General features: G+C 67.4%; 37 protein-coding genes and 4 pseudogenes. 25 read left to right on the top strand and 16 right to left on the bottom strand.

Features of this window, described 5'->3' with window-relative positions; all coding sequences use genetic code 11:
- A partial coding sequence (locus tag H4N64_RS44595) for a hypothetical protein (protein ID WP_222109815.1) occupies nt 1-1,386 on the top strand: 1,386 nt, incomplete at its 5' end.
- 34 nt (nt 1,387-1,420) lie between these two features.
- Here H4N64_RS44595 and H4N64_RS36395 read toward each other — a convergent pair.
- Complete coding sequence (locus H4N64_RS36395; RefSeq protein ID WP_186286868.1) at nt 1,421-3,790, bottom strand: hypothetical protein; 2,370 nt, start codon at nt 3,788-3,790, stop codon at nt 1,421-1,423.
- Nucleotides 3,791-4,120: 330 nt separating this feature from the next.
- Between H4N64_RS36395 and H4N64_RS36390 the strand changes: the two genes are divergently transcribed.
- Genes H4N64_RS36390 through H4N64_RS36380 form a run of 3 tightly spaced genes read left to right on the top strand, consistent with a single transcriptional unit; the run spans nt 4,121 to nt 11,447 of the window.
- Nucleotides 4,121-5,317, top strand: coding sequence for a restriction endonuclease-related protein (locus H4N64_RS36390; RefSeq protein ID WP_186286867.1), 1,197 nt, complete (start codon nt 4,121-4,123; stop codon nt 5,315-5,317).
- A complete protein-coding gene (locus H4N64_RS36385; protein WP_186286866.1) occupies nt 5,314-8,676 on the top strand; it encodes a pPIWI_RE_Z domain-containing protein in 3,363 nt (1,120 codons plus the stop codon). The genes H4N64_RS36390 and H4N64_RS36385 overlap by 4 nt, the downstream gene beginning before the upstream one ends.
- Before the next feature lie 5 nt (nt 8,677-8,681).
- The gene (locus tag H4N64_RS36380) at nt 8,682-11,447 is read left to right on the top strand and encodes an RNaseH domain-containing protein (RefSeq protein WP_186286865.1); all 2,766 of its coding nucleotides are present in this window, start codon (nt 8,682-8,684) and stop codon (nt 11,445-11,447) included.
- A gap of 392 nt (nt 11,448-11,839) precedes the next feature.
- Here H4N64_RS36380 and H4N64_RS36375 read toward each other — a convergent pair whose 3' ends face one another.
- The gene (locus H4N64_RS36375) at nt 11,840-12,730 is read right to left on the bottom strand and encodes a DUF5655 domain-containing protein (RefSeq protein WP_186286864.1); all 891 of its coding nucleotides are present in this window, start codon (nt 12,728-12,730) and stop codon (nt 11,840-11,842) included.
- 509 nt (nt 12,731-13,239) lie between these two features.
- Here H4N64_RS36375 and H4N64_RS46995 point away from each other — a divergent pair.
- A complete protein-coding gene (locus tag H4N64_RS46995) occupies nt 13,240-13,839 on the top strand; it encodes a YaaC family protein (RefSeq protein ID WP_418896323.1) in 600 nt (199 codons plus the stop codon).
- A 162-nt stretch (nt 13,840-14,001) separates the two neighbouring features.
- Nucleotides 14,002-14,670: an IS5 family transposase gene (locus tag H4N64_RS36370; RefSeq protein ID WP_222109814.1), complete on the top strand. Its 669-nt coding sequence runs from the start codon at nt 14,002-14,004 to the stop codon at nt 14,668-14,670.
- A gap of 2 nt (nt 14,671-14,672) precedes the next feature.
- Here H4N64_RS36370 and H4N64_RS36365 read toward each other — a convergent pair whose 3' ends face one another.
- A complete protein-coding gene (locus tag H4N64_RS36365; RefSeq protein ID WP_186286863.1) occupies nt 14,673-15,512 on the bottom strand; it encodes a hypothetical protein in 840 nt (279 codons plus the stop codon).
- A gap of 113 nt (nt 15,513-15,625) precedes the next feature.
- Between H4N64_RS36365 and H4N64_RS36360 the strand changes: the two genes are divergently transcribed.
- Nucleotides 15,626-17,206, top strand: coding sequence for an ISL3 family transposase (locus H4N64_RS36360; protein WP_186286862.1), 1,581 nt, complete (start codon nt 15,626-15,628; stop codon nt 17,204-17,206).
- Here H4N64_RS36360 and H4N64_RS36355 read toward each other — a convergent pair.
- Nucleotides 17,197-18,072, bottom strand: a complete 876-nt coding sequence (locus tag H4N64_RS36355) for a transposase (protein WP_186286861.1) — start codon at nt 18,070-18,072, stop codon at nt 17,197-17,199. The genes H4N64_RS36360 and H4N64_RS36355 overlap by 10 nt on opposite strands.
- A gap of 243 nt (nt 18,073-18,315) precedes the next feature.
- Here H4N64_RS36355 and rfbA point away from each other — a divergent pair, with 243 nt between their 5' ends.
- From rfbA to rfbD, 5 genes and pseudogenes are all read left to right on the top strand, one after another.
- Complete coding sequence (gene rfbA, locus H4N64_RS36350; protein ID WP_186286860.1) at nt 18,316-19,278, top strand: glucose-1-phosphate thymidylyltransferase RfbA; 963 nt, start codon at nt 18,316-18,318, stop codon at nt 19,276-19,278.
- 35 nt (nt 19,279-19,313) lie between these two features.
- On the top strand, nt 19,314-19,913 hold the full coding sequence (gene rfbC / locus H4N64_RS36345) for a dTDP-4-dehydrorhamnose 3,5-epimerase (RefSeq protein ID WP_186286876.1): 600 nt from the start codon (nt 19,314-19,316) through the stop codon (nt 19,911-19,913).
- Nucleotides 19,914-20,159: 246 nt separating this feature from the next.
- The gene (locus H4N64_RS46240; protein WP_222109813.1) at nt 20,160-20,765 is read left to right on the top strand and encodes a collagen-like protein; all 606 of its coding nucleotides are present in this window, start codon (nt 20,160-20,162) and stop codon (nt 20,763-20,765) included.
- Nucleotides 20,766-20,927: 162 nt separating this feature from the next.
- A pseudogene (rfbB, locus tag H4N64_RS36335) lies at nt 20,928-21,904 on the top strand (dTDP-glucose 4,6-dehydratase).
- A pseudogene (gene rfbD / locus H4N64_RS36330) lies at nt 21,901-22,800 on the top strand (dTDP-4-dehydrorhamnose reductase). Before rfbB ends, rfbD begins: the two co-directional pseudogenes overlap by 4 nt.
- A gap of 117 nt (nt 22,801-22,917) precedes the next feature.
- Here rfbD and H4N64_RS36325 read toward each other — a convergent pair.
- Together H4N64_RS36325 and H4N64_RS36320 are read right to left on the bottom strand one after the other, a co-directional pair.
- Nucleotides 22,918-24,192: a glycosyltransferase gene (locus tag H4N64_RS36325; RefSeq protein ID WP_186286859.1), complete on the bottom strand. Its 1,275-nt coding sequence runs from the start codon at nt 24,190-24,192 to the stop codon at nt 22,918-22,920.
- Complete coding sequence (locus H4N64_RS36320) at nt 24,189-24,692, bottom strand: tetratricopeptide repeat protein (RefSeq protein ID WP_186286858.1); 504 nt, start codon at nt 24,690-24,692, stop codon at nt 24,189-24,191. Before H4N64_RS36320 ends, H4N64_RS36325 begins: the two co-directional genes overlap by 4 nt.
- A 464-nt stretch (nt 24,693-25,156) precedes the next feature.
- Here H4N64_RS36320 and H4N64_RS36315 point away from each other — a divergent pair, with 464 nt between their 5' ends.
- On the top strand, nt 25,157-26,395 hold the full coding sequence (locus H4N64_RS36315) for an IS256 family transposase (RefSeq protein ID WP_186286857.1): 1,239 nt from the start codon (nt 25,157-25,159) through the stop codon (nt 26,393-26,395).
- Nucleotides 26,396-26,526: 131 nt separating this feature from the next.
- Here H4N64_RS36315 and H4N64_RS45875 read toward each other — a convergent pair whose 3' ends face one another.
- From H4N64_RS45875 to H4N64_RS36295, 4 genes are all read right to left on the bottom strand, one after another.
- Nucleotides 26,527-26,655, bottom strand: coding sequence for a hypothetical protein (locus H4N64_RS45875; protein WP_260860187.1), 129 nt, complete (start codon nt 26,653-26,655; stop codon nt 26,527-26,529).
- 549 nt (nt 26,656-27,204) lie between these two features.
- A complete protein-coding gene (locus H4N64_RS36305; protein WP_222109812.1) occupies nt 27,205-28,125 on the bottom strand; it encodes an IS3 family transposase in 921 nt (306 codons plus the stop codon).
- Entirely contained in the window at nt 28,113-28,463 is a 351-nt protein-coding gene (locus tag H4N64_RS36300) for a transposase (RefSeq protein ID WP_186286872.1), read from the bottom strand. Before H4N64_RS36300 ends, H4N64_RS36305 begins: the two co-directional genes overlap by 13 nt.
- A gap of 3 nt (nt 28,464-28,466) precedes the next feature.
- Nucleotides 28,467-29,312 carry an IS5 family transposase gene (locus H4N64_RS36295; RefSeq protein WP_186286856.1) on the bottom strand — a complete coding sequence of 282 codons (846 nt, stop codon included), beginning with the start codon at nt 29,310-29,312 and terminating at the stop codon, nt 28,467-28,469.
- A gap of 380 nt (nt 29,313-29,692) precedes the next feature.
- On the opposite strand from H4N64_RS36295, the gene H4N64_RS36290 reads away from it, so the two are divergent.
- Nucleotides 29,693-30,430 (top strand): 2'-5' RNA ligase family protein, encoded by a 738-nt coding sequence (locus H4N64_RS36290; RefSeq protein ID WP_336246900.1) that lies wholly within the window; start codon nt 29,693-29,695, stop codon nt 30,428-30,430.
- Here H4N64_RS36290 and H4N64_RS36285 read toward each other — a convergent pair.
- Complete coding sequence (locus tag H4N64_RS36285; protein WP_186286854.1) at nt 30,393-30,884, bottom strand: ATP-binding protein; 492 nt, start codon at nt 30,882-30,884, stop codon at nt 30,393-30,395. The genes H4N64_RS36290 and H4N64_RS36285 overlap by 38 nt on opposite strands.
- 389 nt (nt 30,885-31,273) lie before the next feature.
- On the opposite strand from H4N64_RS36285, the gene H4N64_RS36280 reads away from it, so the two are divergent.
- Both H4N64_RS36280 and H4N64_RS36275 read left to right on the top strand, forming a co-directional pair.
- Nucleotides 31,274-31,660: an HAD family hydrolase gene (locus H4N64_RS36280; protein ID WP_186286853.1), complete on the top strand. Its 387-nt coding sequence runs from the start codon at nt 31,274-31,276 to the stop codon at nt 31,658-31,660.
- A 182-nt stretch (nt 31,661-31,842) separates the two neighbouring features.
- Complete coding sequence (locus H4N64_RS36275) at nt 31,843-32,760, top strand: hypothetical protein (RefSeq protein WP_186286852.1); 918 nt, start codon at nt 31,843-31,845, stop codon at nt 32,758-32,760.
- Nucleotides 32,761-32,868: 108 nt separating this feature from the next.
- On the opposite strand, the gene H4N64_RS36270 is transcribed toward H4N64_RS36275, so the two are convergent.
- Nucleotides 32,869-33,036 (bottom strand): hypothetical protein, encoded by a 168-nt coding sequence (locus H4N64_RS36270; RefSeq protein WP_186286851.1) that lies wholly within the window; start codon nt 33,034-33,036, stop codon nt 32,869-32,871.
- A 130-nt stretch (nt 33,037-33,166) separates the two neighbouring features.
- On the opposite strand from H4N64_RS36270, the gene H4N64_RS36265 reads away from it, so the two are divergent.
- The 3 genes from H4N64_RS36265 (at nt 33,167) to H4N64_RS36255 (ending at nt 35,995) form a co-directional block, all read left to right on the top strand.
- On the top strand, nt 33,167-33,847 hold the full coding sequence (locus H4N64_RS36265; protein ID WP_186286850.1) for a hypothetical protein: 681 nt from the start codon (nt 33,167-33,169) through the stop codon (nt 33,845-33,847).
- Nucleotides 33,848-33,927: 80 nt separating this feature from the next.
- Nucleotides 33,928-34,515: a hypothetical protein gene (locus H4N64_RS36260; protein ID WP_260860186.1), complete on the top strand. Its 588-nt coding sequence runs from the start codon at nt 33,928-33,930 to the stop codon at nt 34,513-34,515.
- Between the two features lie 868 nt (nt 34,516-35,383).
- Nucleotides 35,384-35,995: an arsenate reductase/protein-tyrosine-phosphatase family protein gene (locus H4N64_RS36255; RefSeq protein ID WP_186286849.1), complete on the top strand. Its 612-nt coding sequence runs from the start codon at nt 35,384-35,386 to the stop codon at nt 35,993-35,995.
- A gap of 74 nt (nt 35,996-36,069) precedes the next feature.
- Here H4N64_RS36255 and H4N64_RS36250 read toward each other — a convergent pair whose 3' ends face one another.
- From H4N64_RS36250 to H4N64_RS36240, 3 genes are all read right to left on the bottom strand, one after another.
- Entirely contained in the window at nt 36,070-36,930 is an 861-nt protein-coding gene (locus H4N64_RS36250; protein WP_186286848.1) for a DUF2637 domain-containing protein, read from the bottom strand.
- A gap of 1,009 nt (nt 36,931-37,939) precedes the next feature.
- The gene (locus tag H4N64_RS36245; RefSeq protein ID WP_186286847.1) at nt 37,940-38,569 is read right to left on the bottom strand and encodes an LPXTG cell wall anchor domain-containing protein; all 630 of its coding nucleotides are present in this window, start codon (nt 38,567-38,569) and stop codon (nt 37,940-37,942) included.
- Between the two features lie 300 nt (nt 38,570-38,869).
- On the bottom strand, nt 38,870-39,367 hold the full coding sequence (locus H4N64_RS36240; protein WP_186286846.1) for a hypothetical protein: 498 nt from the start codon (nt 39,365-39,367) through the stop codon (nt 38,870-38,872).
- Nucleotides 39,368-39,787: 420 nt separating this feature from the next.
- Between H4N64_RS36240 and H4N64_RS36235 the strand changes: the two genes are divergently transcribed.
- A complete protein-coding gene (locus H4N64_RS36235) occupies nt 39,788-41,083 on the top strand; it encodes a S8 family peptidase (protein ID WP_186286845.1) in 1,296 nt (431 codons plus the stop codon).
- A gap of 113 nt (nt 41,084-41,196) precedes the next feature.
- Here the strand turns inward: H4N64_RS36235 and H4N64_RS36230 are convergent, their stop codons facing one another.
- Complete coding sequence (locus tag H4N64_RS36230) at nt 41,197-42,639, bottom strand: tyrosine-protein kinase domain-containing protein (RefSeq protein ID WP_186286844.1); 1,443 nt, start codon at nt 42,637-42,639, stop codon at nt 41,197-41,199.
- A 329-nt stretch (nt 42,640-42,968) separates the two neighbouring features.
- Between H4N64_RS36230 and H4N64_RS36225 the strand changes: the two genes are divergently transcribed.
- From H4N64_RS36225 to H4N64_RS36205, 5 genes and pseudogenes are all read left to right on the top strand, one after another.
- A complete protein-coding gene (locus H4N64_RS36225; RefSeq protein ID WP_260860185.1) occupies nt 42,969-43,847 on the top strand; it encodes a glutaminyl-peptide cyclotransferase in 879 nt (292 codons plus the stop codon).
- A gap of 272 nt (nt 43,848-44,119) precedes the next feature.
- A complete protein-coding gene (locus H4N64_RS36220; protein WP_186286843.1) occupies nt 44,120-45,964 on the top strand; it encodes a DUF4012 domain-containing protein in 1,845 nt (614 codons plus the stop codon).
- Between the two features lie 527 nt (nt 45,965-46,491).
- A pseudogene (locus H4N64_RS36215) lies at nt 46,492-46,782 on the top strand (transposase); the annotation flags it as partial.
- A 29-nt stretch (nt 46,783-46,811) separates the two neighbouring features.
- Nucleotides 46,812-46,991: pseudogene (locus tag H4N64_RS36210) on the top strand (IS630 family transposase); the annotation flags it as partial.
- A 132-nt stretch (nt 46,992-47,123) separates the two neighbouring features.
- On the top strand, nt 47,124-48,110 hold the full coding sequence (locus H4N64_RS36205) for a methyltransferase domain-containing protein (protein WP_186286842.1): 987 nt from the start codon (nt 47,124-47,126) through the stop codon (nt 48,108-48,110).
- Nucleotides 48,111-48,239 lie beyond the last annotated feature (129 nt).

Raw genomic sequence — 48,239 nt, 5'->3', positions numbered from 1 at the left:
CCGGGAGCCGGGAGCCGGGAGCCGGGAGCCTTCGGGCTCACGGAGGAGTGGCTCCTGCACGATGGGGACGTTGTCCCGTCAGCGATCATCCTGTCCCACAAGGAGCAGCTCGATCGGCTTGCGGTCGGCTGTCCGCAGGCGTTGCCCATGGCTGTTGTGGCCGGCGACCCGTGTATCGACCAACTGCGTGCCAGCCTCCCCTTCCGTGAGAGCTACCGGCAGGCGTTCGGGCTCTTGCCGGGTCAGCGGCTCGTGGTCGTGTCCTCGACCTGGGGAAGCGGTTCGGTGCTCGGCTCACCGCGCGCCGACGTTCTCCGTCGAGTGTTGGCCGAGCTTTCCGTTGAAGAATTCCGCGTACTCGCGGCTATCCATCCGAATTCCTGGCATGGTCATGGCTCGTGGCAGCTGCACAGCTGGTTGGCTCCGTTTCTAGGTTCCGGGCTTCTCCTGCCGGTTCCGGAAAGCGACACATGGAAGGCGGCCCTCTGTTCGGCTGATTTTCTTCTGGGAGACCACGGCTCCTTGACCATGTATGGAATTGCATTGGGAATTCCCTGCGTTCTCGGCGCCTTCGATGAATCGAAGGCGGCACCCGGATCCCCCATGTCCAGGCTCGGCCGGATACTGCCTCGCCTGTCCGCCGATCGGCCAGTGCTGCGCCAGCTTGCCGCCCTGCACGGGCAGCGGGACGATCCGGAGCTCCAGGCGGTCGGAGAGACCGTCACATCAGAACCGGGCCGCAGTGCCGAGTTGCTGCGCCGACTGTTCTACGCCTGGCTGCGGCTGGACGAACCCGCCCATCCCGCGTCCGTGCCCGCGATACCCATACCGTCGCAGCCCTCCAGCCCGGGCACCCGCCGCGTTCCTCATGAGGCGCCCATGTTCGTCACCGTCTCCGTGACGGACGACGGCACTGTGGCAGTCGACGGTGAAGTGATCGTCCGTCGCTACCCCGCGGCGCAGCAGCACGGCCATGGCCCGCACATCGCCTCGTCTCATCTGACCGCCGACCGTGACGACCCGGACCGCCGATGGCCGCGTACGGCCGACGTGCTGCTGGTGCCGCGCGGGCGCACGGCGGGCCGTCCGGAGGACGACCCGTGGTGCGCCTATGCCGCGGAATCCTCCGGCTGCGGGCTGCTCGCTGCGGAAACGGAGGAGGACGGGTGTCTGGCGCTGCTCCCGGATGGCGGTCGTGTGCGGGTGAGCTGGCTGGAGCGTCCCGCCTGGGCGGCCTTCCCCGTGGCGGCGTCGGCGGTCTACGCCTGGACGGTGCGAGAGCGCGCTGCGGGGACGGCCCGTGCCCGCCCGACACGGTCGGAGCGGATCGCCGTGCGCGCCGGCGACCTGCCCGACGCGGGACTGCTCGACCTGGCCTACGTCTGAGCCCACCACGGCGGCGGCCTGTGCATGCTGGCTCCTACTCCTCCTCTCCGCCCTCCCGCTCCAGGCGGTGCTGTGCCTCACCCTCGTGAATGCTGCCTTCTTCCGCGAAGAGCGCGCGGGCGGACGTCCAGTCCTCGACGGCGGCCTCCCGCTCCCCCAACTGCACGCGGACATCTCCGCGCAGCAGGAGGGCCTGCGCGGCGTAGTAGGCCGACCCCACGCCGGTCATGCCGTCCACCGCCAGGTCCAGCGCCTCGACGGCTTCGCGCAGTCGTCCGCAAGCGCGGCGGTTCTCCGCGAGACGCAGCCGGGCCTTGGCCATGTTGAAACGGTCCGGTCCGTCCGGAAGACCCTCGAACTCCTCGACCGCCCGGAGAAGTTCACCTTCCGCGGCGTCGTGGCGCTCGAGCGCCGTGTACGTACTACCCAGGTGCAGAGCGAGGAGGGCCTCGCCACGGGGATGGTCGATCCCCTCCAGTGCCGCTTGGGCACGGCTGAACAGATCGATCGCGTGCCCGGGGCGCTTGAGCTTGCGTTCGAGCAGTCCCAGCCCTTCCAGGACGCTGGACTCCGTGCGACGTTCACCCTCGCTCCGTCCGGGTACACCGGGGTTCACCAGGCTCAGCGCCTGTTCGAAGTGCTCCCGGGCCAGCCGCGAATCGCCCTCCTCCACGTTCCAGCGCTCAAGATGCGCGAAGCCCACCTCGTAGGACGCACGGGCCACCGCCATCGTGTCACCGGTCTCCAGCGCCGAGGCGAGACCGATCTCGGCCGCCTCGATCCACTGGGTGTCGCGCCCGGTACGGAGGCAGAAAGTCCGGATGGCCTGACTCAGCCGCCACGCCTCCAGATGAAGCCCCGCCTCGGCGGCCAAACGCACCGCGGCGAAGATGCCCGCCTCGCGTCGAGCCAGCTCACGCAGAGCCTCGGTCTGTCGGCGCTCGTCGGCTGCCGTGTCCGCCGGGAAGGCGTTCATCGGGCTGTAGAGCCAGCGCGTCGACAGCGTCTGCTCACCCCGCTCGGTGATCCGCAGGAAGTGATGGACGATCCGCCGCCGCACCGCCTCGCGTTCACTTTCCGTCTCGTCGCGCTCCGCGACGATCGACGCGTGATCGTGGACGAGGATGTGCATCCGGTACGTGTCGAGACCCCGGCGCTCGACCAGACCGCCCGAAATCAAGGCGCTCAGCGCGGTGCGCGCCTCCGACGGCTCCCAGTCCGATACGAGCGCGAACACAGTGTCCAGCTGGAAATCCTCACACATCAGCAAACCCAGGCGGCGATAGAGCTGCGCCGTCCGCACGGCCATGCGCCCGTAGGCCAGTTCGAGGGCTTCCGGCAGGGGATTCGGATCGTCCACGTCGAGCAGCTCCTGTCGTGCGGCGCGGTCGGCGAGCCGGGCACCGACGTCCTCTATAACGCCGGGGACGGGCGCCTTCAGATGTCCGGCGATCAGCCGCAGAGCTAGCGGCAGGCCGCCCAGGTGCCGGACAATCGGTTCAAGCTTGGCCGGATCCTCGGTGGTACGGCTCACCTTGACCAGCAGTTCCAGAGCGTGCTCGTCCCGCAGCGCCGGAACCGGGAGCGGAAGGAACTCCAGGAATGTCGTCAGGTCGTGCGGTGCCTCCTGCCCCGTCATGAGGACGACGCCGTACGGCTGGTCGGTCAGCAGGTCACGCACCTGACGGGTCGTCGTGACATTCTCCAGCAGGAAGACCACCGAACGGTCACGCAGTTCGTGACGCACCCGCCGCGCCTTGGCCGGGACGTCACCCGGACGCTCGTCCCTCGGCACGTCGAGCTCTTCCAGCCAGCGCTCCAGCACCACCGCTGGGTCCACCATCCTCCCACCCTGCATCCCAAGGTCGGCCTGGAGGAACACCCCGAAGAGGACGTCCCGGTGCGAGTGGATCCACTGTTGCGCCGTGCTTCGCTTCCCCACCCCTCGTACACCGCTGAGGAACACGGACGTCAAGGTCCCGGCCGCCCGGCACGCGCGCCAGTGACCGTCCATCTCCCGGAACAGAGCTGTGTGGTTGACGTAGTGGAGAAGAGCCAAGGACGCCTCGGCGGGCGTCGCCCTCGTCAGAGCCTCTCCGACGAGCTCGCGCACCTCCCGCACGGCGTCGGGACGTTCAGCGAACAGTTCCAGTACACGACTCGACCACTCGTCCGTGATCTCGGTCACCGTGCCCTCGTCGCCGGCCTCCCCTGCCTCCAACGCCTGGCGACGAGCTTGCTCCAGTTCGTCTCCAACCGCCGCCTCCTCGGCTCCGTCACGGACGAACAACGCCACCAATCGGCCCTTGCCCCAGGTCCAGGCGTCCTGCACGGCGTTGCCCACCAGGCTGCTGATCACGATGCTCCCGAGAGCGACGATCTCCGGGTCCACTGCACTCCCCACGAACGAACTGGAACTGTGGTCACTTCACCGTAGGGATCACACGTGCGCGTCCGCAGGCATTCGAACCAACGAGCCACGTGCAGATTCACGCACGACTCCCCGGCCGCAGCTGTCTGACCGACTGCGCGCGGACCTGCGGTCACCCGCCACCGGCGCGGGCCGCTCTCTGGCATGTCGCAGGGCCCGTTTGCGGCGTCCAACGGGCCCGCCAGGCTAGCTCGCCATGCCGCAAGCGCCCCGAGCCCCGCGTCGTACAGGCGTCCTCGGCATCAACCATTGACTACTCTCTGCTAAGTTTCAGTAGCATTTGGTGATCACTGAGAGGTTCTGTTGGCCGCCCACGCAACATTGCCGGGAGATCCGGCACGGCTGTCCCATCTGAAGCAAGTGTCTCCTGACCTGGCTGACGACTACATGACGCTCGAACTGCTGGCAGCGGGTCTGGCGGGGATCCAGGCCAACCAGCAGAAGGCGCTGTGGAGTTCCGCTCAGCCTTCTGTCGACCCCACAGGCTTTCCCCCGGCATGGAAGGCCGGTGTAACCCGCCTGCTCTGGAGGGCGTTGGAGGACGGCTGCCGCGAGGTGACTTCACATGCGGATGTTTTCCGCTGGTGTCGCGTTCCTCTCGGGCAATGGCCCTTGGCTCTGTGTGTCGCTCAGAGCGATTTTGAGCTCCTTCTGATTGAGAACGGTCGGCCGTCGGCCTTTGCCGAGCAAGCCGCGCGGCTCCTGCTGTCCAAGGATCCCGAAGCGGAACTGGTCGAGAATCGGTGCTACGAGCTGATGATCGCCGTGGCCGACCGGAACGGGGAAACCGAACAGGAGGTCCAGAACAACTACGTTCAGCTCCGGGGCTTTCTGACGAAGCACGCGGTCGCTTCCGACATCGACCTTCTCGGTCTGCTACGGGCCTTCCCCGCCAAGGACGCCAACGGGCAGCCGTGGGTGAAGCACTGGTTCAGTCAGTGCTACCGGGCTCAGCCGGCCAGCGGCGCCGTCGTACTCAGCTTCTGCGACGGCTGCGAGAACCCGGTCTCCGGTCAGCGTGGCTGTGGCACGCCGGGCTGCATGGGCGGTCCGGTTGCCCGAACTGTGGACATCATGTCCGAATACTTTGTGCAGAACAGGGCTGTTCGGCGCTTCTTTCACGATCCCGGGCTGGCAGAGCAGCGGATGTTTGCCGCCCTGGAGCCGGAATTTGGACAGCGCCTGCGTCCTTGGTGGGGCATGGACGCGGTGGACGTGGCCATCGACTTCGAAGGCACCGGGAAGATGGGAGTCGGTGAGTGGTGGGCCGCCGATGTGAAGGATCACGCCAGCGCCACACTTCTCGGGCGCTCGTTTCGTTGGAACCCACGTGCTGCGTCGCAGCGGCGGATCCTCGTCATCGCGCAGCACCGCTTTGAACAGCCCGATTACGTGGATGACCTCACCACTTCGCTGCAAGGGCGCGTACAGGGCATCGAGATCATGAGTGAGAATGCGTTCGTCGCAGCCGCACTGGCGCATGACGGGCGGCGGCGATGAGCCGGGATATTGAAGGCTGGTTCGAAGCGCTGGAAAGCAAGGCGGCGTCGTCAGGCGTGGCCGAGGCCATCAAGCCCTTCTTGTCGGCCCGCGAGTTCTTCCGGGTCGAGCTCGGGCTGTTCTTCCTGTCCGAGTACGCGCCCGGCCAGCCCGCCACCCTGATGCGTAAGTTGCTTGACGGGTACGCCCTGCCGGGTGCCGGCACTGAGACCGTCGTGCGAAACGTGCGTCGCCGCATGGGGCCTACGGCGCGGGGCGGACAGTGGAGGCTGCGTCTCAACGACTACTGCAAAGTGCCTGCTCACCTGCGCTTGTTCGAACTTGACGAGGGTGCCGGGACGCGCGTGGTCCACGGCAGCGTTCTTCGTCGCCGCGGAAGTTCCACGCTGCCGGAGCGGGAGCAGGTATACCGGGACGCGATGTCGGTGCCCGTGGCCTACAAGGTGGAAGCGGGTCATGATCCCGCGTCGCCGGGGATGCGGGTGCGGCTCAAGCGAGCGGACGGCAGCATCGTCCGGTTCCGGATTCCTGACTGGCTGGAGGAGGCCGCACCCGAGCGTCGCCTGGAACCGAAGACGCACAGAATCAGGCGTCCCTTCCCGCAGCTTACGGAGGACGACTTCCACCAGGCGGCCAAGGAGATGGATCAGCGTCTCCGTACAAGCGAGCGATATCGTACGGAGAACTTCACCGGCCGTGTAGAGAGGATGGTCTTTTCTCGCACGGACAGCGAAGCCGGATGCCTGACAAACGGCCTCGGTATCTTCACGATCGACGGACTGGCTCAGGTCGTGGGCCTGATGAACTCGGGGAAGACGACCTTCAACGACGTTCTGGTCAAGATCTGTACCGACCGCGGGCTCAGGGTCGGGTACCTGGTCTCCTCCGTCGGGAACGCACTGGAGAAGGTCCGGTTCTTCCGGAGTCTGGGCATCGACGCAGTTCCGTTGATCGGCCACAGGAACCGTCCCGCGCACGTGGCACGTTACTGGGACGACCTTCTCTACGTACCGGACAACGGTCAAGCACCGCCGCTCCCGGACGGCAACGACGAGGTAGCTGCCTTCGCTACCGACATCTGCCTGCTGGACAGTCTCCTGGAACCTTCCGGTCCCGTTGCCGCGCCGCTCTCGATGGATGAGCGCCCCTGCCGGGACAAGCTCCGCGTCGACACCTCGGGCAAGCGAGCACCGATTGTCGACTGTCCGCTTCTCGCGGTGTGCCCGGCACAGGCAGCTGTACGCCGAATCCCGACGGCACAGGTCTGGGTGGCGACGCCGGCCGCTCTCCTCGCCAGCAGGGCGGAGCCCGCCTCGTACAAGACGCAGTGGGTGATTCCTGCCCAGCACGAACTCGACCTCCTCGTGGCCGACGAGGCCGACCAGGTGATGACGCAGTTCGACAAGGCGTTTATGCACCACGAACCGCTGACAAGTCCCGACGGCTGGAGCAGCCGCATTGCGCTGGCCTGGCATGAGGGGTTGGCGCGCACGTGGTACCGGCCGATGGCGGACCGGCAGGGACGGCGTTACCAGCAGTACGCGACATATCACGCGGAAGCTCTGGCCGGGTTGCTGCCGCTACTCATGAGGCCGTCGGCCGAGGGGCAGGAGGAGGCCAGGGGCTCGGGCAGTGAGCTCTTGGAAGAGGTGACGGCTGACGGGCCATTCAGCGGGCACACCCTGCTCATGCAGCTGGCACGGGCCTTGCACGGCATCACCAGCCGCGTCGAAGAGCAGCAGCAGTCGCACCTGTGGGAGCGAGCCGAGGAGTATTTCCACACTCACTTCGCCCGGCTTGTCGAAGACCCATTCGGTTCCCCTCCCGCCGGCCTGAAGCCGCTGCTCGACACGATGACCTCTGGCTACGACACCGAGATGAGCGCCGAGGAAGTAGCCCAGGACTGGCTCACGCACCACATCCCAGAGGACATGCCCGACCCCGGCGATCGCTTGGCCGAGCTCGCGCGAGTCCTCGTCGCGGGCTGCTGGAGTGCCCGCGTCACGACCACTGTGTTCGAGCTTTCCCACATGCAGGAATCGCTCCGCGCGCTTATGGCAGTGGAGGACACGAACAACCTGCTCGCTCACCAGCCAAGGCCAGAACTGCTCGCGGTTGTGCCCGAACAGCCCATGGGCAACATGATGGCCCTCCAGTGGACCCCCAGCCCAAAGGAGGGCAGAGGGTCACTGGACTTGCTGTGGCTTCGCGGGGTCGGACGGTGGCTGCTCTATCACCTGCACGACCTGCTTGCCTGTGAGGGGGTCGAGGGCCCGCACGTGCTGCTGTCCTCGGCGACCAGCTACAACCCGCTCTCCGCCCGCTACCACATCGACGTGCTCCCCACACTGATCCTGCACGAGCCTCCCGACTGTGCCGCTGCCATCCGGGAAAGCAGGTTCTACACCCGCCCACGGCGGCGCCCAGGGCACGAACGCGGCATCTACGTGTCAGGAGCCGGAGGCCGCGGCGCCCGCCAAGCCGCCGTGCGGGCGATGACGGACGCCGTCTGCACCCCCGACCCCGGAGCGGCCCTGTCTCTCCTGGAACAGGTGCTCCAAGGATGCGATCCTGAGCGCCGAAGGGCTCTGTTCGTGGTACTCAGCACCGAGGACGCAGCCACCAGCGCCCATTACATGAACACCCGGACAGCCGTGCGTGCCGTGCACGTCGTACCCGACCGCCGGGCTCCCGGGCTCTACGGTCTCAACCATCGCCGCATCTCTGCCTTCCCCAGGACCGATGCCCAGGTCATGGCGGCTGCCGAAGGCTCTGCCGGCCGCGGCCACAACATGCTCAACGACAGCGGGGTCGCCGCCATCCAGGCCATCTTCTATCTGGCACGCCTCCACCCCCCGCCCACCGACCTCTCCTTCCCTCTCGCAATTCTCAACGCCCAGGCCATGCAGCGTCTTCTGAAGCCGATGCTGTGCGACACCCCCGGCACCGACGCGGCGGGCGAGATGAGGAAACTGGCGTACGGCGCCCGTGCCACCTGGGGCACGATGATGGGCCGCCCCCTCAACTTCCGGGCGATGAAGGACGACTACCTACGCCACGCCTTCATTGCAGACCAGTCAGCTTCCCTCTACCAGACAACCGGTAGGGGGCTGCGCGGCAATGTGCCCGTCCAGGTCTACCTCCTCGACGCGGCATTCGCCCCGCGCGCGGCAGACCCTCGCGACACCGCCCCGGACACCGAGCGAACCAGCGTGCTCATCGCCTGCCGAGAACTCACACGCCGAATGCTCACCGATCCAGGGCCGACAGCCGACTCCCACGTGCGCCTCAACCATCAGATCTACACCGCCACGTGGGGTCTGCTGGGACACCTCCTCGACACCATCGACTGGGGATAACAGACATGACCGAAGCCGACAGCACGGCAACGGATTCCGGCACGAAGAAGCCGCCGCCGCGCTACGACCACATCATCACGCCCGGCTTCGTGGCGCGCCGCGGAGCCACACTGCCCATCACCGTACACACGGCGAAATTCCCACCGTCGCTCCTGGCACGGCTTGAACGCGCCTGGAACAGCAACCCGAAAGCGCGCTCCCCGTACCTGCCGACCTACGCCTTGCGCGAGCTGATCGAGCAGGTGGAACCCGCCGTCCTCGCGGTCGAAGGCCGGCTGGGAGACGGTCCTTGGCTCCACGCCATGCGAATGCCCCATAACGAGCTTCCCCTGCAACTAGCTCTCGAATTCTGGATCACTACACACGTCGCGCCCCATCAGAACGACGTCGACTGGCCCACCATGGTGAAACGCGCCCTGCCACTGGAATGGGCGCAGGCAGAGGTCGACCTTCTGGCCCACGGCAACGCCGCAAACGGAACAGCAACCCCGCACAGCAGCACCTTCTCCCTGCTTGCCACCTACATTGCCGGATGCTGGGTGGACGAAAAGCTATCCCTGCCAGGGCACACCGCGAAAGGCTTCTCGGTTCTTGGTCAACTGACCGACCGCGGTGAGCGCAGCATCTACAGCTGGCCACCCCGAGAACTTGACGATGACGGGGCCTACGGCCTCTGGACCCACCGGACAGCACTGCGTGTGGTCTCCATGCCCCACGACGGTCGACTCATCCTCCGAGCCGTTCCCCACATCGCCCGCTTCGGCGGTACGCAGCCTGCGTACATCCCACGCCGCGGCGACACCCCAGCCACGGCCACCATCCTGCTCTACCTGGCCAAGGGCGCACTGCGTGACGTCGAGCGCCCCATGCTCCTCCGCGCACCGGTCACAGTCAGCGGCAAGAAGGAGGACATGCGGTGGCAGTGGCAGCCTGGCATCGCGCGCATCCTGCCCTCCCTCCCAGCCAGCAACCGCTACCCCAACCCCGAGGACGTCCGAACCGACCCCCGCCGCGCCGCAGGCGTCAACCGCAGCGCCGAAGAGGACAAGGAACCCACCGCGCTGCTGCTGCACGCCACCGGCTACACCTACCTCACTCGGACCGATCTCGCTGACGTCCAACCGGAATTCAGCACACACGGCCACCCTGCGGAAAGCGGCCTGCAGCCCATCGACCACCTCACCCTCTTCGAGCACCTGAAGGAACCGCTCGCAAAGCTCAACTTCGACCCGCTCCCCGCCTTGGACAGGACACCCCAACGCCGAGCCCCTCGGCTCGCCCCTGCACGCGAGGACGCCCACTACCACTTCGAACTCTGGCACTGCGCACCGAAGACCTATCAAGCAGTCCATCTGGCCCTCACCAAGCTGCTTAACTACCAACACCTCGGTGAACGCAGCACAGAACCTGGCGTTCACGACTATGCCGGGCCCACCAAGATCACACTGGTCCTACGCAATCCCGGGACCCTCGTTTCCGGCCTGCCCAAGCCACCGCCACACGCGGACCCAGAATCCCGCAAGGCGCACCGAAAGCAGGAGCGGGAGCAGCGAGCTGAAGCACTGCGCAAGGAATTCCCCGAAGCCGACCACATGATCGGCTGCCTCGTGGAGATCGACAAACCAGTCAACTTCGCCATGGCCGGAGAGGACGACCCCAAGCGGTTCCTGAAGGACACCCTGCCGGAGCTGAACCGGCACGTGCAATGCCTGCACCCGGTCACAGCGGCTCCCAAGCCCGACGCCAAGAAGGCGGGGCTGAAGCCCTTCGAGGACAGCGACATCCGCTGCGAGGACGTGCAGCGTGCCGCTTCCTCGGTGAAGGACCTCCTGCGCTCGCTCGGCCATCTGCCCCGCCTGCCGGCACCCCGCAGCGTCAAGGGCCGCTTCGAACTGGCCACCCTGCACGTCGCTCAGGCCGGCTCATGGATCGTCCCATTCGTCCTGCGCATGGATACCGACGGCAACACCACAGCCCAACTCGTGGCGCGTCCTGGCTATCCGCACGAAGCGCCCATTCCCATCGAACACCTGCCCCGAGCTCTAACCTCCGGACGAGGGCGAATGCGGCGGCGTGACAGGGCCCAGCTGAACGACTTCATCACCCAGGCACTCGCAATCGACTCCCGCACAGAGCGACTCTTCCTCGCCCGAGCGCAGACCCTGCGCAACAAGGATGTGTGGTCCTGGCTGCAGAATCCCCACATCACGCCGGACTCGCTCCGGCTCCCTGGCGAAGACTGCGCCCACCCCAACCGCGCCGAAGGCCGGCGCCCGGAGGACCTGCCCGGCCTGCGCATCGTTCGCGTCAACGAGGAGTCCTACGAGATCCCGCTGGCATTCGGCGCCAACCTCAACGACGAGACCGATGCCCCCGCCACCGACGGCTCACCCGACGAGACCAGCGACGAAGAAGCGCACGCAGAGCCGACATCCGGTGCAACCGAGCTGCCATACGAGGAGTGGGGCAGGTACTCCGGCGTCGTCCCGTGGAACGACCACGTCTTCCTGGCGATCAACCCAAGGCCGGATACGCATCAGCTGCCCAAGACCGTCTCCAAATATGCGGCAGACGAGCAGAACGCCACCCGCCACGGAGCCAACCCCACGTCCCTCGAGATCCACGTCTCCTTCAAGCAACCCCGCGACCACGCCTCCGACCTGGCCGCGTACGTAAACAACCTGCGCAGGTGCCACCTCCACACGGAAACCGCGACGCGCATGCCCCTGCTCCTGCACCTCGCCAAGCTCATGGAGGAGTACATCAACTGAAGCCAGAAGAACGCACACCCGAAACCCCTAAGTACCGACTGGCACGCGGGCCCAGGCCCGGAGATCCATTCAGCAGCGGTGAGTATGGCGGCGGGTCCCCGGCGCACCTGCCCACGCGCGCCAAAGCACTGCGCGCCACGAAGGGGCACCGGCGCGCAACAGCGACTATGTGCTGGTGACCAGCTGCCCAGTCACGGAACCCTGGTGTAGGGGCCGGGGATTACACCTGCGCGCCTCCGAGGGAAGCGGCAACATAGCGGATGATCGCCGGTTAGCCAAACCGGCGATCCCGCGCATCATTGTTAGTCCACCGCCACCACCTGCCCCTACGTCGAAAGGCGCCACCCGACGACCAAGCGCGACACGCTCATGGCCACGGTGCCGTCAAGCGATCACGCCGCCGCGTAGCTCGCCCGGAACAGATCCTGCGCACGCTCCACGTCCCTCGGCGTACGGAGCTGCACCTCCAGATCACCCGTCCCGTGGTGGCCGAGCCCGGACACGTCCCGGGTGTAGCCGGGAACGAGGTCGACGTGCTTCGGGTCGACCTTCAGGTAGACCAGAAGCTTGCTCCTCTGAGGCGGACAGACGCAGGCGAAGTTCCGCAGACGCTGATACGCCCGGTACTGCTTGCGCTCGACGCGGTTGACGCTGTCCCCGAGGCCAAGCAGCACCTCATCAACCGCCTCCGCCAGCTCCGCCAGCGCCCCGCCCTGCTCTCGCGCGGGCGGCAGCCCGGCCGCGCTCCGGCGAACCCGCCGCGCGGCCGGCGTCCGCCCGGTGACGGAAGCCACGGTCTCAAGTCCAATCAGGTCCTTACCGAAGAACCGGTAGCGGACCAGGTCGATGCTGCGCCTGTGCTCGCGTACGGCGTGCCCGTCGTAGCGGGTGAAATCGCCGGCGACACAGATCAGCCGGGGTGCGCTCCACAGCACCTGGGACGCGGCCGATACCCCGAGCCGGTCGCGGACCAGGTTCCGGAAGGCGTCCTTGTGCGCCATCAGCCACGCCATGTAATACAGGCCCTGATTGATCACGCCGGCCGCGGTGCCGCGCTTGAACTCCACGACCACCGGCGCCCCGTTCTCATCGAGCCCCAGCGAATCGATCCGGCCGCCGTCAGCACAGTCGATGACGTACTCGCTCGCCAGGAACTGCACCCCCAGCATCGTCTCCATGTGCGCCTCGACGAGGCCCTGCACATCCGCCTCGACCTCGGCAAGACGCGGCGCGACCTCCGTAACGCCGCCATTCGTCGTGTGGAACAGCTTCAGGCCCGACACCTTCCCCTCCTCGGCTCGAAGATCGAGAACGCAGGAGAGGGGTAGATCTATTTCCGCGCGGGCGCACCGAACAGGTGAGGAGATGTGAGACGGTGACCACCTGGCACAGTCGGGAACCCCTGCATCCCATCCGTCCCAGAGGTGCCCTCGTCCCACATACGTCCCACAAAACCCCTGGCAGCGTGTCAGTGAGGAAGAAAGTGGCAGGTCAAAGCACCTGCCGACGAGATGCGCCAGGCGCCTTCTAAGCGCTTGGCCGCAGGTTCGAGTCCTGCCGGGGGCGCCCAGTCTCCGCCCTCCTTCGGGAGGGCTTTCTTGCTGGTCAGAGGACGTGCAGCCCCACGCAGAAGAGCGCCGGACCCACCCCCGGTGATCGCGGGGAGAGTCCGGCGCTGTCCGGCTGTCACCGGGTTTCTGCGGGTGGCTGCGGTGAATACGCGGTGACGTCACAGCCCACCTAGTGAGGGAAACGCCCCGGGCATGGCACCCCGCGCTGGCAGGATGGGGCGATGGTTCGCAGGCCGTACCCGACATACCGTGACCAGTCCTATCCCCCGACGGCGGCAGTGTGGAGGGCGCTACGGGAGCTCCGCGCGGCACCGGGCTACGCGAGCAGCGGCACACGCCAGAAGTTGTTCAGTGCAGCGCTGGAGCAGTCGGAGCAACTGTTCACCTCGGCAGCCTCGGCTGGGCCGGCTTCCCGACCTCTCGTGCTCTTCTACGGCCTGAGCCAGGCAGGCAGAGCCATCGCGGCGTGCGCCCAAGTCCCCCTGGACAAGTGCCGCTTGAACGGCCACGGAACATCCGCCACCCAAATGGATCAGCTCGACCTGGGCTCCGTGATCATCAAGGACAAGGGCAAGGCGGGAGCCGAGTCGTTCACGCAGGTTGCAACGATGCTTGGGTCGCGATCTCTCCCTGAAGAAACCCGTCTCGCTGACGTGTGGTCTGCAATCTCGGAGGTCAGTCTCTGGCCCTTGCAGTCCTCATCCCGTCCGCAGCTCTCAGTGCGTTGTGGCAAACCGGATCTTGTTCGAGCGGCAGCGGGTGATCATCTGGACGGAGGTTCGGGTGCGGTCGCGGGCATGAGAGAACGGGCCCCCTGGTAGTGACGCGGTTACGACACCAGCACGACCAAGGAAGCCCGTTGCCTGATCAGTTGAGCAGTCTCTGTACATGCGTCCACCGCGGTCACCCCTGGGTGTGACTGCTACGTGCACCGGTTCGGTTCGATCGCTCCGGGACAGCGGGCAGGCTGCTATCCGAGTGACATGACGGATGCGGAGTGGGCCGAGGTCCGCGTCGCGATGCCGGTGCCGGCCTGGCTCCTGAAGCGGGGCGGGCGTCCGGAGGCGTACTGCCACCGGACAATGCTCGACGCGGTGCGCTACCTGGTCGACAACGGCGTGAGGTGGATGGCCATGCCGGTCGATTTCCCGTACTGGCGGGCGGTCTACGACTTCTTCCGCCGCTGGCGGGCCTGCGACTACGTGCGGGAACTGCACGAACGCCTGCGCCGCATGGCGAGGGAACGCTCAGGCCGCAACACCGAGCCCAGCGCGGGAGTCATCGACAGCCAGTCGGTGGACGCCTCCGAGACCGTCGGCGAGGACAGTCGCGGATACGACGGCGGCAAGTCACGTGACGGGCGCAAGCGCCACATCCTGACCGATACCGACGGCCTGCTCCTGGAAGTGACCGTGACCACGGCCGATGTGCACGACTCCAAGGCCGCCCCCGCACTGCTGGAGACATTCATGGACCAGCCGGGCCGGCTGCTGAAGCTGGTGTGGGTCGACAGCGCCTACCAGGGGCCGGCGCTGGCGGAGGCGTTCGCCCGTCACGGAGTCCGGATCGAGGTCGTGCGCCGCTGCGACGGGCAACGCGGATTCGTCGTACTGGCCCGCAGGTGGGTGGTGGAGATCTGTCAAGCACAGTGAACTCATGGAGTCGGTTGCTGTGCTGTTTCGGCGGTCTCGGTCCAGATGCGGCGGCTGTACCAGCCAGGCGGACGTGTCCGGCGTTCGCGGAGTTCGGTGAGTTCTCGCTGGTCGGCATGGGCGATGAGGCGGTGGGGCCAGCAGCTCTCCCGGCGGGTGGTGATCCAGCCGCGGTTGATCCAGGCGTAGAGGGTGGAGGTGGTCATGTCCAGCTCGGCGGCCAGGTGCTTGAGCCACCACTCGTCCGGGCCGGGCTCCTCGCCCGGTGGTGCGGGGCGGTGTCGGTGGGTGCGGCCTGCTGGGCAGGCGAGGCGGCGCATGAGGTCGCGGACGGTGGCTGCGGAGATCCGTTTGCCGCCCTTCGCGGGCCGGAAGCCCTCCGCTTCCAGGCGGTCGGCGATCCCGCTGGCGCCGATGCCCTGGCCTGCGAGTTCGCGGATCCGATCGGTCAGTTGCGGGTAGTAGCTGAGCTGTTCCAGCCGCTGGACCGGGCGGACGAGCTGTTCCGAGGTGGTGGTCCCGCCGGCCCAGACGATCGTGACGTTCACCCGCTCGCTGGTGCCGAGCACGGTGACGACGACCTTGTCGACGACCGCGCGGACGATCTCCTTGCGGTCCGCTGTCGTGGTGCTGTCCGCACGCCATAAACCCTCGATGTCGCCGGCCAGAGCCGTGATGGTCTGCCGCTCGGCGGGCGTGAGGAAGTGCGGGCTGCTGCGGGCGAAGCGGTCGTAGTCCTCGCCAAGCCGCTGCTGAGCGGCGAGTGCGTCCTCCCATTCCTTCTCCAACTGGCGCACGACCAGGCGGTTCTCCGGCTCGGCGAGGTGGTTGTCGGCGTACACGTGAACGTGGCCCTGGCAAGATTTCCGTGAAGCTGGGGTGTGCCACCGTGCGCCGGTGACGCTCCGTCACGGGTAGCGGCACTGTCAGCGAGTGTGACGATCTCGCACGGATCATGTCTCCGCACCTCGATGCGGTGCGGGTGGAACAGGTATGGGCGGAGGCCGACACAGTGCATGTGGCGGCCCGTACTCGAGAGTTGATGGTGGCGTGTCCCGGCTGCGGTCGCGGTTCTGCGCGGGCGCACAGTCGCTATATCCGCACGTTGGCCGATGTCGCTGTCGGTGGGCGCCCGGTGCTGATCGGGCTGTCGGTGCGGCGGTTGTTCTGTGACAGCCCGAGCTGCGGTCGGCGGACGTTCGCCGAGCAGGTCGAGGGGCTCACAGTGCGCTACCAGCGCCGCAGCCCGCTGCTGCAGCACCTGGTGGAGATGGCCGGGGTGCTGCTCGCCGGCCGGGGCGGCGCCCGGCTCCTGCAGATCCTGAAGGTGCCGCTGTCGCGGACAAGCGTGCTGTTCCACTTGATGCGCTTGCCGCTTCCGTCGGCAGCGGCTCCGCGGGTGCCGGGCGTGGACGACTTCGCGCTGTATGCGGACGTCTACGGAACCCCGCTGGTGGATGCCGATACCCGGTTGCCGATCGAGCTGTGGGCCGGGCGCGACGCCGAGCAATTGGCCGGCTGGCTGCGGACGCATCCAGGTGTTGAGGTGGTCTGCCGGGACGGCTCGCTGGTCTACCGTCAAGGCATCACCGACGGCGCCCCGGACGCGGTACAGGTCAGCGACCGCTTCCACCTGTGGCAGGGGCTGTCGAAGCGAGTCGGGGATATCGCCGCCGCCCACCGCGGCCGCCTACCCGCCGCAGTACCCGACCCCGAACCGGCACCGCCACCAGCAAACCCAGCGGGACCGTCCGACCAGGCCGACACCCCAGCCCGCCGCCACGCGAAGCAGCTGTTCGAGGCGGTGCACGCGGTGACCGATACCGGTCGCTCGCTCAGCGCCGCAGCCCGCGAGCTGGGCCTGAACCGGCGCACCGTGGCCAAGTACGCCCGAGCAGCCACCTGGCAGGAATGCGTACGCCGCACCCGACCCCGCCAGCCCACCAGCCTCGATCCATACCTGGAGTACCTGCGACAGAGGTGGGAGGAGGGCGAACACACCGCGACAGTTCTGCACCAGGAGATCGTCGCCAAGGGCTACCGCGGTCACTACCAACGGGTCAAGATGGCCATCGCGCCGCTGCGCCGCGGCCTGCCGATCGACACGCCGCGAGAGCGACCGCCCTCGCCACGGCAGGTCGCCCGCTGGATCACCACCGCGCCATCCCGACGTGGCCTGCATGCCTCCGAGGCAGTCAGGCGGCTGCTCGAGCACTGCCCGGAACTGGACCGCACCCACGATCTGGTGCGGCAGTTCGCCGCCATGCTCGACGCCCGCGACGCCGCCCCGCTTGCGGACTGGCTCGAGCAACTCACCGCCGCTCGCCTCCCAGCCCTGGCCAGCCTGGCCAAAGCCATCCGCGAGGACCAGCCCGCAGTCGTGCAGGGCATCACCACCCCGTTCAACTCCGGCGTCAATGAAGGCCGCATCACCGATCTGAAGCTCCAGAAACGGATCATGGCAGGACGCGCGGGGGTCCCGCTCCTCCGCCACCGCGTCATCCTCACGGCCCTGCTCCGACGACGCTACCCGTGACGGAGCGTCACCGGCGCACGGTGGCACACCCCAGCTTCACGGAAATCTTGCCAGGGCCCGCCTGCTGTGGACAGCATCTTGTTGGCGAGCTGGACGACCTGGAAGTGGTCGACCACGACGGTGGCGTGCGGGAGACCGGTGCGGACGGCGGCGCGGTAGGTGGCCGACATATCGATGGCCACGTACTCGATGCTCTTTCTCCAGGCCAGCGGGGTAGTGGCGAGCCAGGCGAGCACATCGGCGACGGTGCGGCCCTCGACCTGGCCGAGCAGGCCGCCGGCGCCGAGCGCGTCGACGAACCCCGTGTGCCACCGATCGCGCGTCAGCATCCACTTGCCCGTGGCGGGGTCCTGTTCCCAGCGCGGCCGTCCGCGCCGGGTCTCGTCGATGCCCAGCACCTTCACCTCGGCCAGCGGCGCCTGGGTGACCTCGTGTGCGGCGGTGCGGAAGGCGTCCATCACGGTGGGCCAGGACAGGTGCAGGTCACGGGCGGCCTGGATGACGGTGGAGGCGGCGTCGCGTATCCGCTGCCCGGCGGCACCGCGCAGCCGCATGGTGATCCGTGCGCCGGCCGGTAGCTGCGGGATCTGCTCGGTGAAGGAGCGGCGCGGGCAGCCGGGCTCCCGGCACCACCAGCGGCGTTTGTGCCAGCGGAACTCCAGCCCGCTCTCGCCGTACGGCAGATCGCGGGGCCGGGTCGTCGCGGAACCCTTCACCCGGGTGGCGAACACCCCGCATTCGGGGCAGGCCCGTGCCTGCTCATCGGCGGTGATCAGGTGCACCCGGCGGGTGCCGTCCTCCAGCCGCTCCACCCGCGCGACGGCCAGGCCGTCCAGGTCGAGCAGCAACGTCGTATCGTTGTCCAAGCCCGTGGTTTCTGGGTGATCGTTCTGCGTCGAGAACAGAAATGATCACTCATGGCCACGGGCATCCTGCTGTCGGGGCAACCTCCACCACCCGTGGTCCTCACGCAACGTGACAGTCAGTCAGTCCACTCGGGACGACACACCGCTCAAGTTCGAAGACCCTGCATACCGGGCATAAATTTAGATACATCGCGAGTCGTGTGAAATAGCCGTGTCGATGGGTAATTCACCTATGGTGCTGCCATGCGTGGAATCCTGTTGGCCGGAGGCACCGGCTCACGACTGTGGCCGTTGACCCGATCGGTGTCGAAGCAACTGCTGCCGGTCTTCGACAAGCCCATGATCTATTATCCGCTTTCCACACTCGTGATGGCGGGCGTCCGGGAGATTCTGGTCATCACCACTCCCGAGGACCAGCCCCAGTTCCGCCGGTTGCTCGGCGATGGCAGTCAACTGGGCCTGCGGCTGGAATACATGGCACAGCAGCGCCCGGAGGGCATTGCTCATGCTTTCGTTCTGGGGGCCGACTTCATTGACGGCGAGTCGGTCGCGCTGATTCTGGGCGACAACATCTTCCACGGGAGCGGCCTCGGCACCCGGCTGGCCCGCCATCACGGTCAGAAGGGCGCCAGGTTGCTCGCCTACCAGGTCGCCAACCCCTCGGCCTACGGTGTGGTGGAGTTCGACGAGCTGGGCCGGGCGCTGTCCATCGAGGAGAAACCGGCTCGGCCCAAGTCCCGGTACGCCGTGCCCGGATTGTATTTCTACGACGACCACGTCGTGGACATCGCCCGTGCCCTGCGCCCCAGTCCCAGGGGCGAGTTGGAGATCACCGACGTCAACCGCGCCTATCTGGAAGCCGGGGCGCTGCATGTCACCCGGCTTGACCGAGGCACCGCGTGGCTGGACACCGGGACGTTCACGTCCATGGTTCAGGCCTCGGAATTCGTCCGGGTCATCGAAGAGCGCCAGGGCTTCAAGGTCGGTTGCGTCGAGGAGGCGGTCTGGCGGACCGGCCTCATCGACGACGACCGGCTCCGGGAACTGGCCCAGCCGCTGCTCAAGAGCGGATACGGCCATTATCTGCTGGGGCTCCTGGACGACTCCCGATACGTCGTCACGCCCCAAAGGGGCAGCGGATCGCGCCGCGAAGAACTGCTGCGAACCGGGACGGGCGTCGGGGCATCCGGCGCGGGAATTCAGTAGTCGAACAGAACTGCGTGCTGGAAGGAAACAGTCAGGTGAGACCACTTGGCATTGACGGGGCCTGGGTGGACACGCCCAAGGTGTTCGAGGACAGCCGGGGCCGATTCCATGAGTGGTTCAGAGGTGAAAGGTTCCGGAATTCCGTTGGCCAGGGCTTCCGGCTCGAGCAGGCGAACTGCTCTCGCTCCGTTCGTGGAACTCTTCGGGGAATTCATTTCGCGTCCGTCCCGCCGGGCCAGGCCAAGTGCGTCACATGCGTCAGCGGCGCCGTCCTCGATGTGGTGGTCGACATCCGCACCGGCTCACCGAGTTTCGGGAAATGGGAAGCGGTGCGGCTCGACGACACGGCACACGGCTGCGTCTACCTCTCGGAAGGGCTGGGCCACGCCTTCATGGCACTGGAGGACGACTCCACCGTCGTCTACTTGTGCTCACAGGAATACGCGCCGCAGCGTGAGCACGGGATCAACCCGCTCGACCCGGCGCTGGCCATCGCCTGGCCCGAGGACCTCGCACCGCTCCTTTCCGAGAAGGACGCCGCGGCACCCACGTTGGAGGAGACGGAGCTGCAAGGCCTGCTGCCTTCCTATGAGGGCTGCAGCGCCTATCGCAGAAGGCTCGTGAGCAGCTTCTGACCTTCCCGCCGTTGCCTCTCATATTTCCGGTCGACGTTCATCTTGAACGGGGCGCATTGCGTCCGCCCGGGTGATCTCTCTGTGACACGGTCCGATCAGTAACCAATAAATCGCGATGAGTTGAAGAATGGCGCTGTCCGTGGCCGTGGACCGTGAAGGCTTTCCCGAGCACCTTGCGGTGTGGTCACTCCTAAGTTTCGCGACGAAAGGTTCTCAGTGAGCCGTAAAACGATTCGGACTTCACGTGTGAAGTCCGCCACGATGGTTTCGGCGGGTGCGCTCGCCGTCGCGCTCAATGTCGGCTCGTGCGGCGTGGCCGTCGCCGACGCGATCCACCGCTCCGGCGCCGACAGCAGTGTGGGGCTGCCCGGCCCGAGCGTCGCCAAGAGCGCGGGCGACAAGGACAAGGACAAGGGGGAACGTGGTGAGGAGGGCCCCCGGGGCCCGCAGGGCTTCCTGGGTCCGCAGGGTGCGCAGGGTGACCCGGGCCCCCAGGGCGCGCAGGGTGACCCGGGTGCCCAGGGCGCGCAGGGTGACCCGGGTGCCCAGGGCGCGCAGGGTGACCCGGGTGCCCAGGGCACACAGGGTGACCCGGGTGCCCAGGGCCCCCAGGGCCCCCAGGGTGCCCAGGGTGAGGCGGCACTCGACGTCTACACCGTTGTCGGCGCCCAGGGCACGCAGTCGACTGCCCTGTGCCTCGGTAATGACGTCGCCACCGGCGGCGGCTTCACGGGAGTCGCTGGCGGCATCTTCCAGAACGCGCCCGTCCCCGGTACCCAGGGCAGCGTGCCCGTCGGGTGGCAGGTCTCCGGCGTCCAGGCCACCGCGTTCGCGATCTGCCACGACGTGTGACACCTCCCCGGTGAGCGGCGGTGCGGTACGGACCGTCCCCTCTCCCGGAATCAGTGACGGTGCCCCGAGGCTCCCGCCTCGCGGGCATCGTCCGCATTCCGCTCGGCGGACGAACAGATCGTCCCGGCGGTGGACGCCGGGCAGCAAGAGCATCGGAGAGCCATGCGCATCCTCGTGACCGGCGGCGCCGGATTCATCGGTTCGGAATTCGTCCGTCGGCGGCTGACCTCCGATCCGACGGAACGGATCACCGTCCTCGACAAACTCACCTACTCCGGGGTCGAGGCCAATCTGGCACCCGTGGCGGATCATCCCGGCTACCGCTTCGTCCGGGGCGACAATCTGCGACCCGGACGCGGTCGACCAAGTGATGGCGGGCCAGGACGCGGTGGTCCATTTCGCCGCCGAGTCGCACGTGGACCGGTCGATCCACGGTGCCGGGCCGTTCGTGCGCACCAATGTGCTCGGCACGCAGGTGCTCCTGGACGCGGCCCGCCGACACGGCGTCGGCCGCTTCGTCCACGTCTCCACCGACGAGGTGTACGGCTCGATCAGCGAGGGCTCGTGGACCGAGGAGTGGCCGACGGCGCCCAACTCCCCGTATTCCGCGTCGAAGGCCGGCTCCGACCTGCTGGCGCTCGCCTACCACCGCACCCACGGCCTGGACGTAGTGGTCACCCGGTGCTCCAACAACTACGGTCCGTACCAGTTCCCGGAGAAGGTCATCCCGCTGTTCATCACCCACCTGATCGACGGCAGGACGGTCCCCCTGTACGGAGACGGCAGCAACATCCGCGACTGGCTGCATGTCTGCGACCACTGCCGGGGCATCGACCTGGTGCTGCACGGCGGCGGGGCCGGGGAGATCTACCACATCGGCGGCGGGACCGAGTCGACCAACCACAAGCTCACCGGTCTGCTGCTGGACGCGGTCGGCGCGGGCTGGGGACCGGGTCGAGTACGTGGCCGACCGCAAGGGCGACGACCTGCGCTACTCGCTGGACGACAGCAAGATCCGTGAACACCTCGGCTACGCCCCGCGGGTGTCCTTCACCGACGGCCTGGCCGCCACGGTCGCCTGGTACCGCGCACACCGCTCCTGGTGGGAGCCGCTCAAGGAGAGGGCGAAGCTGCGATGACCTCGAGCTGGCTGGTGACCGGCGCACACGGGCTGCTCGGCCGGGACGTGCTGGACGAGCTGGCCACCCAGCCGGACGTCGCGGTGACCGGCCTGGGCCGTGACCGGCTCGACATCACCGACCCGGCGGCTGTACGCGCGGCCGTCGCCGGTCACCGGGTGGTCGTCAACTGCGCCGCGTGGACGGACGTCGACGGCGCCGAGCGGTCCGAGGCGACGGCCACCGCCGTGAACGGCACGGGCGTCCGGCACCTCGCACGCGCCTGCGCGGACAGCGGCGCACTTCTGCTGCACATCTCCACCGACTACGTGTTCCGGGGCAACGCCCGCCGGCCGTACTCCGACGACGCGCCGACAGGGCCCGTCAACGCGTACGGACGCAGCAAACTGGCAGGCGAGAGGGCCGTCGCCGAACTACTGCCGCGCACCGGCTACATCGTGCGCACCGCCTGGCTCTACGGCGAGCACGGCCGCAACTTCGTGGCTGGCCACCATGCTCGAACTCGCCGCCCGGCGACAGACCCTGGACGTGGTGGCCGACCAGCACGGCCAGCCGACCTGGTCGCGTGCGCTCGCCCGGCAACTGGCAGCCCTCGGCCGTGCCGCCCTGGCGGGGCGGGCACCGGCGGGCGTTTACCACGGCACGGCGGCCGGCCAGACCACCTGGTACGGCCTGGCGCGTGAGATCTTCCGGCTCAGTGGTCTCGATCCCGAGCGGATCCGCCCGGTCGGCTCGGAGGAGTTCCCGCGTCCGGCGCCCGTCCGGCCTGCGGGGTACTCGGTCACGGCAACTGGGCCCGGTCCGGCCTCGTACCCCTCCTGCGGTGGGACGACCAACTGACCGCAGCCCTGGACACGCCCGCCTTCGCCGCGCGGGCCGCCGCGGCGCGGCATTAGCGTGGGCCACCAGGACCTCCGAGGTGAGTGAAAGACGGCAATCTCCACTACGCCCGGAGGTCCTGCTTTGATCAACTACCGACGGCTACGTGTCACCAACGTGTCGGCCGAGTACACCTAGACCAGCAGCGGTCCCCCGCACCGCTCGGCGCCCTCCTTCATCGCGATCAGGTTGGCGACCACGTAGGAGATGTTGTTCTTGGAGTGCCACTCGGTCGGGAAGTAGGTCACCAGCCGTGACTTCTGGAACCTGGCCTCGATCTCGGGCACGAAGGTGCGGTACTGATTGTCCGTATAGTACCAGAACGAGTTCTCGTTGTAGAAGGCGACGTGAGTCGGGTCCTGGTACGCGCCCCGGCCGTCGGAGCTGGGCGTCATGGTGAGGAGCATGCCGCCGGGTGCCAGCAGCCGGTACAGCTCGTTGATCAGCGGCACCTTCGCGGGCACGTGCTCGAGGAAGTCCACCGCCCGCATCAGGCCGACGGAGTTGTCAGGCAGGTCCAGCTTCCCGGGCAGGGTCGCGACGATGTCGACGCCCTCTCCCGGGTACTGGTCCACGCCCAGGTAGCCCGGAGGCTTCCGGTGGGCCGCGCCGAGGTCCAGCGCGAGCAGGCCCTGCCGGTGAGTCCAGGCAAGCGCGTTGGCCTCGATGTACTTGTCGTACAGGGCGACCGTCTCGCGCTGGATGTGTGCGTTGATCTGCGGATCGCGCTGTGTGTTGGCGGTGTGCATCCGCTGGAGGTACAGACAGCGGTTGATGTGGTGGAAGTCGCCGATGTGGAACAGACGGCACATCAGATCCTGGTCGTCCAGGACCGTACGGGTGGCGTCGTACCCGCCGACCTTCTCGTAAGCCTCCTTGCGGAACGCCCGCACGTGGTTGGGTGCATACCAGATGTAGGCGACGTTGTGCGGCGTCGGCGCCATGGACCTGGCCTGCAGCAGCGTGCGGCCTTCGACGCGAACCTCCTCGTACTGCCAGCCGTGCTCCTCGTTGAAACGGGTGTCGTCCCGCTTCCCGTCCTCGGTGATCTGCGCAGTGTTGCTGTAGACGAGGACGGCCTCGGGTTGCGTGTCGAACGCCTTGCCCAGCTCCGCCAGGCACGCCTTGGCCAGGAGGTCGTCGTGGTCGAGTTCCACCAGGATCTCGCCACGCGCCAGTTCACAGGCCCTGCGCTTCGATGCTCCGACGCCGCGGATCTCGTCCGCCATCTCCACACGGACACGTTCGTCGGGGTGCTCCGGCCGCCACCGGGCGCCGTTGTTGAGCAGGACGATCCACTCCCAGTCCGGGCAGGTCTGTGCCTGCAGGCTCGCCAGGCACTCATCGAGAAAACGGGGCCGGTGGCTGGGGGTGAAGACGGAGAACCTGGGTGTTGCGGTCGACGTCATTCGGTGTCACCTGCTTGACTCGATGTCGGTGAGGGGCTTACGTCGTCCCGGAACGGTTCCGGAACGTGGGAATGCAGCGAGGGATCGGCCGCGACGGCACGACGGAACTCGTCCTCGGCCTCCTCGGCGCGGTCCTTTTCGACCAGGATCTGCCCGAGTTGCAGATGGGCCGTGGCCGCCTTCGGATTGGCGGCAATGGCACGCTTCAGGAGTCCGATGGCCCGGTCGGGCTCGCTCGACTTCAGCAGAATCGCCTTGTTGAAGAGAGCCGACGGGTACTTCGGATCGATCTTCAGTGCCTTGTCGTATGCCCCTCGGGCATCAGCCGTCCTGCCGTCCTGCTGCGCGATGACCCCCAGGTTGTACCAGGCGATCTTGTTGTGAGGATCGATCTCCAGCACGCGTCGGTAGGTACGGGCCGCCCCGTCGGAGTCCTGGTACTGACTCTGCACCATGGCAGCCCGCAAAAGCGCGTCCGCCTCCCCGGCCTTGCCGGCCACCGACGCGGCCTTGGATTCCGGGGCCGCGGGCGAGTGCGACTGCACGGCCCAGACGACCCCTCCGGCGGCAACCGCTGCCGCTCCGGCGAGCCCTGCCCACAATCTCCTGCGTTTCACTTGGCCACATCTCATGGAGTCGGTGACGAATGGGACGGGTTCGGCTGATCTCGGAGTCCAAACCGCCGTCATTTTCACCAAAGTCAGGAGGATGCCTTTGTAACGCCGCCAGTTGTCGGGGACTTGGGGCAAACAGACCACTCGAATGCGGGCATCAAAGGTGAAATATGCAAAACCGATGTCGCGAATCTCGTGTTGTCATCGGGCAAGTGAAGGTTGCGTCCAGAGAAGTGGTGTACGGGTTCGACCTGATCCGGGGGTTTGCTCCGGCGTCGGGATGAGGCCCGCATAGATGAACGGCCACCGGCTGATCTTCGCGATGTCGAAGCTCGAAGGAGATCAGCACGATGACCGCACCCGACAGTCTGCCCCTGCACGCCCTCGCCGAGGACAATCTCGCCGCGGCGAGTCCCGATCTGCTGCGCGCGATGGTCAAGACGTTCGCCGACGCCCTCATGTCCGCCGAGGCCGACGCGCTCTGCAACGCCGAATACGGGCAGGTCAGCGACGAGCGAGTCAACCACCGGAACGGATACCGCCCGCGCGAGTGGGACACGAGAGCGGGCACCGTCGAACTCGCCATCCCCAAGCTGCGGTCCGGGAGTTACTTTCCGCACTGGCTGCTGGAACGCCGCCGGCGGGCCGAGCAGGCCCTCATCTCGGTGGTCGCCACCGCCTACCTGCTGGGCGTGAGCACCCGCCGAGACGAGAAGCTGGCCGAGTCCCTCGGGGTGACCCAGCTGTCGAAGTCCCAGGTCAGCGCGATGGCCCAGCACCTGGACGAGCAGGTCTCCGCGTTCCGCAACCGGCCTCTGGACCAAGGGCCTTACGCGTTCGTCTGGGTCGACGCGCTGACCCAGAAGGTCCGCGAGGGCGGCCGGATCATCAACGTCCACGCGCTGATCGCGGTCGGCGTCAACGCCGATGGCCACCGCGAGATCCTCGGCCTGGACGTGGCCACCGCCGAGGACGGCGCCGGCTGGCTGGCGTTCCTGCGCTCGCTAATCGCCCGCGGCCTGTCCGGCGTCCAACTGGTCATCTCCGACGCGCACATGGGCCTGGTCAACTCGATCGGCGCCACCCTGCCCGGGGCGGGCTGGCAGCGATGCCGTACTCACTACGCCCGCGCGCTGCCTTCCCAGGTGCCCAAGTCGGCCCAGCCGTGGGTGGCCACGCTGCTGCGGACCGTATTCGAACAGCCCGATGCCGACGCCGTCCAGGCCCAGATGAGGCATGTGCTGGACGCCCTGGAGGCCAAGTTCCCCAAGGCCGCATCCCACTTGGACGCCGCTCAGGGCGACGTGCTGGCCTTCACGGCGTTCCCGCGCGAGAGCTGGCGGCAGATCTGGTCGAACAATCCGCAGGAACGCCTCAACAAGGTGATCCGATGCCGCACCGACGTGGTCGGTATCTTCCCCGACCGAGCTGCCCTGATCCGCCTGGTCGGCGCGGTCCCGGCCGAGCAGAACGACGAATGGACCGAAGCCCGCCGCTACATGGGACTCGACCTGCTGGCCAAGGCCCGCCTCCACCCGATCGAGTCAGAAACCGACGACACCGTCCTGCCCACCGAACCCACCGCATAGCCTCAAATACGAGATCACCGAGTGGCCGTCGATACACCACTCCAGCGGACGTGACCCAAGTGAAGAGCCGCGGCGAACGCCTCTCCGCGGCAGGGCGGTTGCAAAGTTTGGTGATCTTGGGTTGATGCTGGTCAGTTGAGTCCGAGGAGTGTCAGCGGTCGTTCGAAGGGGCGGAGGGCCATCTCCCGCAGTCCGGCCGCGATGTTGGTGTGGCCGGCGGCGCGGAGCTGGTTGATGGCGAAGCTACGGAGGGCGGCCATGTTCTCCGGGCGGTGTCCGGTACGGATCTTGGAGGCGGTGTCGCGTACACCCTCCCCCTCGCCGTAGGACAGAAGCTCCCCCCAACGACCAGCTGGCCCTTGCAAACTCCCAGCTCAGACCGCCCTCCTTCTGCTACGCGCGCCGCCGGGGGCGCCATTTCTCAGCTCGCCTCCGGGAGGGCTTTTTTGCTGGTCAGAGCATGTGCAGTCCCACTCAGAAGAGCGTCAGACCACCCCGTAGTGATCGCGGGGAGGGTCCGGCCCTGTCCGGCTGTCACCGGGTTTTCGCGGGTGGCTGCGGTGAACACGCGGAGAAGTTCTCCGGGGGACGCTCAGCCCTCCATCGGGAGCTCCGGCAGGTCCCCTTGGGCCTCCATCCGGCGCTTGAGCTCGGGGAGCTGCCCCTCAATGCAGCCTGCGTAGAAGGCAAGCAGGACAGCAACGCTGTTGCCTGCCCAGTAGGCGACCTGCGCCGGTGGGATGCCGTCGTTGAGCCACTTCGTCAGCCGCGTGTGCCGGATGTGTCAATCCCCTCGCAGCGTGGAGACGCTATGCGGCCAGTCCCTCGGTGAGGGTGGCTCGGTAGTCACGTTCGTAGTCGATCGGGCTCTTGAACCCGCATACGCTGTGTAGCCGCCTGGCGTTGTAGAAGTCGGTGATCCAGGTGGCGATCCGGATCCGGGCCTCGGCGCGGGTGCGGAAAGTGTGTCGGTGGACGTACTCGACCTTGAGCACGCTGTTGAACGCCTCGCTCACGGCGTTGTCGAAGCAAGATCCGACTCTGCCCATGGACTGGGTCACGCCCAGGCGCCGACAGGCCCGGCGAAAGCGTCGCGAGCAGTACTCGCTGCCCCTGTCCGTGTGCATGATCACGCCACGGACGTCGCCGACCCGGGTGGCCGCGGCCATGTTGAGTGAGGCCACCACCGGCTCGGCGTCGCGGCGGATGCCCATCGCGTAGCCGAGCAGGCGTCGCGAGAACAGGTCGATCACCGTGGCGAGGTAGAGCTTGCCCTCTCCGGTGTCGATCTCGGTGATATCGCCCGCCCAGACGAGATCGGGCTCCTCGGCGGTGAAGTCCCGGCGCACGAAGTCCGCGACCGCCGGCCGCTTGCCCGGCCTGGTCAGCGACCGGCGGCGACGCACCTTCCGGCCGGCCACCCCGAGTTCGGCCATGACCTTCGCGACCGTGTTCACCGACACCCGCCAGCCTCTGCGCACCAGCTCGATGAACACCTTCGGCGAGCCATAGGTGCCGCCCGAGCCGTGGAAGATCTCTTCGATCTCCTCGGCCAGCTGCTGCCGGCGCAGCTCCCGCGCTGTGGGCGGACGATCCCGCCACTTGTAGAACCACGACTCGGACACCCCCAGCGCCCGGCAGGCGGTGCGGTAGGGAATCATCTCCTCGGCCTTGCAGTCGCTGATCACCCGGACCGCGACGGCCGGGTCCGCCTCAGCTACTTCACCCACAAGGCCACGAATCGCTTGCACACATCACGCTCCATCTCCAACTCGCGGATGCGCTTGTCCTTCTCCCTGGCCTCGGCCCGCAACCGCTCCAGCTCCAAGCGTTCGCTCTCCCGCAGACGACCGCCGGGCGACGGCTCGGCCACCGGCCGATCCGACGACGGCGACCCATTGCGCCGCGCCCGCGACACCCAGCTGTGCAACGTCCCCGGGTGGATACCCAGATCCTCAGCCACCTCCGGAATCGGCTTCCCGGTCTCCGTCACGATCCGTACCGCCCCCTCGCGGAACTCGGCGTCGTAGAGGCGCTTCTTAGAGGACGTTCCGGTTGAAGACGGGATAGTTCATGGATTGTGCCAAGTTATAGGCGTTTCGCCGGTTGCTCGTCTCGCGAGGTTGGAGATCATCGCGAGGCGGATCATGCTCTCGGAGTGGGCGGGTTTGGTCTCGTAGTCCCGGGCGAGGCGGCGGTGCATCATGATCCAACCAAAACTTCGCTCTACTACCCAGCGCCTGGCGATCACCGAGAATCCCTTGACTTGCGGGTTCCTCGGGACGACGTCGACATCGATACCGAGGGCGGCGCCGTGCTCGATGGCCTGGGTCTTGTAGCCCGTGTCGACCCACGCCTTGGTGATCGTGGGGTGGTCGGCGGCGATCTGGGTGAGGAGTTGCTTGCCGGCCTCGTTGTCGGAGACGCTGGCGGCCGTCACCACGACCAGCAGTAACAGGCCGAGGGTGTCGACGACGATGCTGAGCTTGCGGCCCACGATCTTCTTGCCGGCGTCGGTGCCCTGGGTGTCGGTGGGCATGCTGGGTGCAGTCTTGACGCTCTGGGCGTCGATGACGCAGGCGGTGGGCTCGGCGGTACGTCCTTCCTGCTCACGGACCATCCGGTGCAGGTGAAGGCCGAGTTTCTCGATGGTGCCATCCGCGGTCCAGGTGCTGAAGTAGCCGAACACGGTGGTGTGCGGCGGGAAGTCGTGCGGCAGGTAGCGCCAGGGGACGCCGGTCCGGTTGAGGAAGAGGATCGCGTTCATGACTTCCCGCAGGTCAGTAACCTTTCCGCCGAGATGGAGCGAGGTCTTCTGCCGCTCGGCCCGCCAGGCCGTCAAGGTCGGCTCCATCAGCGCCCAGCGGGCATCGGACAGATCGCTCGGGTACGGCTCGCGCTGCTGCGAAGAGGTCATGGAACCACTCATGCACGAGGTCCCTAACCGGGCATATCGCTCGATCGGGCGAGGCAAAAGCCGACTTCAGGGGCGTATTCGAACCGGACAGAAGCTATCGGCAGTAACTGGGGTAAAGCGCAAGATCAGGTGTGCTTCAACTGAAGAGACATATCGCTCGTTCTGCCTGTACATGGCGAATCCCGGCGCGACCCAACTACCCCAAAACCGCGCATAGATGACACGAACGTCCTCTCAGGACCTGTATCAGCAAGCCACACTGTGGCGGGACCAGCCGAGCGTACGCGAGTATGGCGAGGAGCTCCGCGCCTGGAGCTCCCAACCAGCCGCCCTGGCCATGTCGCACTCCAGGGCCATGTGATGCCGAAGGAGCGCGCCGCGTGCCCCTGCTCAGCGCCGATCCCGCCGCGTTTCCCGCCGATCCCCCCTGGGATCTGGACGACGTCGCGAGCATCGCGGCACAGGACTGGAGCGCCTTCAGCACGCTGACGGAGATGACCGACCACTGGTCGCGGCCGGGCTGGCCCGACGGCGCCAGGGCGTACTACTGGATGCTGACGTTCCCCGACGCGTCGGCGCTCTCCGGCCTGGCATCGCGCTGCCAGGAGGCGCTGGCCCCGCTCGGGCTCGATCCGGTCCCGGCCGAGGACGGGCTTCATACAACGCTCGCTCGGGTCGGAGGCCGCGACGTTGTCACCCCTGAGCAGTTGACCTCCCTCACCCGAACTGCGGGGCAGCTTCTGCCCAGTGCCTTCACGCTGCGGGCCGTGCCGCTGGCCGGCTCCCGGGGCGCCGTTCGCTTCTCCGTCAGCCCGTGGGGACCGCTCGTACGACTCCACGCCGCATTGGTGCAGGCCGGGCGGGCCGAGGGGATCGCACCGTCGAAGCGAACGGCACTCTTCCGACCCCATCTCAGCATCGCCTACAACAACCGACGGCGTGATGCCCGCCCGGTCGTGAGCGCCGTCGCCTCCCTGCGCTCCCTGCCCACCGTCGGCGTCAGCGTCGCCGACGTGCAGCTCGTGGAGCTGCGGCGCGACGGAGTCACGTACCGGTGGGACGTCATGGAGAGCCTTCCGCTCACGGCGCCGGATTTCGCGGCGCAGGTACGACCGTAGCCCTCTCCAGCAGAGCGACCTCGGCGACTACGGCCTTGCCGTCCGACATGGGCCAGACCCGCCACGTGGTGACGAGGGCAGAGACGAGCCGGAGACCCCGGCCGTTCTCCGCGACATCAAGCGACGGAGACTCAGCCAGCAGTCGCAGGCGAACGGCGTCGGTGTTCTTGTCGCCGTCATGGACCCAGAGCACAGCGGTGTCTTCGTAGACGTCCATCGCCATGCCGGTCGGCCCACTCCGTGTGTGCAGCAGTGCGTTGGTGACCAACTCGACGGCGACGAGCGCCGTCTCCTCGACACGCGTGTCGGCCGTACGACCGCCCAGGGCGTCGCGCACCTGCTCGCGGGTGAGGACAAGCGGTTCTTCGGAATCCCGCAGGTTCACCCAGCGGTGTTGGACACGTTCGTCCGCGAAGTCATGCTTCGTGACCTGGCCCGTTCGTGAGCGGAGCACTGTCTGCCTCATTCCCGGTAGCTGACAACGGGCTCCACCAGCATCGGGACACGTGAGACGCATCGGTATGACGTCGGTCCGCCGGTTCTCCGTCGTTGCGCACGAGACAAATGGCGGCCGAACGGCGGACCGACGGCGTATCCCCGCGCTGTCCACCTCGCGATCGTCTTCGTGGGCCGTGACGCGGCGCCTCCTCCCCTAGGGCGGCGAAGCGGTTCCCCGCCCCGTGCCGGTCGGCCCCGGACCTGCTTCCCGGCCGGCACGGGCCCCTCGTCCATCCGTTCAGAGGAGGTCATTCGTGACCAGCAAGCCCCCGCACGCGGGGAGCATGTCCGCCCCCGAGCTGATGCTCTTCGACCTGGACGGCGTCCTGATCGACTCCGCCGACAATGCGGGCAGCCTGGGAGGCGGCGACCATTCAGGTCGGGGTTCAGGTCCCCTTCAAGGCGTACGTCAAGCACCTCGGCAGGCCGTTCCAGGACTTCCTGATGCTGCTGGGCCTGAAGAACACCGAGCGGTTCACCACGGCATACGAGACCGCGGCCATCGGCTCCTCCCATCACTCGCAGCCGTTCCCCGGCGTCGAGCAGGCCCTGCGGGACATCGCCGCGACGGGTTGCAGGCTCGGGGTCGTGACGTCCAAGTCCGTCGCTCGCGCACGGACGTTGGTGGAGAGCCTCGACGTTCCGTTCGCTGTCCTCCGTGCCCCGGGCCTGGGGCGCGGCAAGCCGTCCCCCGACGCGTTGCTGTTGGCACTAGTCGAGTGCGGGAACTGATCCCGGCGACGCGCTGTACGTCGGTGACATGCCGTCGACCAGGAAGCGGCGCGGCGGGCCGGGGTGCGCTATGCGCACCCCGGCTGGGGATACGGCTCACCCACGGAGCAGCTGCCGCTCATCCTCGAGGAGCCGGCCCAACTGGTCGGCTTGGTCCGCGAGAACCCAGCGAAGGGTTCGGCATGAGTGCGAATGCCCTGGACCGCGAGGTCTACGCGCTGATGACCGCTCTGGAGGACGGGTATGCGGGCGTGGAAGTCACCCCGGGCGGGGTGAGTTGGCTCCGCGTCCACCACGTTCCGATTCGCCGACTGGTCATGCGATTGGTGCGGCGCCTGCAGACGATGCGTGAGCCCGTGTCCCCCGTCCACAGAGAGCAGCCGCTTGTCGCCGCCCGCGAGAGCGCCTCGATCGGCTACGTCTCATACGACGTGACCGACGCCGGAGTCGCGTACACGCTGGGGTTACGAGACGACGACCCTAAGGACGACGTCCACGGCACCGAACCCGAGGTCGCGCGGCAGCCGTCCAGGATGTTCCGTACGCAACTGTGCGCCATCTCGTGGTCGTCCCGCCACGCGGAGACGTTGCTCCCCGTGCTCGTAGAGTTGGCCGAGCGAGGAATCACCACCACGGTCGTGGACGCGTCCACGGAGTCATCACAGCGCTTTCCCGAGCCGCATACGCCGGGGATCTTGGTCGTGCGGCTTCCCGAGGCGATCTTCGCTCACAACGGCGCACCGCCGTTCCGGCACCTGGGCGCACTTCTGGACGGTCCAACCGTGCCGGTTGGCCAGCACGAGATGTCGCTCGGCCGTCTGGCTCAACTCGTCTCATACGTCCTTGTGCGAAGTACTGACTGCACCCAGCCGTCTTGGGCAGCCGCCTTCATGGCCGAGTGCTGGCTCCACGGAGCTCTCACAGCTCTCCGGCCCGACGTGCTCCTGTGCAGCAACGACACCAGCCCCCTCGGCGTCCTCGCCGTCGCCGCGGCCGACCGTATCGGGGCGAGCACCGTCTACGTCCAGCACGAGACTGGGTGGATGGACAGGTCAGTTGGCCGGCGCAGGCCGCCACATCGCCGTTATGGGCTCTCGTGACGTACTCACCGCGCACACCTGGACCCGGCGAGCCGACGCCCGCACGCACATCGTGGGCCAGCCCCACTTCGACACGCTCGCGGACATCGACCGCGCTCAACAACGCGCCTACCTGAACGGTCTGTTGGCGGGACGGGCAGGCGCCGAGCCACCAACGAGCTTGCGCCGTTCGATCACGTCCCGCAGGGTGGGCACCACTGCGCCGACCGTCGCCGCCTCGCGCAGGTCGCTCCACTTCACCTCGACCTCGATGGTCGCCCGGTCAGCGCGGAGCATGCGCCAGTGCACCGTCTGTTGGTGCTGACAATGACGTCGGTGGGCGCGTCCTACGGTTCGGTGGAGGTCGCGACGGTGGCGTACGCCGACGCACACCACCACAAGGCGCTCTCCGGCCTGCCGGCCGGGCGTGTACGCGCTCGGCTCGGGCCTGTCGGGCGCGGTCTTCTGCGCGATCAGGCCGCGGGGCGGCGATCACGCGGCGGTTGCCGGTCGACGCCTGCGCGATGGCGGTGACGACCGTACCGCTCTGTTCGCGCCGAAGCTCGCGGTGCTAGCGGGGATGCTTTTCGTGGCGGGCATGTCCATTGCGCCGACCGTGATCATCACGATGGGGCTGGTGGGCAACTTGGCGCCGGCCGCCCGGCTCACCGAGAGCATCACCTGGACCGTCTCGGGCCTCTCCGTCGGGGTGGCGATGGGCTACGCCACGTCAGGATGGGTGGTCAACGCCGCGGGGGCCTCGGCGGTTACCGGGTGCGGCGGCTTTGCTCGCCGCCTCGACGGTCTCCCTCGCCCTGCCACGGCTGATCCGCGTCGGAGCGCGGCCGGGCCTGCCCGGCAACGGCGTCGGCACCCGCGTGTCATGTGGGCGGCGCACGCCCGCGCCCGGATCGCTGCCCCCCGACTCGACCCGGACGCCCATCCGTACGTCGCGGCCGGGCCCATGCGGCAAACATCATCATGCTCTCGAAGGACTAGCCGGGATTCCGAGAACATCCGCTCCAACAGCGAACACTCCCGACATATTCGCCACGGCTCGCCACGGTTCGCCACCTCTTCCACGCCGGAAAAGTATCCACAAGTATGAACATGCCAGGCCCGACCACCCTGGCTGTCGGGGGACCTGAGCCCAGCCCCGCGCGGGCAATCGGATCCGAAGGGACAGCCATGCACTCAGTCACCCGTAAGGCCATGGAATGGCTGGCAGCCGCCGCGACCGACCCGCGCGCCTGCAAGCAGCAGTGGCACGGCGGGACCGGGATCGCGGTGCTGGCCTGCGGGCGGTTCTGGGACGTGCTGAGCGTGCCGGAGGAACTGGGCATGCCGGCGCTCGACACCCTGCTGTGCATTCCGCAGCCGCCCGGTCCTGCGCTCGCGGACAATGCCGCCCGCCGGGTGGCCTTCTTCCTGCCGCCGGACCCCGACGGCCGCTGGGTCGGTTCCGGCATCCGCTATGCGGGCAGAGGCTCGTGGATCGCGGTGCCGGCGCCGCATCGGGCCGGAGGGCGGCTGCGCTGGCTGGTCCCGCCCAACGGCACCGGTGCGCTGTTCGTGCCCGCAGCAGTGGAACAGGCCCTTCAGGTGGCCCTCGGAGGAATGGCCGCGCAGCGCGGCACGAGGCAACGGTGCCCGGCGTGCGACACGCCCACCCGAGGGTCGGTATCCGCAACAACGGTCTCTCGACGGCCCGTTCCCACTGATCCGGGCGCGGCAGAGGAGCGGAGCGCCGACGCTGCCGGTTCAGAGCAGGACTGACGAGGGTGAGATGGTCGGCCGAAACTCCCCTGCACTGGGGGCCGTCCGGCCTCCGGCCGGCCACTCCCTGACGAGAACGGCGCAGGTGGGCTGAGGCCACTGGAACCCACCCGCGCCTCCTGCAGCACGCGCCTGCCCAGGCGCAGTGCCATGGGCAGGGCCGCCGAGGTTACGCGTCACGACTGGCCATCGGCGCAGTGGCCGCGTCGGCCTTGGCCGTAGACCGGGACGAGGACACGGCGTACCAGAGTGGCCGTCAGAGCCGCGCGCGTCCGCCTCAAGATGCCTCGGACGCATGACACGCCCCCGTCCTCCTTGACCAGGGCGTGGCGCAATGCGCGCTCCCCTCGTTGCCCGCCATATGAGGAACGAAACGATCCCCCAGCCGCCGCTGCGCGGGTGCGGAATCGACACTGCTGTGGTCCGTGAAGGCTGCCCTTGCTCCGTCCGCCAGGCCCCGCGACCGCGATGGCCGCAGTCCAACGCGCAGGTGCTCCACACCACCCTGATCAGCCTTGCGTGTGTCCTGACCGCGGCGGCCGTGGCGGTCACCCTGCGGTCATGAAGGGGAGGGCACCCGCGCCCAGGCCGGGCCGGGACAGCCGTTCCTCGTGGATGCTCCCGCACGCCGCCCGCCCTGACACGCCGTACGCCAATACCAGTACGGCGGATCCGCGTGGCCCGTACCGCTGTTCGTCGCCGCTTCGATCGTCCCGGTCATCGCCGTGTCCGTCACCGGAGCAACGCGGCACAAGCGACAGGACCCCCGGCACCCCTCAAAGACATTCGCACCCGAAATGGTGGTTCGATGTCCTGGAGCGTGTGCAACTCCCCGTCCGACGGAGTACTCGGGTGAATACTAGAGGTCATGCTCCATGTTCTCCACCCATCTACTGCCGCGTCACCCAACGTGCGCGCATCCGGGTTTCACGTACTTGTCGTGTGCACCGGCAACCTCTATCGCTCCCCTCTCGCCGAGTGTCTGCTCAGGCAACGGCTGTGCGAGGCTCGGCAAGCGATCCAACTGAGCAGTGCGGGCACCGGGGCCGCCCCGGGTACGCCCATGCCGATCACGGCAGCGTCCTTCCTCCGCGAGCGCGGCGCGGATCCCTCTGGGATGAGCTCCCGCCAGCTGACGAAGGAGCTGGTCGAGAACTCGGATCTGGTACTGGGGGCCGCGACGGAGCATCGCGAGGCCGCTGTGCGACTCTCTCCCGTATGGGCGTTGGCCCGCGCTTTCACCCTCTGCGAGTTCGCCCGGCTGGTGCGCGCAGAGGACGCAGCGGGCGTGGCGGATCCGGCTGCACGGTTCGTGTCTCTCGTCCGGGGCGCGGCCGCTCGACGTGGTGCTGCGTCGGCGCACCCCGGTGATGACGACATCGAAGACCCTCTTGGCGCTCCTCCCCAAGAGTTGGGGGAGCGCCTTGCACAGATCGAGGATGTAGTGGATCGGATCGCCGCGGCTGTACGGACCGGATGATGTCCTCCCCCACGCCTCGGATCCGAGCAGTACGCGCCTCGGATCCGAGCAGTACGGGACCGACCCGCACTCTCTCAGAGATCCGGCCGGTGCGCGCACGACGCCGGAGCATCTCTGCCCGTCATCGCACGGACCGATTCCGTGTCAGCAGGACGATTCATCGCGGAGAGCCGCAGTCGGTGCCGGGGCCTGGTTCGTCGATGCGGACGTGTCAGGGTGATCTGGCGTACGAGTTGCTGAAAACATGCCAGAGCGGCGCAACTCGGCAGAGCGGCCGCGGCGGCGTCAGTGATGCTTCCGCCTGCGTGGACGACACACAGGAGTACCGCCACGGAGGTGAACAGCAGAACCACCACCCAGGAGTGGATGGCGCGACATCGGTGCAGCGTGGCACGGAGGATCGACAGAGCGGCCACGAGCCAAGGGCCGTAAACCAGCAGCGGCCACCAGGAAGCGGCGCCGCTCCGCGTGTGGAAAACGGCGATTTGCCGCAGAGGCTCATAGGTGGCCATGCCGCCGAATACGCTCACCATTGATGTGACGACCATGGCCAACGCGGCGATCAGGTAACTGAGGGTGCGCAGACCGCTGACACGCCTGGGTTCACGCAGCTTCCGATGGCTCCGGGGAACCGCCGTCAGTGGCGGCAGTTCGGCCGTGATGTCCTGCAGGTTCCTCAAGGGACTACCCGGAGGCGGGGTGGTTGCCGGCACCTCGTCGGGGACCGGGGGCGCGGTGGAGGCACGCTCGCCGGCCAAGGCGTCCTGGAGCATGTAGGCGAGTTCCTCGGCCGGATCCCATGCCGGGTCCGGCGGCACCAGGGGTGCCTGGAACACTCCGGCCGCGCCGCGGTGCCGACCGGTCACCCCCGTGTCGAACGGGTCGAGGTGATCGGCGTAATACCCCGAGTGGTGGACGATGCGCTCGTCGTTCATGGCAGCTTGATCAATCGGCCCGAGGAGACGCGCCTTGACTCTCCAAGGTGCCCCAGCGTTGGACAAGATCAGCTTCCAGCCGCGCCACGGTATCCAGAAACCTCTGCAACAGCGGTTCGGTGACCTGCAGCGCGACGGGCAGTCCCTCTTTACTGAGGGTGCCGTTGGCGCTGGGCGCCGAGTACGCCGAGGATGGCGTGTAGAGGTAAGGACCCATCATCACCGCATGCCCCCCGGTCAGGCACGTCTGGTCCTCGCGAGACGTGAACAGCCTGAAATTCCTTGCCCTAGTCATACCCGAATAACGCCGCCTCTTCCCCTTGGATGCGCGGCAAACGGGTGACGCAATGCGGGGATAAGTATCTTATCCAGAGGACATTCCACCATGTACCACTGCTGTGCGAAAAGCGTATTATGACGACTACCTCTGGTCATTCCTGGTGGGCCCGGGCGGGCGAAGGGAATTCACCGGCACCGGCGACACCCGGCTCGCGGTGCAGGGGGTGCGTGTTTCTTTCCAGCACATCGATCATGCGGCGACGCCGACGCAACTCAAGGACGTCGACTCGCCACATCCGACCCAGCGAATGCGCCCCCATGAGGGATCCCATGGTGCAGACAGAACCACAGACCAGCAATACCCAAACAGCGGTGCCCCACACGGCATTTCCCTCCGTCATCCCTGGCGGCTGCGCCTCGTATCTCCGCAAGCGGTGCCACGTACGAGGAATTCGCATCACGCGAATAACGCGGGAATTTAAGCAAGGTAACGGAAGAGATACGAAACGCCCCGCAGGGACTAACGGGATGACTGGCCTTACATCCCACATATGTACCTGCGGTCTGGAAATCGCGTTTCAGCACGGAGTCGGCCGCGCACAGACAGCGGCGGCCGACAGTCGACACCTTTCCCTGCGCCATGGAGCGGGCGCAGGGAAAGGTCCGTTACTGTCGGCCGTCACACAGGTGCTTCCGCAGGCGTCTCAGCCACAAGACGAACTCGCGCCGGTCAGCTGTTCTTCACCCGCCGGGTGAGGAAGATCGCCCCGCCACCGAGCAGGAGCAGTCCGGCAGCGCCGCCCAGCAGGACGGCCGAGCGCTCCCCACCGGTGTTGGCCAGGTGCGGCTTGCCGTGGTTGTCGTGCCCAGGCTTGCCGCCGTGGTCACCGCCGTGGTCACCGTCAGGCTTGCCGCCCGGGTCGTGGCCAGGCTTGCCGCCCGGGTCGTGGCCGGGATCGCCCGGGTCGTGGCCGGGATCGCCGCCCTCCACGGTGATCTCCTCCGAGAGGGTGAGGTCCGGGTCCTCCGCCCTGACGATGAAGAGGTGCTCGCCCGATTTGGTCTTCTCGGGAATAGTGACGGTTCCCTCCACCACGCCCGTCGCGTCGGCCGTGAAGTTGCCCAGCACGACGATCTTGGATGCGAGGTCTACTTCCGCCTCCTGGCCCGGCTGGAAACCCGTTGCCGTGAAGTCGATGTCGTCTCCCGCATCGACCACGGTGGAGCTGAGGGTCAGGCTCGGGGGCGGGGGTGGGTACTGGGCATAGGCGGGCTGGGCCCCCAGCACTGGTACAGCGGTCAGGACAGCGGAGGCTGCTGTGGCCGCCAGGGCGGCACGCCATTTCGATGACGCCGTCATCGCATTTTCACGCTCCTCTGGTGGGATCAGGCCGACGCCATGGTGCGACCCGTGAGTACGGTATATGCATGTATGGCATCTAAAAACGTCAGATAACGCCTGTTGCTGGATAAGAGACCATCTGGCGCACGAAGATCACCGGATCGACGTCGGGACGTCCGGAAACGCAAGGGTCCGTGAGGCACCTGCTGCCGCGTCGAGTTGCCTGCTTCGCACTCCTCAGGAGGGTCGCCGGATGCCCTGCCCGTGCCCCAACGACTCTGCCGCCAGGCCGAATTCGAGCTGTTCGGCAGGACTCTCCTACCTGGAGGAGCAGAGGGTCTTGTGGCGGCGGTGGACGGCATCACAGGGCGGCCGCCGGGCCAGTTCGATCTGACGTACCGATTGCTGAAAACCGGTCAGCGCCGCGATGGCGGGGAGTGCCGCGGCACAGACGCCGGGGAGGGTCCGCGGCGCCCGAGTGATGCACAGCACGAGGGCCGCGGCGGAGAGGAACAACACGACGCACCAGGAGTGTGCGGAGCGATGCCGGTGCAGAGTGGCCTGCAGGATCGAAAGGGAGGCGACCATCCAGGGCCCGTACACCAGCAGCGGCCACCAGTTGTTCGCACCGAAGCGGACAGAGCCCGCGGTCACCGCCTCGCGCAACGGGTCGTAGGCGACGATGCCGCTGAACACACTGGCCATGGCGGCGATGACGGTCGCCACCGCGGCGATCAGCAAGCCGACGATCCGCGACAGCGGCGGCAGTTCTCCGCCACCGCAGATGTGGCGGTGGCCCGAAGGGCATGTGCGCAAGTCCGCCCGCTGCAGCTTCTCGCGGACGTGACCGCTGGGAGGTTCGCCGGGAAACCGTCCGTCACACATGGCAGCCCCGCCAAATCCGCGTCCTGTGCGCGGCGGAGAGCTCGGCGGGGTCCGAGCCGGGCTGCGCGGTCGTCATACACCCCACAACGAAGTCGCCTGTGACCCAGGTGCGCGGCATCCGAGTGACAGGAGCATCGTGCACCCGCGCGACACCGACGATCTCGCTGCTCTCGTAGGAACCGGCCTACGGGGCCACACGGCTGACAGATGGTCGGAAAATCCCGCATCGCCGTACGTGGAGGTGTTGCGGCCCCTCACGCACCTGCAAGCTCTAGGAACCACTGGGAGCCGGACATCCGGCACGAAAGCGCCGGCCCGGCTCGGCACCAATGCAATCGAGAAAGGTCCGGGATGCCCAAAACCTTTGGTGTAACTCTCCTCGCCCTGGCGGCCTTGGCGGCCGGCACGCCAGGCGCCGTCGCAGACTCGGCCGCAGCAGGGTTCCCGTCGGCGGCCACGGCCTCCGACAAGGCCGGCAGGATTCCCGGCCGGTACATCGTGACGCTCAGGCAGACCGCCACCGACAGAAGGGAGGACATGGAGGAAGCGGTGACGGAGGCGAGCGAGCACGCCTCCGACATGGGCGCCGTCGTGCACCACGTCTATCGCCATGCCCTCTACGGCTATGCGGCGTCGATGACCCCGCGCACCGCGGCCGCACTCGCCGACGAACCGCAGGTGCAGTCGGTGCAGCAGGACCGATGGGTCCGTGCCACGGCCCAGTCCGTCCCGACCGGTGTGAACCGAGTCGACGCCGACCTCAGCCCGACCGCGGCCATCAACGGCGTGGACCGGCGGGTCAACGCGGATGTCGCCGTGATCGACACCGGGATCGACGCGAGCCACCCGGATCTCAATGTGCACCGCTCCGGCGGTGTGAACTGCGCAACGCCCCTCCTCCCCCCGAACATCGACCTGAACGGCCACGGCACGCATGTGGCGGGCACCATCGGTGCCCTGGACAACCGCACAGGGGTCGTCGGGGTGGCACCGGGTGCGCGGCTGTGGTCGGTGCAGGTGCTCAACGCCGCCGGCATGGGAACCACCTCAAGCACCCTCTGTGGCATCGACTACGTCACCCAGCACGCCGACCAGATCGACGTGGCCAACATGAGCCTGGGTGGGTCCGGCACCGACGACGGCAACTGCGGCAGGACAAACGGAGACGCCATGCACCAGGCCATCTGTAACTCGGTCGCCAGGGGTGTCACCTACGCCGTGGCGGCCGGCAACGCCCATGCCGACGCCAGGAACACGGCGCCGGCCGCATACGACGAAGTGATCACCGTCAGCGCCCTGGCGGACTTCGACGGCAAGCCCGGCGGCCTGGCCAGGCCGACGTGCCGCGCCGACCGGGACGACACGTTCGCGGACTTCTCCAACTACGGCGCCGACGTGGACCTGATCGCTCCGGGCGTGTGCATCCGGTCGACCTACCCCAACGGTGGCTACGCCATCGCCTCCGGCACCTCCATGGCCGCTCCGCATGTGGCGGGCGGCGCGGCACTGTACCGGGCCACCCACCCCACCGCGTCACCCCAGACCGTCAAGTCGGCCCTGCAGAACGCGGGCAGCCTCAACTGGTCCTGGCCGTCGCAGGACGGGGACGCCGTCAAGGAGCGCCTCCTCAGGGTCTCTTCGTTCTGACGAGCTGTCAGAACGATGCCCACCTCGGCAGCGCACCTCGGCACCGGCGGAGGCGGACACGGCCCTGCCGTCTCCGAGGTGCGCTGCCGAATGTCGGCGTCACGCCCCTCGGGTCATTTCTCAGCCGCGAGATCCGCCACGCCGGCCTCCTTCTGCTGGGCCGACAAGCGGGGCGCGGGCAGTTCGCCGTACGCCCCGTACATCCCGTAGCGGTCGCCCTTGGGGGGCACAGTCATGTTGAAGACGGTGCCGAGCACACGGCCGCCCACGCGGTCCAGCGCCTCGACTGCGGTACGGACCTGGTCATGGTTGGTCTTCGAGGCCCGGACGACGAGCAGCGTGCCCTGGGCCAGCGGGGCGAGACCGATGGTGTCGGCGACCGGCAGCAGCGGCGCGGTGTCGACGATCACCACCTCGTAGGTGCTCGTGAGCTCGTCGAGGACCTCGCTCATGCGGGCCGAGGCGAGCAACTCGGTGGGGTTCGGCGGCATGGCGCCGCTGGCGAGCACCGCGAGTCGGTTGCTGGTCTGCTGCATCACCTCCTCGACCCGGGCCTGTCCGATGAGCACGGTGGTCAGTCCGGCGTCCTGGACGAGACCGAAGGTCTTGGCCACACACGGACGACGCAGATCGGCATCCACCAGACAGGTGGAGACGCCCGCCTCGGCGAGGGAGAGGGCCAGGTTCACCGAGGTGTTGGTCTTGCCCTCGCCGGGCAGTGAGCTGGTCACCATGATGATCCGGGGACGGTCGTCGATCTGGGCGAACTGCAGATTGGTGCGCAGCTTGCGGAAGGCCTCGGCGCGCTTGGAGTGAACGGCGGCGGTGATGAGCGGTTGTGCCGGTGCGCCCTTGTCGTACGGGATGGCCCCGAGTCCCGGCAGCCCCGTGAGCTCGCCGAGCGCCTGGCTGGTCTTGAACGTGGTGTCGAGGGTCTCGCGCAGGGCGACAAATCCGGCGCCGAGCAGTAGTCCGGCGAGCACTCCGGCGGCCAGGTTGATCAGCGGGCGCGGAGAGACGGGATCGGAGGGCGCGATCGCATGCTGGGTGACGCCCAGCGAGACCGGCGAGACAGGCTCGGGAGGTGTGCCGGGCTTGCGCCCCGGGCCCATCGGCTTGGGTGTCTCCAACCGCTCGACGACAGCGCTGAAACACGCCGCGACGGCATTGGCGATCTCTGCGGCACGCTTGGGGTCGGGATCCTGGACGGTGATGTTGATGAGCACGGTGTTGAGCGGGGCCTCGGCGGTGATCTGGGACGCCAATTCCTCCGGTGTTGTGCGCAGCCTCAGTTCACGCACCACGGGCCCGGTCACCTGGCGGGTCGACACGATGGCGGCGTACGACTGCACGCGCGCCTGCGAGAAGGTCTGTCCCTGACTGAGCTGAACGGTGTCCTCACCGGAGCGTGTGGCGACGAAGAGCTGAGTACTGGCCGCGTAGACGGGGGTGCTCAGGTTCGTGACAGCGAGCGCCGCCCCCACCGCGAGAACCAGACAGACCGCGACGGTCAGCCAGCGCCGGGCAAGAGCCTTCAGGAATCCGTGGAGATCCAAACTGCACCCCTCAAAAGACCGAGGGAAACCACCCAAAGGAGAGGTTTGTTCCCTATGTACACAGCTGAAGATAGGGGCTTGAACGTCTCGATCCCGGGAGCCACCCCAGTGTCGGCCCGACAAAACAGCTCTGGAGGCAGATTGGTCGAGCCTCTCGTCACAGCTCGATGTCGCTGCCATGGCGAAGCGAGTCGCACCATCCGGTGACTTTCGCGCACGCCACACCGTTCGGCAGCCGGACGCCGCATCCGTCCGTGCATCCATATTCGTCAACGACCGATGCCGCACCGCCTCGCCCGGACACGACCGAGGAGAGTGGAGAAGTGGAAATGGTGACCAGATCGGAACACGTACACGCCGTGATGGCGACGGCGTTGGGGGCGCTGCTCATCTGCTGCATGTCCTGCACAGCGAGGGACACGGCGGAATTCCACACGTCCGGTACGGCCGCCGAGAACCACGCCGACGGCACCCCGGCGCCCAAGTCGGCGTCCACGGACGCTGTGGAGCGGTTGCGGGTCAAGGTGCTTGAGGTCCTGCCGCACGATCCGCAGGCGTTCACCCAGGGACTGGAGATGGCCGGTGACACGCTGTACGAGGGAACCGGCCTGGCGGGGCGTTCCTCGGTCCGGGCAGGTCCGCCCGGCGGGCAACCCACGGCCCGCGTGGCGATGCCCGCGCCGTTGTTCGGCGAGGGGATCACCGTACTCGACCGGACGCTCTGGCAACTCACCTGGCGGAACGGGATCGCCGTCGAGCGCGATGCGACGACATTGAAGGAGGTAAGCCGCGTCCCGTACCCCGATGAGGGCTGGGGCGTGTGCCACCAGCGGTCCAAGAATCGACTGGTTACTAGCGACGGATCGTCCCGGCTGACGTTCCGGCACCCGAAGACGCTTGCGAAGGCAGGCCACATTCCCATTACCGAGAACGGACGACCGTTGGCCAAGCTGAACGAACTCGAGTGCGTCGGCGACGCCGTATACGCAAACGTCCTGTTCACCGAGCGGATCGTGCGCATCGATCCCGCCAGCGGTACGGTGACGGCCAGCATCGACGCCACCGGGCTGCTGCGCAAGGACGAAGCTGTGAACGGCTCCGTCCTGAACGGTATCGCGGCCGTCCCCGGCACCGACCAGTTTCTGATCACCGGCAAGTTCTGGCCCAAGATGTTCCGCGTCGTGTTCAAGGGCCCGGAGGCGGAGTGAACGCCACACCATCAGGTGACTTCGGGCAACACCTAACTGTCCGCCGGCCGGACACCCAGTTCGTCACTGTATCTATATCTCGGTCAAAGGCTATTGCCACACCGGCGCCTAGCCCGGAATCAACCGAGAAGAGTGCGGAGAATGACGACATCGCCGCGACGACGAGTTGCTCTGGTAACGACTGCCGGCCTCGTCCCCACGCCGCCGCATGTCTCACGGGGAGCGGCCACGGGCGGCAGCACAGTGCCCAGCACGCGTCGTCGCCACAGGTCATGACGGAGCAAAAGGTGCGTCCCGCGGTTCCACGGCATCCCGGACTCGCCTTGGGCGCCTTCCGCCTGCGCGGATCCTGCAGACGACGTTCAGTCCGGTACACGCTGCTGGCCGTCGCCGCGCTTTCCCTCGCCGGGGCGGCCTGGATCACGGTCACCGGCCTGCTCGCCCGCTCCGAACTGCTGAACGCGCAGCGAGATCTGGCGACACTTCGGCAATCCATCATGGGCTCACCGGGGAGTGCCACTCCGGCGAGCCCGGACAAGGCGATGCGGTCTGCGGCGGCCCATGCCGCCCGGGCCCACAAGCTCACCACCGGGCCTGCCTGGTACGCGGCTTCGCACGTACCGTTCCTGGGTCGGCCCTTGAGCACAGTTCGCGGCATCGCCCAGGCCGCCGACCAGGTGGCCGGTGACATTCTGCCACCGATGGTGCACCTTGCAGCGAAGCCGCCCGACGCTGCCCGCCGCGACGGGCTACCGGCCCTGCTGTCCACTCTCCGGGGCAGAGCCCCGGCTCTCGACCGCGCCGCGCAAGCTGCCTCCGACACACGCAGACTTGCCGACGGACTGCCTCCCACACCCTGGGTGCCAGGCGTCGATCGCGCGCGTACCCAGCTGATTTCTCAGCTCCATGGAATGGCCCCCGCCATGGCCGATGTGGCGGTGGCGGGCCGCGTGCTTCCACCCATGCTCGGAGCGGACGGCCCACGGCGCTACATCGTGGTGTTCCAGAACACCGCCGAATCCCGGGGCACCGGAGGTCTGCCCGGGGCCTTCACCGTACTGACAGCGCATCAGGGAAGGCTGCGGTTCGAGACGTTCGGCACCGACGGCATGCTCGTGGATGAGCGCCCCGACATCGACCTGGGAGCCGAGTACCGCAGGCGCTACGGTGCCATGAACCCCACCGGCACCTGGGCCAACTCCAATGTCAGCCCTCATTTCCCCTATGCGGCCCGCATCTGGGCGGCGATGTGGCGCGAACACAGCGGCCAGCGCGTGGACGGTGCGATCGCGCTCGATCCTAGCGCGATGGGGCGGCTTCTCCAGGCAACAGGCCCGGCCCGGCTGCCCGACGGAACGGCGGTCACCGCAGACAATGTAGTGGACCTCACCGAGCGAACCGCTTACGCCAGCTTCTCCGACAGCCGAGTACGCCAGGCATACCTCCTCGACGTCGCACGCGCCGCCGCCGCGACGCTCATCGGCACCCTGGACACTCCCGAACGGATGCCGGAGCTGCTCAGGGCGACCTACGACGTCGCGGGCGAAGGGCGCCTGCAAGTATGGAGCGCGCAGCCCCGGGAACAACGCCTCCTGCAGAGCCGACCCGTGGCCGGTGCCCTGCCGGCAAAGCCCGGACCGTTCGCCGGACTAGTGCTGATCAACGCCGCAGGCGGAAAGCTCGACTACTACCTCGACCGGGAACTGCACTGGATTCCCGGCCGATGCACCCGCCGCGGCCGACCCGTCATCGCACGGATCACACTCGCCAACCGGGCTCCCACATCAGGCCTCCCGCCCTATGTCACCCAGCGTGGCGACAAGCCGCCCTACCCCACCCGGCCGGGTGACAACCGGCTGCTCGTCTCCTACTACGCCAGCTCGCACGCACGGTTGACCCGCGCGACCCTGGACGGCCGCCCTGTCAACGTAGGCAGCGGCACCGAACGCGGCCATGCTGTTTTCACAGTGGATGTAGAACTGCCGGCGCAGCAGAGCCGCACGCTGAAGCTTCATCTCCTCGAGCCAATCAGTGACCAAACCCCGGTGCTGCTGCGCCAGCCACTGATCACGCCGCTTCGCGCCCGTGTGGATTCCTACCCCGCCTGCCGCGGCTGACGGAGACGCGTTTCTTCCGGCAGCCCGCACGGCCACTGCGATCCGCTTCACCGCCGGGTCGATCCCTACGAGGCCTTCCCACACCGCTGCGGAGGCGCACCGAGGGGGTCGTCGGCATCGTCCCCCCGCGCCAACCAGGCGAACGCAAGAGAGTGAACTCGCGGGAAAGCGCTGCTCGCGCTGGGCGTGCGCTCCAGGACAGATGACAAGGCATCAGCAATCCACTCGCCGACCCCCAGCAGGCCCGGGCTCTTCTCGGGTACCGCCTCGGGCCTTGAGGGCGCTGTAGTTCGGTGGTCTTGTGTATCGGGTAACTACCGTGTGTGCGGGCCGAGTTGCTGGAGGTCCCGTCGGCCGTGGCCGACCGGGAGTGGGCCGAGGAGTGGTCGGACCGGCTGGAGGACCTGCTCGTGGAGGTAGGGCACGTCTTCGGCCGGTGGGAGCTGCGGCTGCGGGCGCAGGCGTGCATCCGCGGGCTGCTGGCGCCGTTGTCGCGCAAGAACGGCTGGCAACTGTCCGAGTACGCGGCACCCTTCGCCGCTCTGTGCGGCGTCAGCCCGGTCGAGCAGTCCTCCGGAAAGACCCGGCGCCGACAGCTGAACCGCGGTGGCAACCGCCAGGCCAACGCTGCCCTCTACCGGATCGTTGTGACACGCATCCGCCGTGACGCACGCACCTGCGCCTACGTCGAGCGGCGGACGAAGCAGGGCATGTCGAAACGCGAGATCATCCGCTGCCTCAAACGCTACGTCGCCCGCGCGATCTACCGGCAGATCCACCCGGCGACAACCTCCGTCATCGCATCTTCTGCCACTTGACGCAACGTAGGGGCATCCTGAACGTGCATCTGGCCCAGGAGTTGGCCCACTTCGCCGCCGCCGACCTCACGCACCTCACCCGCGCGATCAAGCGGAAGCCGAAGAAGATCCAGTACCGTCCCCACCTGGTCGACGGCTGTCCGCCACCCACCGGTCTGACCATGGACGACGACGTGATCAGACCGCCGGACTACGCGAGTTCAACCTGAGTAAAACCGCGAGAAGTCTTATCGGTGGATCTCATGAGTCGATTGCCTGCCTAACTCGTCGCATATGCGGCAAGAACACGACACGCGGGTTCTTGCCCCACCCAAATCGAAAGATCAGTTAGCATGTCCCGCATGCACAAGAGATTGACTGACGACCTCACAGAGAAGAACCGAGACGGTTACTGGTTCGAGACGCTTCGATGTCCGGGCTGCCGTGCGCGGCTCCACGGAGATACCGCGCTGACCTGCAAAGGGTGCAGACGAACCTATCCTGTGCATGATGGGATCCCGCGGTTCGTTCCCGAGGACAACTACGGGAAATCTTTCGGATATCAATGGAATTTGCATCGGCTTACCCAGCTTGACTCGCATGTGGGGCTCCCCGTATCCAAAGATCGCCTGCTGCGGGAGAGCGGCTGGACCGCTGACGAACTTCGGGGCCGCGAAATTCTTGAATGCGGAAGCGGCGCCGGACGCTTCACTGAAGTGCTCTGCCAGACCGGCGCTGCCGTGACCTCCTTCGACCTCTCCAACGCGGTGGACGCCAACGCCGTGTCCAATGGCCGATTCGCCAACCTGCGGCTATTCCAGGCCAGCATCTACGACATGCCTCTGGCGGATGAATCATTCGACTACCTCGTCTGCCTCGGAGTCATCCAGCACACGCCTGACGTTGAGCGGGCCTTCAAGACGATCTTCCGTTACCTGCGTCCGGGTGGAAAGTTCTGCATCGACGTGTACGCAGCGATCGTCGCCTATCCGCATCTGCGCCAACTGCTCCGGCCCGTCACGAAGCGAATTCCACCCTCCAAGCTCTACAGCGTTGTCCAATCCATCACGCCACGACTGCTGCCAGTTTCCATGCGCCTCAGCGCAGTCCCATGGGTGGGCGACTACCTGGCCAGGCTGGTTCCGGTGGCTAATCACCGCCACCTCGGGTTGACTGATGCCGAAATCCTGCGGACCTGGTCGATCCTGGACACTTTCGACTGGCTCTCGCCCCAATTCGAGAGGCCCCAGCCGCGGCGCCGACTCGAGCGCTGGTGCAGGGACCTTCACCTGAGCGAATTCACTGTCGAGCGCATTCGCGGGCTCTATGTCGTCCGTGGAACGAAGTAGAACGCCGGGCAGGACAGGAGCCGCTGCGCCCACGCTGCTGGCGCCCTTCGGCCTCACTGATTGCACATTCACCGCCGACGCGTTGCACACCGCCCGCGAACAGGCCCGCTACCTGGTACCGGTAGTTCG

It is taken from the genome of Streptomyces cupreus (assembly GCF_014257025.1).
Classification (GTDB): Bacteria; Actinomycetota; Actinomycetes; order Streptomycetales; family Streptomycetaceae; genus Streptomyces; species Streptomyces cupreus.
This window is presented reverse-complemented; position numbering and strand designations above follow the sequence as displayed.

What these genes read in the sequence shown, in the direction of transcription:
- H4N64_RS36385 (WP_186286866.1), top strand. Translation starts at nt 5,314, where the DNA reads ATGAGCCGGGATATTGAAGGCTGGTTCGAAGCGCTGGAAAGCAAGGCG.
- H4N64_RS36380 (WP_186286865.1), top strand. Translation starts at nt 8,682, where the DNA reads ATGACCGAAGCCGACAGCACGGCAACGGATTCCGGCACGAAGAAGCCG.
- H4N64_RS46995 (WP_418896323.1), top strand. Translation starts at nt 13,240, where the DNA reads ATGGTTCGCAGGCCGTACCCGACATACCGTGACCAGTCCTATCCCCCG.
- H4N64_RS36370 (WP_222109814.1), top strand. Translation starts at nt 14,002, where the DNA reads ATGACGGATGCGGAGTGGGCCGAGGTCCGCGTCGCGATGCCGGTGCCG.
- H4N64_RS36360 (WP_186286862.1), top strand. Translation starts at nt 15,626, where the DNA reads ATGTCTCCGCACCTCGATGCGGTGCGGGTGGAACAGGTATGGGCGGAG.
- rfbA (WP_186286860.1), top strand. Translation starts at nt 18,316, where the DNA reads ATGCGTGGAATCCTGTTGGCCGGAGGCACCGGCTCACGACTGTGGCCG.
- H4N64_RS36325 (WP_186286859.1), bottom strand. Translation starts at nt 24,192, where the DNA reads ATGACGTCGACCGCAACACCCAGGTTCTCCGTCTTCACCCCCAGCCAC.
- H4N64_RS36315 (WP_186286857.1), top strand. Translation starts at nt 25,157, where the DNA reads ATGACCGCACCCGACAGTCTGCCCCTGCACGCCCTCGCCGAGGACAAT.
- H4N64_RS45875 (WP_260860187.1), bottom strand. Translation starts at nt 26,655, where the DNA reads ATGGCCGCCCTCCGTAGCTTCGCCATCAACCAGCTCCGCGCCGCCGGC.
- H4N64_RS36295 (WP_186286856.1), bottom strand. Translation starts at nt 29,312, where the DNA reads ATGACCTCTTCGCAGCAGCGCGAGCCGTACCCGAGCGATCTGTCCGAT.
- H4N64_RS36280 (WP_186286853.1), top strand. Translation starts at nt 31,274, where the DNA reads ATGCGGGCAGCCTGGGAGGCGGCGACCATTCAGGTCGGGGTTCAGGTC.
- H4N64_RS36275 (WP_186286852.1), top strand. Translation starts at nt 31,843, where the DNA reads ATGAGTGCGAATGCCCTGGACCGCGAGGTCTACGCGCTGATGACCGCT.
- H4N64_RS36270 (WP_186286851.1), bottom strand. Translation starts at nt 33,036, where the DNA reads ATGCTCCGCGCTGACCGGGCGACCATCGAGGTCGAGGTGAAGTGGAGC.
- H4N64_RS36260 (WP_260860186.1), top strand. Translation starts at nt 33,928, where the DNA reads ATGCACTCAGTCACCCGTAAGGCCATGGAATGGCTGGCAGCCGCCGCG.
- H4N64_RS36255 (WP_186286849.1), top strand. Translation starts at nt 35,384, where the DNA reads ATGCTCCATGTTCTCCACCCATCTACTGCCGCGTCACCCAACGTGCGC.
- H4N64_RS36250 (WP_186286848.1), bottom strand. Translation starts at nt 36,930, where the DNA reads ATGAACGACGAGCGCATCGTCCACCACTCGGGGTATTACGCCGATCAC.
- H4N64_RS36245 (WP_186286847.1), bottom strand. Translation starts at nt 38,569, where the DNA reads ATGACGGCGTCATCGAAATGGCGTGCCGCCCTGGCGGCCACAGCAGCC.
- H4N64_RS36235 (WP_186286845.1), top strand. Translation starts at nt 39,788, where the DNA reads ATGCCCAAAACCTTTGGTGTAACTCTCCTCGCCCTGGCGGCCTTGGCG.
- H4N64_RS36225 (WP_260860185.1), top strand. Translation starts at nt 42,969, where the DNA reads ATGGTGACCAGATCGGAACACGTACACGCCGTGATGGCGACGGCGTTG.
- H4N64_RS36220 (WP_186286843.1), top strand. Translation starts at nt 44,120, where the DNA reads ATGACGGAGCAAAAGGTGCGTCCCGCGGTTCCACGGCATCCCGGACTC.
- H4N64_RS36205 (WP_186286842.1), top strand. Translation starts at nt 47,124, where the DNA reads ATGCACAAGAGATTGACTGACGACCTCACAGAGAAGAACCGAGACGGT.